This is a genomic window from Stenotrophomonas sp. YJH_SMC_105-26 (genome assembly GCF_059368915.1).
The window spans coordinates 1-57,346 of the sequence record NZ_JCAFSD010000006.1; the positions used below are offsets into that span (position 1 = coordinate 1).

A 57,346-nucleotide genomic window follows, 5' to 3' on the forward strand; every position below is an offset into this window, starting at 1 on the left:
CCCTGGTGAAATTAGCGCTGTGGAACCACCCGATCCCATCCCGAACTCGGAAGTGAAACGCAGCTGCGCCGATGGTAGTGTGGCTCAAGCCATGCGAGAGTAGGTCATCGCCAGGGTTTACACCCAAAACCCCGCTGCTCACGCAGCGGGGTTTTTCTTTGTGCGCAGAACATGCGGGTAGTGCCGGCCGCCGGCCGGCACCGCCATAGCTGCACACCGGCCGGTAGATGCACGCCATGCGTGGATATTCTCCGCGGGCAGCCCCAGCGCCAACCAAGGTTGGCGACTACCGAGGGCATGCGGGCGCACAGTAGATCCACGCCGTGTGTGGATGCGGCGCCAGCCAGGGTTGGTCGCTCCTCACGGCAGGTCCGGAAGCGGACTTTCCTGACCCATCACGCAAAAGCAGGCAAAAAAAACGGCGCCCTGCGGGCGCCGTCTTGACCGGGATGGAACTGCAGGCCCGGATCAGGCGGCCCGCGAGACCTCGTGCGGTTCCTGCTGGCGGAACACCGATACCGCCTCGGTGAGCGTACCCGCCTGCGATTGCAGCTCGCGTGCGGCCGCGGTGGCTTCCTCCACAAGCGCGGCATTCTGCTGCGTCGCCTGGTCCATCTGCACCACGGTCTGGTTGATCTGCTCGATGCCGACCGACTGCTCCTGCGAGGCCGCCGAGATCTCGTGCATCAGGTGGCTGACATTCTCAACGCCCCCGACAATGCCCTGCATCCGCTGGCCCGCATCGGCCACCAGCTGGGCGCCTTCGCCCACCTGGCGACCTGCCTCATCGATCAGCTTCTTGATTTCTTGAGCCGCAGCGGCGGAGCGCTGCGCCAGCACGCGCACCTCGCTGGCCACCACCGCGAAGCCACGGCCCTGCTCGCCGGCACGGGCGGCCTCCACTGCCGCGTTGAGCGCGAGGATATTGGTCTGGAAGGCGATGCCATCGATCACGCCAGTGATGTCGCCGATCCGCTTCGAGGCTCCCTCGATCGCCTGCATGGTGTCGACGACCCGCTGCATGGCGACGTTGCCATCGCTGGCGGCGCTCTGGGTGGTGATCGCCAGCTGGCTCGCCTCGCGCGCATGGGCAGCGTTCTGGCGCACGGTGGCGGTCAGCTCTTCCATCGAAGCGGCGGTTTCCTGCAGGTGCGCTGCCTGGCGCTCGCTGCGCTCGGACAGCGCGCCATTGCCCGCAGCGATTTCGCTGGCAGCGGTGCTGATCGAGGACGCGCACTGCTGGATACGGCCCACCATGCGCGCCAGCTGGCCGGCGGTGGCGTTGGCATCGCGCTGGATCGCGGCAAACGCGCCGTGATACTCGCCATGCATGCGTCGATCGAGATCGCCGCTGGCCAGCGCCGAGAGCATCTGCCGCACCTCGTCAACCGTACTGCCCAACGTATCCAGCAGCTGGTTGATGCCACCGGTGAGGCCATCGAGGAAGCTGGCACCTTCGGTTGCCTGCAGGCGCTGGTCGAGGTCGCCGGCGGCGGCGGCCGCGACGATGCCGGCGACGGCGTTCTCCAAGGCGAGCTCATGGGTACGGTCATGCCACTCCACGGCAAAGCCCAGGCGCACGCCCTGTGCGTCGAAGACCGGAGTAACCACCTGTGCGAAGTGCACCGGGCCGATCTGTACCTTGCCGTTGTGGCTGACCTGCAGGCCATTGAGGATGGCGCGGATCCGGTCCGGGTTGGCGTGGAAGCGATGGATGCTGCTACCGACCAGGCGCTCGGCATCGAAATCGGGGAAGGCCTGGCGCAACGTTGCCTGCTGGTTGCGCAGCAGGGCCACCACCGAGCGGTTCACGTAGCGGATCACGTGATCGTTGTCGGCAATCATCATCGCGGTGCGCGAGGCATCGAGGGCCTGGCGGATCTGCGCGTTCTCGGCGTGTGCCTCCGCTTCGCGTCCACGCTGGGCCTGCACATGGCGTGCGGTGTCGGCCAGCGCATGGGCCAGCGAACCCGGTGCGTAGGCGGTGGTGTCAGCATGTGCACCAAGATCGGCGCCGGTGGCGATGTCGCGCGCCAGCGCGGCCAGCCGGCGGGGACCGTGGCCAAGTGCTTCGGTCTGCTGGCGGAGCCGCAGTGCGACCTGGCCAAGGAACAGGGTCAGGCCGGCCAGCATCGCGGCCTGCAGCAGCGCCGGCCCCACCGCAGCACCGGCCGGCAGCGGGGCCAGCAGTGCAAGCGTGCCGATGCTACCGGCCAGCCACACCGGCAGACGATCGCGATGGCCCAGCAGCACGCCCAGCAGCAGGGCGGTCGGCAACGCCGGCGACAGGCCGGTGATCGCGGACAACAGGGCCAGCTGCAGCGCCACCAGGATTGCCAGGGCGTTGCGGGCGATGCCGCGGCCTGCCAGCGGACCGGCCAGCCACAAGGCGGGCAGCACAGCGCCCGCGGCCAACGCGGCGGCCACACCGTGCGGACCGCGCAGGGCCAGCACCAGCCCGGTCACGGCCAGTGCCGCGCTGCCGGTCAGCAGGCGGCGGTCAGCACCGCGGGCGAGCTGTTGCAGGTGCGACAGGCGGGCGGTATCGGGGGGACGGGCGGATGCAATGGACATCGGAGGCTCCTGGGTCAGCAGACGACAACGAGCACGCCGCAACGCACGCAGCAGGGCGTGACGAGGGCGGGTGCCGGGAATTCGAGGGATGCGGCGCGATCAGCGACGCGGAGACGGGACACCGCGGCCACATCCTGTGGGTGACGGTGCAGCAGAGCGGGCATGCGGACTTCCTTGCAGAACCAGACACATGCCGCAGGACCGACCGGGCCCGCGTGCAGCGGGCGCAGGGGCCCACAACTGATGTATCGGCCGCAAACGCGCGGAGTGAAGCGCGCGGACGCCTGCGCTCAGCCGGCGTTGTCGTTGCTGAAGAAGTGCAGGATCACGCCTGCGATCTGTTCCGGATCTTCCATGTGCAGGTGATGGTTGCCGGGAAACACTGCCAGCCGGCCATCCCGCAGGTGCTGCAGGCGATCGCTGCGCATCGGCTCGGGATAATACGACTGCGCCGGCGTGGCATAGATCACCTGTGTCGGGCAGGCGATGGCCTGCAGCAGGTTGTCGATCTGGCCCTCGCTGAGGCGGATCGCGGTGGGCAGCATCAGGCGCGGATCGCTGCACCAGCGATACCCGCCTTCGACCGGTTCCACGCCGCGCTCGACCAGCAGTCGTGCGCACGGTTCGCTGAGCTGGTTGGTCATCATCCGTGCGCGGATCGGCGCGGCCAGGTCGGGGAACACGCGCAGCTGCTTGCGCGCCAACGCACGGGTGGCGTTCACATGCTCGCGCAGGCGATGGGCGGTCTCTTCTTCGGGGCCGCGCAGGCCGCCGAGAGCTTCGATCGCCACCAGGCGCTCGACGCGGTCGCTGACCGAGGCGGTGAGGCTGGCGATGCCGGCGCCCATCGAATGGCCGAGCAGGCTGAAGCGGTCCCAGCCCAGGGCGTCGGCCACATCAAGCACGTGGCAGATCGCGGCCGCCGTGGTGTAGCTGGCACCGGCCGGCAGGTGCGCGCTGTGGCCATGGCCGGGCAGGTCGATCGCCACCAGCTGCAGCGACGCCAGGTGCGGCGCCAGCGGCACGAAGCTGGCGGCATTGTCGAGCCAGCCATGCAGGGCCAGCACGCGCGGGCCGTCGCCGCTGTTGCGCAGGCCGGCGACGCGGGTGCCGCCCACCTCGAGTTCAAAGGGTTGCAGACTCATGCCAGCGAGGCCACGGCCAGTCGCGCCAGGGCGCGCGCGTGTTCCGGTTCGGCATTGAGGCAGGGGATGTAGCGCATCGTCGCGCCACGTTCGGCCAGCGTTTCGGTGAAGCCCATCGCGACTTCTTCCAGCGTTTCCAGGCAATCGGTGGCGAAGCCGGGGCAGACCACGTCGATCTGCTTCACACCGGATTCGGCCAACGCCCACAGGCTCGGCTCAGCGTAAGGCTGCAGCCAGCGCTCGCGGCCGAAGCGCGACTGGTAACCCATCTGCCAGTCGTCCTTGCCCAGGCCCAGCGCGTTGGCGATGGCCTGCGCGCTGGCCTCGCAGCGCTGCGGATACGGATCACCCGCGTCGGCCAGGCGCTGCGGGATGCCGTGGAAGGAGAACATCAGTTTCTGACTGCGGCCGTGCTGTTCCCAGTAGCGGCGGATCGAGCCGGCAACGGCCTCGACCCAGCCCGGGTCGACCGAGTAGTCGCGTACCAGACTGACGGTCACGCCCGGGTTGCGCCGCTGCCAGGCGTCGACGCGGTCCTCGACCGAGGCGGTGGTGGTGGTGGAGTACTGCGGGTACAGCGGCAGCACCACGATGCGGCGTGCGCCTTCGGCGGCGAGGCGGTCGAGCTCGTGGGCCAGGGCCGGTTCGCCATAGCGCATTGCGTGGCGCACTTTCAGGGTTGGCAGCAGGGCCTGCATCGCCTGCGCCAGCTGCCGGGTATGGACCATCAGCGGTGAGCCATCCGGCAGCCAGACCTGGGCGTACTTGGCCGCCGAACGGCTGCTGCGCAGCGGCAGGATCAGTCCGCGCAGCAGCGGCTGCCACAGCAGTGGCGGGATCGCGACCACGCGGCGGTCGGACAGGAATTCGGCCAGGTAACGGCGTACGGCGGGGGCCGTCGGCGTATCGGGCGTGCCTAGGTTGACCGCCAGCACGGCGGTATCGGGTGCGTCGAGCATGGGGTGCATTGTCGCCGATCCGGTGCCGCGCCGGGATGCAGGGTTCGGATTGCTGGCATAGCGCGCATCTATGTGAGCAGAGAACGCTCATTGGGGATTCATGACAACACTACTAATTTCAGTCACTTGCTATATCTTCCTATGGACTGACTTCTGGAGCCTGCCATGCGTCGCCCGATCCAAGCCCTGCTGATCGCCGCCAGCCTGCTGTCCAGCCAGGCCATGGCCGGACCGCAGGAAGACCAGCGCGCCCGCAATGCCGTGCGCGTGCTGGCGGAGATCCAGGAAATCCCTGAACAGGGAATTCCGGACAAGTTGCTCGACGAAGGCCGCGCGGTCATCGTCATTCCCGACACGATCAAGGCCGGCCTGGTCATTGGCGGTCGTCGCGGCCACGGGCTGATGTCGGTGCGCATGCCCAATGGCGCCTGGTCCAGCCCGGTATTCGTCAAGCTGACCGGTGGCAGCATCGGCTTCCAGGCCGGCGTCCAGTCTTCGGACGTGGTGCTGGTGTTCCGCAACGACCGCAGCCTGGACAACCTGGTCAATGGCAAGTTCACGCTTGGCGCCGATGCCGGCGTTGCCGCCGGTCCGGTCGGCCGCAATGCCGCCGCCGCCACCGACGGCCAGCTGAAGGCCGAGATCTGGTCGTGGTCGCGCGCGCGCGGCCTGTTCGCCGGTGTTGCGCTGGATGGCGCGGTGCTGCAGATCGACGATGCCGCCAACCTTGACGCCTACGGCAGCAACACCACGCCGCGCATGATCTTCGAAGGTCGCGCCGTCGGTTCGCCGTCGATGGACGTGGTCGCCTTCCGCGATCGCCTGGAAGAGGCCACCTACGCCGCCCGCAACAACCGCAACGGCAACGGTGGCAATGCACCGCGTCCGGCGCCGGCGCCGGCTGCCGCCCCTGTGCCTGCGCCTGTTCAGGCAGCACCGGCGGCCCCGGCCGAAGCCACCACCGCGCCGCTGCAGAACGTTCCGCAGAACCCGCCGCCGCAGCAGCAGGGCTTCCAGCCGGTCAACGACGGCGAAATCCGCACGGAAACGCTGGGCGGAAACTGACTTTCGTCACGCGCGCCGGCTAACAGCCGGTGCGCTATGCTCGACAGCCTGATCACTAACGTAACGAGCGTCTTTATGGGCAGTTTCAGCATCTGGCATTGGTTGGTCGTGCTGGCCATCGTCCTGCTGGTGTTCGGCACCAAGCGCCTGACCAGTGGCGCCAAGGACCTCGGTTCGGCGGTCAAGGAATTCAAGAAGGGCATGCGCGACGACGACAAGCCGAACGCGCAGCTGGGCGACGAGTCGCGCAGCCAGGACGCCTCGCGCACCGCGCAGGACGAGCACGACCGCACCCCTCGCTGATCCGGAGCGGTCGCGGTGTTTGATATCGGCTTCAGCGAATTGCTGGTGATCGCCGTGGTCGCCCTGGTGGTGCTCGGTCCCGAGCGCCTGCCCAAGGCGGCCCGCTTTGCCGGCCTGTGGGTGCGTCGCGCCCGCAATCAATGGGATTCGGTGAAACAGGAACTGGAGCGCGAACTGCAGGCCGAGGAGATCAAGCGGCAGATGCAGGACGTTCGCCAGGGCATGCAGGACACCGAGAACCAGCTGCGTGCCAGCGGCGAAGCGATCCGTCGCGAAGCGCAGGAGGCGCAGCAGCAGGGCGATACGCTGGCGCAGGAGGTACGCGCACCGGCGCCTGCGGATCTGCCGCCGCATATGAGCGGCCTGACCCGTGCCGATGCACCGGTACAGGAGGGCGTCGCTCCCGAGCCGACGCCGGCGACACCCCCTGAAGCCGGTGCGCCGCCGCCGCCGCGCACGGAGCGCCAGCCATGAGTGAACAGGATTTCGGCGAGAGCTCGCTGGTCGAACATCTGGTGGAACTGCGCGGCCGCCTGGTGCGCGCATTGCTGGGCCTGGGCGTGGTGCTGCTGGCGCTGCTGCCGTTCACCCAGAAGCTGTACAACGCGTTGGCCGAGCCGCTGGTCTCGCAGCTGCCGAACGGGCAGACGATGATTGCCACCAATCCGGCCGGCGCCTTCTTCGCGCCGTTGAAGCTGACCTTCTTCGTTGCCCTGTTCGTGGCGGTGCCGTGGCTGCTGTACCAGCTGTGGGCCTTCGTCGCGCCCGGCCTGTATGCGCGCGAGAAGCGCCTGGCGGTGCCGCTGCTGGTGTCCTCGGTGCTGCTGTTCTACACCGGCTGTGCCTTTGCCTACTTCCTGGTGCTGCCGGCGGTGTTCCACTTCCTCACCACCTTCAGCCCGGACGTGATTGCGATCACCCCGGATGCGAATGCCTACCTGGATTTCGTGCTGGCGATCTTCTTCGCCTTCGGCGGCAGTTTCGAACTGCCGGTGGCGATGGTGATCCTGGTGCTGCTGGGCTGGGTGACGCCGCAGCAGTTCAAGGAAGGCCGCGGCTACGCGATCGTCGGCATCTTCGTGCTGGCGGCGGTGCTGACCCCGCCGGACGTGGTTTCACAGCTGATGCTGGCGATCCCGATGTGCCTGCTCTATGAGCTGGGCATCCACGCCGCACGCTGGCTGGTGCCGTCGTCGGCAGTCAAGAAGCCCGCCGCCTGAAAGAAAAAAAGGGGACGGAGGGGATTAAGTCGTTTATGCCCAGTGTGTGCAGCTAACGACTTAATCCCCTCCGTCCCCTTTTTTCATCAGGCGTGGAAGATGTCGCTCGAGGTCGGCGTGGTCGGGACCGGCGGTGCGGCGCGGCTGCCACGGTGCACGAACATCTGCTTCCACGCGGCGTAGACCGCGCCGACATACAGCGGCATCAGCACCGTGGTCAGCACCAGCTGGGCGATGAAGGCGGCGGCCAGCGGGCCGCCGATCAGCATCGCGATCTGGATCACGATCACGAACAGGATGTAGATGCAGAACGCGGCGATCAGGCCGAGCACGGCGAACACGATCATTGCGCCGATGTTCTCGATGCAGCCCTGCAGGCTCAGGCGCAGCGCGTGCATGCCGCTCTGCTTGTCGAACACCACCAGCGCCGGCTGGGTGAACATTGCCAGCGACAGTGCGACCGCGCTCAGGAACACCAGCAGCATCCACAGTGCGATGCGCTTGGCCGGCAGGTTGGCCACCAGCGCCGCGGCATCGTCCGGCTTGATCTGCTGGCCACTGCGGCTGATCTCTTCCATCTTGGTCATGACCTCGCTGAAGGCGGTGAAGCCTTCGCGGCCGATCATCAGGAACAGCAGCGCGCCCAGCAGCAGCACCGCCAGCACCTGGATCGCCAGCGGCACCAGCAGGTGGCTGACGCGGTGGTCGCGGATCGGCTGCAGCAGGTGCGAGGCCAGGCCCGGGCGACCTTCGTCGATCTCACCCACGGCGTACAGCATGCCGCCGAACATGATCGGCGAGATGGCCAGGGTCATCAGCTGCACGGCCATGCCGGCAGCGCCGGGAATCAGCGTCGACAACAGGGTGACCACCCAGCTCACCAGCAGCCAGGTCAGACCGATCCGGGCCAGCTGCAGCGGCGCACGCCGATACAGCGAGAACGTATCCAGCAACCACTGGGCGCCCGCCGAGGCCGGCAGCTTGCGAATCTCTTTCATGGACATCCGGGAAGGACAGGAGGGGGCCGGGCGCTTGCCCGTGCCGCCGATTATCCCTGTTTTGCCGCCGGCTGGGCTGAAGACAGCCGCGCCTGGCGAACGAAGCGGCGCAGCAGCTGGCGCGCCAGCGGTGCGGCGCTGACCGCGCGCTCGATGCTGCGGGCACAGCCGCCATGGCGGCCGATGCAGTCGGCGCGGGCACGCACGTAGCCGCGCATGTGGTGGGTGGCGAACTCGGGGTGGAACTGCACGCCCCAGGCCTGGCGCCCCCAGCGGAAGGCATGGCAGCCATCCAGCGGCGAGCGTGCCAGTACTTCGGCACCGTCAGGCGCGCGCAACACGGTCTGCAGGTGGGTGGCGTGGGCGGCGAAGTGCTGCGGCAGGCCCTGGAACAGCGGGTCCTGCGCGGCCTGCGGCTGCAGCTCCAGTTCGATCGTGCCCGACTCGCGCCCGGCCGGGTTGTAGGCCACCTCGCCACCCAGCGCGTGCGCCAGCAGCTGGTGCCCGTAGCAGATACCGAACACGGGCAAGTCGTCGTGGGCGGCCTGGCGCAGCCATGCGGCACTGCGCTCACTCCACTCGGCGTGGTCGGTGACGAAGGCGGCCGAGCCGGTCACCAGCACGCCGGCGAAGGCATGCGGGTCGGGCAGGGCATCCCCGTGCTCGACATCGACCACCACCGTCTCGTGCTCTTCCAGCCCGGCGGCCACCCGGATCCAGTGCGGGAAGCGCCCGTAGCGGCGCAGCGACGGCACCGGGCGGCCGGTTTCAAGGATCAGGAACGGGGCTGGGTTCATCCGGGGGCGGCAGGACTGACAGGACTTCCTCGATTGTAGTCAGCCCCTGCGCCACCTTTTCAAGCCCGGCCTGGCGCAGGGTTCGCAGCCCTTCAGCCCGCGCGGCACGGGTGAAACCGGCCAGATCCATGTCGGCGCGGATCTGCCCACGCAGCCGCGAGCCCAATGGCAGCAACTCATACAGGCCGATGCGGCCGAGGAATCCGGTGCGCCGGCACTCCAGGCAACCAACCGGCCGACAGGGCGTGGCGGCATCTGGATATGCAGCTTGGCTATCAGCCAGCACCGCCCAGTCGGCAGCACCAAGGGTGTGCGGCTGCTTGCAGTGCGGGCACAGGGTGCGCACCAGGCGCTGGGCGAGGATGCCGTTGAGGGTGCTGGCCAGCAGGTAGTGCGGCACGCCCAGGTCGAGCAGGCGGGTGACCGCCGACGGCGCGTCGTTGGTATGCAGCGTGGACAGCACCAGATGGCCGGTCAGCGAGGCCTGCACCGCCATCTGCGCGGTTTCCAGATCGCGGATCTCGCCGATCATGATGATGTCCGGGTCCTGCCGCAGCAGGGTGCGCACGCCGCTGGCGAAGTCCAGGTCGATGTTGGCCTGCACCTGCATCTGGTTGAACTCGGGCGCGATCATCTCGATCGGGTCCTCCACGGTGCACACGTTCACGTCCGGCGTGGCCAGCCGCTTCAGCGTGGAATACAGGGTGGTGGTCTTGCCTGAGCCGGTCGGGCCGGTGACCAGCACGATGCCGTGCGGGCGTTCGACCAGTGCATTCCAGCCGGCGGCCTCCTGCGGGCTGAAACCCAGCTGGTCGATGCTCTTGAAGGCGGCATCCGGGTCGAAGATGCGCATCACGCACTTCTCGCCGAAGGCGGTGGGCATGGTCGACAGGCGCATCTCGACCTCGCGGCCGCCCGGCGAGCGGGTCTTGATGCGGCCGTCCTGCGGGCGCCGGCGTTCGGCCAGGTCCATGCGGCCGAGCACCTTGATGCGGCTGACCACGGCGGTCATCACCGCCGGTGGCACCTCGAAGACCTTGTGCAGCACGCCATCGATGCGGAAGCGCATGCGCCCCATCTCGCGGCGCGGTTCCAGGTGGATGTCCGAGGCGCGCTGTTCGTAGGCATATTGCAGCAGCCAGTCGACGATGTGCACGATGTGCTGGTCGTCGGCATTGACGTCGCCGGTACGGCCCAGCTCGACCAGCTGCTCGAAGCTGGGCAGGGTGGTGCTGGCTTCGCCGCGGACATCGCCGCGCGCGCCACGCACCGAGCGGGTCACCCCGTAGAACTCCATGGTGTAGCGGTGCAGGTCGAGCGGATTGACCACCGCCAGCTCGATGCTGCGGCGGGTCAGGTGCTGCAGGTCGCGGCGCCACTCCTGCACCAGCGGCTCGCTGGTGGCCACCAGCACCCGTTCGGCATCCACCGCCAGCGGCAGGAAGCGGTGGCGGCGGGCGTAGGCATGGGAGACCAGCGCGGTGACCGCAGCGACGTCGACCCGGGTCGGATCGATGCGCAGGTAGCGGCTGCCGGTGCGCCGGGCCAGCCATTCGGTCAGGCGTTCCAGGGTCAGTTCGCCACCGTCGCGGGCGGCCAGCTTGAGGTTGGACAGCAACACCAGCGGGTGCACTTCACTGGCGTTGCGCGCGCCCTGTGCGGAAAACCGCATGCGCTCGACGTCGTGCTCGGCCACCAGGCCATCGGCCAGCAGCGCTGCGCAGACCTGTTCGAAATGCAGGCGGCCCCACGGCAGCGGGATGTCGCCTGGCTCGCCGGGCGTGCCCACCGGCAGCCGATGTTCCATCTGCCTGCTCCTCCCGGGTACGGAATGCCCCGCAGGTCGGCCGTTATACTAACGCACCCCCTTGCCGGCCAAGACTCGTACGCATGTCCGCGACCCCGACCGTTCCGATCACCTTCCAGGGCCTGATCCAGACCCTGAACCAGTTCTGGGCCCAGCAGGGCTGCGTGCTCATCCAGCCGCTCGACCTGGAGGTGGGCGCCGGTACCTTCCACCCGGCCACCTTCCTGCGTGCGATCGGTCCGGAACGCTGGAACGCGGCCTACGTGCAGCCCTCGCGCCGCCCGACCGACGGCCGCTATGGCGAGAACCCGAACCGCCTGCAGCGCTACTACCAGTACCAGGTGGCGATGAAGCCGGCGCCGGACAACATCCAGCAGCTGTACCTGGATTCGCTGAAGGCGCTGGGCATCGACCCGCTGGTGCACGACCTGCGTTTCGTCGAGGACAACTGGGAATCGCCGACGCTGGGCGCCTGGGGCCTGGGCTGGGAAGTCTGGCTCAACGGCATGGAAGTGACCCAGTTCACCTACTTCCAGCAGGCCGGTGGCCTGGAGTGCCGCCCGGTGCTGGGCGAGATCACCTACGGTCTCGAACGCCTGTGCATGTACCTGCAGAACTGCGACAACGTCTACGACCTGGTCTGGACCTACGGCCCGGACGGGCAACCGGTGACCTATGGCGACGTCTACCACCAGAACGAAGTCGAGCAGAGCACCTACAACTTCGAATACGCCGACGTGGACGAAATGTTCCACCGCTTCGATGCCTGCGAGCGTGAAGCGCAGAAGCTGGTCGAGGTGGGCCTGCCGCTGCCGGCCTACGAGCAGGTGATGAAAGCCAGCCACACCTTCAACCTGCTCGATGCACGCCGCGCGATCAGCGTGACCGAGCGCCAGCGCTACATCCTGCGCGTGCGCGCGCTGGCCCAGGCGGTGGCCAAGGCGTACTACGAGCAGCGCGAGAAGCTGGGCTTCCCGGGCGCGAAGAAGGCCTGACGGGCCGTCGGCACCCACCCGCTTTTCATCAACTACCCGGGGCGCCGGACGCGTCGCGCGCTGCGCCCCCACCACAGGATCGAACCGATGAGCCAACTGTCCCCCCTGCTGATCGAACTGGGCACCGAGGAGCTGCCGGTCAAGGCGCTGCCGGGCCTGGCCCAGGCGTTCTTCGACGGTGTTGTCGAAGGCCTGCGCACGCGCGGCGTCGCGCTGGAACTGGGTGATGCACGCCCGCTGTCGACCCCCCGCCGCCTGGCCGTGCTGCTGCCGGGCGTGGGCCTGGAACAGCCGGAACAGCACAGCGAAGTGCTGGGCCCGTACCTGAACATCGCACTGGACGCCGAAGGCCAGCCGACCAAGGCGTTGCAGGGCTTCGCCGCCAAGGCCGGGATCGACTGGACCGCGCTGGAGAAGACCACCGACAACAAGGGTGAGCGCTTCGTGCACCGCGCGGTGACCCCGGGCGCACGCACCGCCAGCCTGCTGCCGGAGATCCTGCGCGAGGCGATTGCAGCGATGCCGATTCCCAAGCCGATGCGCTGGGGCGACCACACCTGGGGCTTTGCCCGCCCGGCGCACTGGCTGGTGCTGCTGCACGGTACCGAGGTGGTGGAGGCCGAACTGTTCGGCCTGCAGGCCGGCCGTGTCAGCCGTGGCCATCGCTTCCACCACGACCAGCCCGTGTCGCTGGCCCAGCCGCAGGACTATGTTGAAGCCCTGCGCGCCGCCTTCGTGCTGGTCGACCCGCGCGAGCGCCGTGCGCGCATCGTCGCCGAGGTCGAGGCCGCCGCGGCCAGGGCCGGTGGCAGCGCCCGCATCACCGACGACAACCTGGAGCAGGTGGTGAACCTGGTCGAGTGGCCGTCGGCGGTGCTGTGCAGCTTCGAACGCGCGTTCCTGGCAGTGCCGCAGGAAGCGCTGATCGAAACGATGGAGATCAACCAGAAGTTCTTCCCGGTGCTGGATGCCGCAGGCACGCTGACCGAGAAGTTCATCGGCATCGCCAACATCGAATCGAAGGACGTGGCCGAAGTGGCCAAGGGCTACGAGCGGGTGATCCGCCCGCGCTTTGCCGACGCCAAGTTCTTCTTCGACGAGGACCTGAAGCAGGGCCTGGCGTCGATGGGCGACGGCCTGAAGACGGTGACCTACCAGGCCAAGCTGGGCAGCGTGGCCGACAAGGTGGCGCGCGTGGCCGCCCTGGCCGAAGTGATCGCACCCCAGGTGGGTGCCGATGCCGTGCAGGCCAGGCGGGCTGCCGAATTGGCCAAGAACGACCTGCAGTCGCGCATGGTCAACGAGTTCCCGGAGCTGCAGGGCATCGCCGGCCGCCACTACGCCGCGGCCGGTGGCGAATCGACCGAGGTGGCGCTGGCCATCGACGAGGCCTACCAGCCGCGCTTCGGCGGTGATGACATCGCGCTGTCGCCGCTGGGCAAGGTGCTGGCCATCGCCGAACGCGTCGACACGCTGGCCGGTGGTTTCGCCGCGGGCCTGAAGCCGACCGGCAACAAGGACCCGTTCGCGCTGCGCCGCAATGCGCTGGGCCTGGCCCGCACGATCATCGAAAGCGGCGTCGAGCTGGACCTGCGCGCGCTGCTGGCCAGCGCCAACGCCGGCCTGGCCGCGCGCAACGTGCAGGCCGATGTCGGCGAGCTGTACGACTTCATTCTCGACCGCCTGAAGGGCTATTACGGCGACAAGGGCGTGCCGGCCACGCACTTCAACGCGGTGGCCGAACTGAAGCCGGCCTCGCTGTACGACTTCGACCGCCGCCTGGATGCGATCGGCACCTTCGCCGCACTGCCGGAAGCCGAAGCACTGGCTGCGGCCAACAAGCGCATCCGCAACATCCTGCGCAAGGCCGAGGGCGACATTCCGGCGCAGATCGACCCGGCGCTGCTGCAGGAAGACGCCGAGCGCGCGCTGGCCGAAGCGGTCACCGCCGCCATCGACGACACCGGCGCCAGCCTGCACCAGAAGGACTACGTGGCCGTGCTGGCACGCCTGGCGCGCCTGCGCCCGCAGGTCGACGCGTTCTTCGACGGGGTGATGGTCAATGCGGACGATCTGGCGCTGCGTGGCAACCGCCTGGCGCTGCTGACGATGCTGGGCGAGCGCCTGGGCAAGGTCGCGGCGATCGAGCATCTGTCGAGCTGATGCCCGTATCGGTAGTGCCGGCCGCTGGCCGGCATTACCCCGCGCACCGCATCGCCGGTGGATGTCCATCGGGGTCATTGCCGGCATCGCGCACGATGCCGGCATCCTCGCCTGCATTCACGATGATCGCCACAAAGGTGCGTATTTTGACCGCCACTTAACAACCGATCCCGAATGACGTGATGCATTTCGCATCGTCACCTTCGGTCGGTATGCTGTCCCGCATGCAGCCAAAGAAATACGCCCTGCCGCTGATGGTCCTGTCGCTGGCCGCCACTTCCGTGGTCCACGCGCGCGGCACCATCGACAAGGTGGACATCAAGGGATTGGACAAGGGCGACGACGCCGCAATCATCGAGAACATCCAGGAATCGCTGTCGCTGTACGACACGATCGGCAAGGAACAGGGCGAATCGCGCCTGGAATACCTGCTGTCACAGGCCGAGCGGCAGACCCGCCAGGCACTGGAACCGTTCGGGTACTACAACCCGGTGATCAAGGTCGAGGCACCGCGCGAGGACGAACACGTGCGCGTGCTGATCCATGTCGACAAGGGCACCCCGGTGACCGTGCGCCGCGAGCACATCGACATCACCGGCCCGGCGATGTACGACCAGTACCTGCAGGATGACCTGGCCGCGTTCAAGCCGCGCAAGGGCCAGCGCTTCGAGCACACCCAGTACGAAGCCAGCAAGATCACCATCACCCGGCGCCTGGCCGAGCGCGGCTACTTCGACGCCGACTACACCCAGCGCCAGGTGCAGATCACCCGCGCCGACAACGCCGCCGACATCGACCTGACCTGGGACAGCGGCCGCCGCTACAACATGGGCCCGGTGCGCTTCCAGCAGGACTACTTCGTCGACAAGCTGTTCGATCCACTGGTCTACTGGGACCAGGGCAGCTACTACCACGAGGGCAAGCTGGACCGGCTGCGCGAGTCGCTGACCAAGCTGGACTACTTCAGCGTGATCGACATCCAGCCGCGCCCGGACCAGGCCGACGAGAACGGCGAAGTGCCGGTGGACGTGAAGCTGACGCGCGCCAAGCGCACCATCTATACCGCCGGCCTGAGCTACGGCAGCGAGAGCGGTCCGGGTGTGCGCGGTGGCATCGAGCGGCGCTTCCTGAACAACCGCGGCCACAAGATGAACACGCAGCTGGACTATGCGCAGAAGCGCAAGAGCCTGGTCACCAGTTACCGCATTCCGGCCTTCAACTGGCTCGACGGCTGGTACACCTTCGCCGCCAGCGCGTACGACGAGCAGACCGACTACATCGATCTGCGCAACTTCAAGCTGATCGCCAGCCGCAGCGGCGAGATCAACGAGCACTGGACCGCGATCGCCTCGATCAACGCACTGCGCGAGCGTTGGCGCTATGCCTCCGGCACTGAATTCACCGATGCCGTCTACAACACCTCGACGCTGGTGTACCCGCAGATGGTTGCCGACTACGTCAACGTCGACGACGAGATGTTCCCGCGCAAGGGCATCAGCGGTACTGCGACAATGCGCGCCGGCGTTGAAGGTGCCGGCTCGGACACCAGCTTCGTGCAGGCCAACGCCGTGCTGCGCTGGTACATCCCGGTGGGTGAAAGCAACCGCCTGATCCTGCGCGGTGAGGGGGGTACCACCTGGACCAGCGATCTGGTGGCGATGCCGCCGAGCCTGCGCTACTTCGCCGGCGGTGACCGCAGCATCCGCGGTTACGCCTACCGCGAAGTCGGCCCGCGCACACCCAAACCCGACAAATACGCGCTGGGCGCCAAGAACCTGGTGATCGGCTCGGCCGAGTACGAGCACTACTTCAATGGCGGCCCGTGGGGCGCGGCGGTGTTCGTCGATACCGGCAGCGCCTTCGACAACACCATTGACCTGCACACCGGCGTCGGCTTCGGCGTGCGCTGGAAATCGCCGGTGGGCCCGGTGCGCGTGGATATCGCGCATGGCCTGAACAACCCGGATTCGCAGTTCCAGCTGTACCTCAACATCGGAGCGGACCTGTGAGCACGCCCGCACCCACCCCGAACAAGCCGCCGCCGCGCGTGCGTTTCTACCGCCGCCGCCGCTTCTGGGCGTGGTCCGGCGTGGGCGTGATCGGCCTGGTGCTGCTGGCGTTGCTGGCGGTGTACTGGCTGCTGCAGACCGTGGCCGGCCGCGATGTGCTGCTGGCCCAGGTGGTGGCGCGACTGCCGGCGGGCGCCAGCTTCACCTGGGACAAGGTGGACGGCCCGGTGGCCGGTCCGCTGACCCTGTACAACGTCGACTTCCGCTACGACGACATCCATTTCCACGCCGAGCGCGCGCACCTGGAGCCGGACCTGCGCCCGCTGCTGGGCCGCAAGCTGCTGCTGGACAAGCTGGAGCTGACCAACGCCACGCTGAACCTGGCCAAGAGTGACGAGCCGTTCAAGCTGCCGTCGTGGCCCGATTCGCTGCCGCAGATCGAAATGCCGCTGGCGATCCAGGCCGATGCCATTGCCATCGACGGCTTCCGCATCAGCCAGGCGAACGAGCCGGTGATCGACATCAGCCGTGTGCGTGGTGGCATCGAGATCGCCAATGGCGAGTTCCAGGCGCACAAGCTGGTGGTGGACAGCGACATGGGCAACTTCACCGCCCAGGGCCGTTACATTCCGGCCAAGGACTACGACACCGATGTGACGGTGACGGCGGTGCTGCCAGCACCGCGTGGGCGCACCGCCGCTACGGTGGGCCTGGTCGCACGCGGCGACCTGTCGCACATGGAAGTGGCCGTAGCCGGGCGCGCGCCGAAGCCGCTGCACGCGATGCTGGTGTTCGATGGCCGCACCGACCCGAGCTGGAGCGCCAGCATCCGCAGCGACGAGCTGGATCTGGCGCTGTTGTCGCCAGCATTGGCGAGCTCGGCGATTGCGCCGTTGTCGCTGGACTTCACCGCCGCCGGCAAGGGCGGCAATGCCAACCTGAGCGGCAGGGTGAAGCAGGGCGACCAGGAGCTGGAACTGGCACCGTCGGTGGTGTCGCTGCAGGACCAGGTGCTGAAGGTCTCACCGCTGCTGGTGAAGGGCCTCGGTGGCGAAGCGCGGCTGGAAGGCACCGCCGACTTCAGCCAGGACGATCAGCAGAAACTCAATTTCTCGGTGGTCGCACGCGATCTGACCTACGTGCCGGCACCCGACCCGAACACGGCTGGCAGCGCACCGGTGCCGGTCACCCTGAAGGAAGCACGCTTCGGCCTGGCCGGTACCCTGAAGGCCTGGGCCGCGATCGGCCGTGCCGAGATCGAACGCGAGGCGCAGAAGGCGCAGCTGCAGTTCGACGTACGCGGCAATGACCAGGCCGCGTCGATCCACCAGCTGCAGGCGCAGACGCCGGGTGGGCAGCTGCAGGTGGAAGGCCAGGTGGCCTGGGCGCCGCAGCTGGACTGGGACGCCAAGGCCACGCTGAAGGACTTCGACCCCGGCTATTTCGTGCCGGGCTGGAACGGCCGCCTGTCCGGCAACCTGGCCTCCAAGGGCCGTCAGCTGCCGCCGCCGGCCAATGCCGCACCGGGCACGGCCGGCACGCTGGAAGCCACCGTCGACCTGCCGTCGCTGAAGGGCATCCTGCGCCAGCGCAACCTTGATGCACAGGGCAAGTTCGCGCTGCAGGGCGCGCAGGGCCAGGGTGACCTGAAGCTGTCGCTGGGCAGCAGCCGGGTGACCGCGTCGGGCAAGGTCGGCGACCGCCTCGACATCGATGCACGTTTCGAACCGCTGCAGCTGAGTGACCTGCTGCCGGGCGCCGACGGCGGCCTGCGCGGCCAGGTGCAGGTGAAGGGGCCGCGCGATGCGCCGGACATCACCGCCGACCTGGTCGGCAACAATCTCAACTGGGAGGGCTACGGCGCCGAGAGCGTGAGCATCAAGGGCCACCTGCCTTGGCGCGGCGACAGCGGCACGCTGGCGGTGCAGGGCCAGCAGGTCAACGCCGGCATGCTGCTGGAGCGCTTGAACGTGGATGCGCAGGGCAGTGTGTCCAACCTGCGCCTGGCTGCGCAGACCCGCAATGAGATGGGCGCGATCGAGCTGCAGGGCAGCGTGCGCCAGCAGGGGGCGCAGTGGCGTGGCGAGCTGGCCTCGCTGCGCATCGCACCGGTGAAGGGTGATGCGTGGTCGCTGCGTGCACCGGCGGCGTTCGCGATCAACGGCAGCACCTACACCCTGTCCGAAGCCTGCCTGGCCGCCGCCAGCAGCGGCGCGCTGTGCGCACAGGCCAACTGGCCGCGAGAAGGCCTGGTGCTGCGCAGTGACGCGCTGCCGCTGGCGCTGGTGCAGCCGTGGCTGCCGCCGCAGTCCGGCCGCCGCATCTACCTGCGCGGCGACGTCAGCCTGGACGCGCAGATCCGCCCGCGTGGCGCGGCCTGGGAAGGCCATGTGGAAGTGCGCTCGAAGGAAGGCGGCGTGCGCCTGGGCGAGAACCGCAACACCGTGGGCGATACCACCCGCGGCGAGCTGGTGCGCTATGACCAGTTCTCGCTGAAGCTCGACATGACCCCGGCCAGCATCAAGGGCTACCTGGGCATGGGCTTCCAGGGCAATGGCTTCGTCGACGCGAAGATGCAGACCGGCTGGGAAGCCAGCGCACCGCTGAACGGTGAGCTCTACCTCAACATGTCGCGGCTGTACTGGCTGGAGCTGTTCTCGCCGGACATCGTGCGCCCGACCGGCCTGATCGAAGGCCACGTCAGCCTGCGCGGTACGCGCGGGCAGCCGTCGCTGGGCGGCGACGCGCAGCTGAGCAACTTCAAGGGCGAATTCCCCGCGCTTGGCCTGACCTTCGACCAGGGCAAGGGCAGCTTCGTGGCCCAGCCCGACGGCTCGGCCAAGATCACCGCGCAGGCCAACTCGGGCCAGGGCACGCTGTATGTCGACGGCGGCCTGTCGTGGTTCGGTGATGCACAGCCGCTGCAGCTGAAGATCCACGGCGAGAACGTGCTGCTGTCCAACACCAGCGAGCTGCGCATCGTCGCCAACCCCAACCTCGACTTCACGTTGGCCAAGGCGGCGATGGAGCTGCGTGGCACCGTGCACGTGCCCGAGGCCGACATCGACCTGGAGCGCCTGGACCGTGGCACCTCGGTGTCCGAAGACGTGGTGGTGCTGGACCCGGCCGATCCGGAAGAGTCGCGCACCTCGCCGCTGGACATGGACCTGACGGTCAGCCTCGGCGACAAGGTGAAGATGACCGGCTTCGGCCTGAAGGGCGCGCTGACCGGCAAGATGCAGGTCTGGGCCAAGCCCGGCCGTGAAATGACCGCCAATGGCGGCCTGGAAGTGAGCGGCCGCTACAAGGCGTATGGGCAGGACCTGACCATCACCCGCGGCAACCTCACCTGGAACTACAACGCGGTGTCCGACCCGCGCATCAACATCCGCGCCGAGCGCCGGATCGGTGATGTCACCGCCGGCATCGACGTGACCGGGCGTGCGCAGCAGCCGCGCGCGGACGTGTGGTCCGATCCGGCAATGTCGCAGTCCGAGGCACTGGCCTATCTGGTGCTGGGACGCAGCCTGACCGGTGCCAGCAGCGACCAGGCGCAGCAGGTCAACGCGGCCTCGGCGGCGCTCTCGGCGGGCAGCGGCCTGCTGGCTTCGCAGCTGGGCGCCAAGCTGGGCCTGGACGACGCCGGCGTGAGCCAGTCGCGCGCGCTGGGCGGCTCGGTGATCGGTGTCGGCAAGTACATCTCGCCCAAGCTGTACGTCGGCTACGGCGTGTCGCTGGTCGGTGCCGGTTCGGTGATCACGCTGAAGTACCTGCTGCGCCGCGGGTTCGACGTGGAAGTGGAGTCGAGCACCGTGGAAAACCGCGGGTCGATCAACTGGCGGCGGGAGAAATAACCCGCTGCCCCTCAACCACCCTCTGTGTCGGGATCGGTCTGGCTGACAACGGCGAAGGAGGGGGCTGGCCTGCGCGGACGAGGCCCGTGCGTGAGCATGCCGTGCCCATCAAGCGCCGACGGTGGCTCGACGGGCGCTGGCGCGGACGCCGTCCGCGATGGGGTGCCTCCAACGAAAGGCGTCAGCATGAGGACGCCAGACACGATGACCACCGAGACATGGATTGCCACGTGTTTCATGCTGGACGTGCTGATCGCGATAGGGCGAGCGGCATCACCGAGCAATGCCAGCGCCGCCAGAACGGCCAGCACGACGAGAGCGCCCAGCAGGCAGCGGACAATGGCCACCTGCATCTTCATGAGATTGAAGTGCCCGGGTTGGGATACCGCCATCCAGAAGGCGACCTGATCCGTGTCCAGTGGCGCCAGCGTGTCACGGACACCATGCACTCCCAGACGCTGCATCGTTTGCCGCATGATGCCAGCACGCCCGGGCACGCTGGCCGACAGCAGCGATTGCAACCAGTGCCACGGTCGGGTCAAGCGTTCCATGCGGGCATGGGCCTCGGTAGCGGACACCCGGTCATGCGGTCGGTCCAGGGCTGCGGTGAGGGCCGTGTGGTTGCGCGGCTGCAGCTGCCAGCGGCGATGCAGCAGGTTGCGCCGTGCGCGGACCCGGTAGGGATCGATATCAGCCCGGATCTCATCCCAGCAGAAGTATCGACCGAGCAGATCGAAGTTGGACTCGCACAGCGGCTGGCCCTGGTGCAGCAGCTGCTGCAGTACCACGTCACCGATACGCGGCCTGTCGGCCAATGACCACAGCTCCGGGCGATGGGCCAGCCAGTGCTCGAAGCTGGCCGGGTCGGCGTCGCCGGCGGTGTTGATCAGCAGGCGCGCAAACCGGGGCAGGTTCAATGATGGCTCCACCACATCGTCCGGCATGTCGATGTCGGGCGTGCATGGATGATGCAGCACCGGCATGTGGTCCATCGGCGAATGGCTGTCGTACGGCGCCGGTGGGCCGGGTGGGCTGTTGTCTGCAGGTGGCGTCGACAGCGTTTCTGCACTGCTCTCCTCCTGCCATTGCGTGCGGTTGCGTGCCCACAGCAGGGCCTGCTGGTAAGCCTCGTGCAGCGCCTGGAATGCCACCGGGTCTTCGTCCGGGCGTGCCGCGCGCAGTCTCTGCGCGTAGGCGCGCTTGATCGCCTTTTCGTCGGCGCTGGCGTCGAGCCCGAGAGCGTCCAGTGCCCGGTTCACACGGTGTTTCCAGAAGCAGGTGGAGGCAGGTCGATCGACAGGCGACGGCACCTGTCACGCAGGAACCAGGTGGTCCATAGCAGCAGGACCAGGGCGCAGCCCACTTCGGGGACGAACATGCCGATGCCCGGTCCAATCAGGTTGCGCGGCCGGAATCCCCGGCCATCCTCGCGCCGGATCCAGCGTGCCGTCGCCAGAGCAAGGCCAGGGAACAGCAGCAGCGTACCTTCCAGCCGCAGATCCAGGCCATGGACCAGGATCAGGCTGGCGAGGGCGATCAGCGGCGCTGGCAACGCCAGTAGCCATCCCCAGCGCGAAGGGGACAGATCCAGCGTCAGCTGGCGCAGCGCCCAACGGACATGGACCCACAGAGCGCCGGCCAGGGCGAGCAGGACCCCGAGCAGCACGCCGCCTATGCCGAGCGCGGCGGCGGTGCGCAGGTCACGCTGGGCAAGACTCATGAGAGTCGAGCCACCGGCAATCGCGAGCGTCAGGGCAGCCAACAGGCCGCCCCGCAGCGCATTGACCTGGCAACGCCAGCGGTTGGGACGGGAAACGTCGGCAAGGCTGCGCCAGAACTGCACCTGCTGCCGATCCCAGGCGGCGGGCAATGGCTCCTGGCCGCCGCGTTCCAGCGCATCCAGCAGCGCGTTGACCTCAATGATGTGCTCGGGCAGCTGCGCCTGCCAGAGGGATCGTCGCGCGTGCCATGGCTGCGACAGGTAGCGCAGGCAACGCGCAAGGGTGACCCTCCCCAGCCGCAGGCTGCCCTCCTCCTCCAGCAGCGCCGACAGCTCCGCCGCATTGCCGGATTCGGCAGCCCAGCGCCGATGACCGCGCGACTGGATCGATGCCAGCCTGTCCGGATCCACGCCATCGTGTACATCATCCCAGCCAAAGCAGCGTGCCAGCAGACCCATGTTGGCTGCGCTGACGCTGTTGTGACTGCGTGCCAGTTCATCCAGCAGCGCGTCGCCCACCAATGGCTTGTAGCGCAGCGACCACAGCACCGGCGTGGCCTCCAGCCAGGGGCCGAAGTCTTCAGGGGAAGACAGATGGGCCATGCGCAGGATCGTGTGCGCATGGCCCGATACGTGGACCGCTCCCTCCAGTTCCGCCACTGGTGCCGTGCGCAGCAGCACAGGCGTGCCGCGAGGTGGCCATGGAGGCGAGTACGAACGCGTTTCGGGCGGCGCCCATGCCACGTCTGCGTCGGGCGGCCAGGGTGCGATGTCGGTTGCATGCTCCGCCGGTTCGTCTTCGTCCGCGATATCGGCCAGCGCTTCCTGGCGGACCCAGTCCAATGCCGCCTGATAGGCCTCATGCAGGTGCTGGAAGGCGACCGGATCCTCGTCGGGTCGAGTCACCCGCAGGCGCTTTGCATAGGCGCGCTTGACCGCGCGCTCGTCAGCCGTTTGGTCCAGCTCCAGGACGTGCAGTGCCCAGCTCATGCATCGCGCTCGAGGGCGTCGAGTGCCTCGTCCAGCTGACGGCGATGACGCTCGACGGCAACGGCATCCTGGCTCTCCAGCACATGGCGGAAGCTGCTCAGCCACGACTGCAACTGTTCACGGTGATGGATGCGTTCCTCGTACAGGCGCTCGGTGCGGGCGATCACCGCGAGGTTGGGCTGGGCGTCACGCGGGTGGATCTTCAGCGCTTCCAGCGCGCGCAGGCGCTGCTGGATCTCTTCGGGTGACAGCAGCCCGGGATTCTGTTCCAGGATGAGCTCGTGGCGCCTGCCGGTGGCATCCTCGGTGACTTCGACCTGCAGCAGCCCGTTCACGTCGTAGGTGAAGCGGGCGGTGACGCTGCGTTCCTGCATCGGGACAGAATGGGTCAGCGGCACGGTCAGCTCACCGAGCTTGATGTTGCGATCCACCGTCGGGCTCTCGCCCTGGAACACGTCGATGCGGATGGCACTTTGCCGCTCGTGCAGCGGGTAGAAGCGATCCTCGCGGCTGACCGGCACCACGCTGTTGCGCTGGATGATCGGGTGGAAATAGCCGCTGCGCTCGCCACCGGCAGCATCCTGGCGGGACACCTGCGTGCCAAGCGTGTAGGGGCAGACATCGGTCAGCACGACTTCGCGCAGCGATTCGTCGCGCGCCTTCAATCCCGCTGCAACGGCGGCACCCAAGGCAATCGCCTGGTCCGGATGGACATGGCGCAGCGGCAGCCGGCCGAACATGCGGGTCGCAAGCCTGCTGACCATCGGCATGCGTACCGCACCGCCGACCAGGATGATGTCGTCCAGGGCCTCGGGCTTGAGCCGGGCGTCGCGGATCGCGCGCTCGATGGGCGCGCGCATGCGCAGCAGCAGTGGCTCGCAGAGCTGGGCGTAGCGAGCTTCATCCAGCTGCCACTGGCGTTCGCTGCCGGCCAGGGGCAACTGCAGGCTGGCAGTGCCGCTCTGGCTGAGTTCGCGCTTGAACAGTTCCAGCCGACGCAGCAGCTGCGCCTGCTCGGCAGCGGACAGGTCGCTGGCGGACGTGCCCTGGTCGGCGTGGAAGGCCTGCACGAGTACCTGCAGGAAATCCTCGCCGCCCAGGAAATTGTCGCCGGCGCTGGCATGCACTTCGACCACGCCATCGAACAGTTCCAGGATGGAGACGTCGAAGGTGCCGCCGCCCAGGTCCAGCACCAGCACGCGGCCTTCGCCGTCACGCTCCTGCAGACCATAGGCCAGCGCAGCGGCCGTGGGTTCATTGATCAGGCGCTCGACGCGGATGCCGGCCAGTTCGCCGGCGGCCCGGGTGGCCTTGCGCTGGGCGTCGGAGAAGTAGGCCGGCACGCTGATCACCGCTTCCTCCACCTTGTGGCCCAGGGCGGCTTCGGCGTCGGCCAGCAGCGAGCGCAGCACCATGGCCGAGAGCTCCTCGGGACGGAAACTGCGCTCACCCAGCCGGGTCTCACGGTCGCTGCCCATCCAGCGCTTGAAATGGGCCACGGTCTGCTGCGGATGGCTGACCAGGCGGTCACGGGCCGGCTGGCCGACCAGTACGGCACCATCGACGAGGCTGACCACCGAAGGGGTCAACAGCTCGCCATGGGCATTGGGGAACAGCTGCGGCCCTGCTGCCGTGTGCCTGCCGATGAGGGAATGGGTGGTGCCAAGATCGATGCCGACGATCATCTGCGAACGTCCGATGTGCAGAAAACGGCAATTCTAGGAGCGCGGCGCAGGCCTGACTATCGGGCGTTGCCCGACAGCGCCCCACGGGCTATGGTCCCGGGCTGTTCTGTCGTACCGGATTGCCTCATGTCACCACGCAAAGCCCTCCCCACCGCCCTGGCCCTGGGCCTGACCCTCGCCACCGGCGCCCACGCCGATGAAGGCATGTGGATGCCGACGCAGCTGCCGGACCTGGCCCAACCGCTGCAGGCCGCTGGCTTCAAGGGCAATCCGGCCGACCTGGCCAACGTCACCGCGCCGCCGCTGAGCGCCGTGGTGCGCGCCGGTGGTGGCACCGGTTCGTTTGTGTCCGCCGACGGCCTGCTGCTGACCAACCACCACGTGGCGATGGGCGTGATCCAGTACAACAGCTCGCCCGAGCACGACCTGATCGCTGGTGGCTTCATCGCCAGGGACCGTGCCGACGAGCGCCCGGCCAACCCGGACTTCCGCGTGCTGGTCACCGTCGGCTTCGACAAGGTGACCGACCAGGTGCTGGCGCAGGCCCGTGGCAAGACCGGCCGTGCCTACTTCGATGCCGTGGATGCAGCCAGCAAGCAGATCGTGGCCGAGTGCGAGAAGGACGGCAGCGTGCGCTGCTCGGTGGCCAACATGTACTACGGCACCGATTTCTACCGCATTGCCCAGCTGGAACTGAGCGACGTGCGCCTGGTGTATGCGCCGCCGCGCGCGATCGGCAACTACGGCGATGAGATCGACAACTTCATGTGGCCCCGCCACACCGGCGACTTCACCCTGCTGCGCGCCTACGTGGGCAAGGACGGCAAGCCGGCCGCCTACAGCAAGGACAACGTACCCTACCAGGCGCCGGCACACCTGCAGATGTCGGTGGAAGGCCCGAAGGAAGGCGATTACGCGATGCTGGCCGGTTACCCGGGCATCACCTACCGCCACCGCACCGCGGCCGAATTCGCCGGCCAGATCGATACCGTGCTGCCGCGCCGCGTATCGGTGTTCCAGCAGATGATCGACACCATCGAGGCCGCCAGCGCCAAGGACGCGCAGGCGCGTACCCGCTACGCCTCGCAGCTGCAGTCGCTGAAGAACAACCGCAAGCGTGCCGCCGGCGAACTGGAAGGCCTGCTGCGCAGCGATGCGAAGGCCCAGCGTGCCACCGACGAGACGGCCATGCTGGCTGCCACCGACCGCAGGTACCAGGGTGACATCAAGGCGCTGCTGGCCAACCTGTCGCAGGGTGCGGCGGTGGGCGAGCGTGACCTGCTGCTGGAGCAGATGGCCGCGCAGAGCCAGCTGCTGCGCTCGGCGCTGCTGCTGGAACGCCTGCGCATCGAATCGGCCAAGCCGGACGCGCAGCGCGAGAGCGGCTACCAGCAGCGCGACCAGGCGATGATCGAAGGGGTGCTCAAGCAGGTCCAGCGCCGTTACGCGCCGGAGGTCGAGAAGGCCCTGCTGACCACCCTGCTGACCCGCTACCAGCAGCTGCCGGACGCGCAGCGCGTGGCCGAGTTCGACGCGGCCTTTGGTCGTACCCCACAGCAGCTGGCCAAGGCGCTGGACACCCTGTATGCCGGTACCCAGCTGGGTGAGGAAGCGCAGCGCCTGTCGCGCTTTGCCGCCGCACGCGAAGGCAAGGCACTGGCCGCCGATCCGCTGATCAGCGTGGCCGGTCCGCTGGTGGCCGCGCAGCTGCGCATCGAGAACGAGAGCAAGACCCGCGAAGGCGAGCAGCTGCGCCTGCGCCCGGCGTACATGCAGGCGCTGTTCGCCTGGCGTGCCAGGCAGGGCCGCGCGGTGTATCCGGATGCCAACCGCACCCTGCGCATCAGCTACGGCAAGGTCGAGGCGCTGCACCCGCGCGATGGCGTGACCTACTCGCCGGTGACCACCGTGGCCGGCATCGTCGAGAAGAACACCAACGCCTACCCGTTCGATGCACCCAAGCCGCTGCTGGCCGCCATCGCCAAGGGTGACTTCGGCAGCACCGCCGATCCGGCACTGAAGACCCAGACGGTCAACTTCCTGACCAACCTGGACACCACGGGCGGCAACTCCGGCTCGCCGGTGCTCAACGCCAGGGGCGAACTGATCGGCCTGAACTTCGACAGCAACTGGGAGTCGGTCAGCGCCAGCTGGTGGTTCGACCCGCGCTACAAGCGCGCCGTGCACGTGGACATGCGCTACCTGCGCTGGCTGCTGGCCAAGGTCTACCCGGCGCCCGAGCTGCTGAAGGAAATGGGCGTGCCGGCCCAATAACGCCGGTACCTGGCAGGCGCCCACCGCTTCCTGGTGGGTGCCCATTGATTCCCGGTAGGTGCCCACTGTTAGTGGGCACGGATGTCCCCGTCACGACCAACGGTCGTGACCCACCAGACGGATCAACGATCGTGACCCACTGCCATGCCCCACCCTTGCGGTCCTTCCTCGTGACCTACCCGCACGACCAGCGGTCGTGATCTACTGACCCCTGTCCTGACGGAAACGCACGCGTGGTCTCCAGCTGGATCCTGCTGCTGGTCTCGGTTGCCTATGCCGCGCTGCTGTTCGGCGTGGCGTGGTGGGGCGACCGTCGGCCGATGTACCCCGACCGGCCGTGGCTGCGGCCGGTGGTCTACAGCCTGGCACTGGCCGTGTACTGCTCGTCGTGGACCTTCTACGGCGCGGTCGGCACCGCCGTGCGCAACGGCGTGGGCTACCTGCCCATCTACATCGGCCCACTGCTGCTGCTGCTGTTCGGCTGGCGCATCATCGAGCGCCTGGCGCTGATCGCGCGCAGCCAGAACGTGGTCTCCATCGCCGATTTCATCTCCTCGCGCTTCGGCCGTTCCCGGCGGCTGGCGGCGCTGGTGGCGATCATCGCGCTGATCGGTATCATTCCCTACCTGGCGCTGCAGTACAAAGCAGTGGCGATGAGCCTGCAGGTGCTGACCGGCAACACCGGCCCGACCGGCTTCTTCACCGATCCCGCGCTGTACGTGGCGCTGCTGATGGCGCTGTTCGCCACCCTGTTCGGTACCCGCCAGGTCGATGCCACCGAACACCACCACGGCATGATGCTGGCCATCGCCTTCGAATCGGTGATCAAGCTGCTGGCGATGCTGGCCGTGGGCGTGTTCGCCTACCTGTGGCTGAGCAACCGCACCGACGCGGTGGTCGAGTCGGTGCATACGCTGTTCACCGGCCTGCCGCCGGTGGGCTTCATCTCGCAGACGCTGCTCAGTTTCCTGGCCATCATCTGCCTGCCGCGCCAGTTCCACGTGGCCGTGGTCGAGTGCGGCGATGTGCGCGACGTGCGCCGCGCGCGCTGGATGTTCGGCGGCTACCTGGTGCTGATCTCGGGCATGGTGCTGCCGATCGCCACCGCCGGCGTGACCCTGTTCGGCACCGGCGGCAGCGTCGCCGACGACTCGATGGTGCTGGCCCTGCCGCTGGCCGAAGGCCGCAATGCGCTGGCGCTGATCGCCTACGTGGGCGGCTTTTCGGCGGCCACCGGCATGGTCATCGTGTCGTCCATCGCGCTGGCTACCATGGTCAGCAACGACCTGGTGATGCCGGTGCTGCTGCGTCGGAGCGGTGACCACCAGGAGGCCGCCGACGTCGCCTCGCGCGTGCTGTGGATCCGCCGCCTGGCGATCCTGCTGCTGGCGTTGATGGCCTACAGCTACTACCGCACCAGCAGCAACGACAGCACCCTGGCCTCGTACGGCCTGATGGCGTTCGCAGCGGTGGCGCAGTTCGCGCCCGGCCTGATCGGCGGCCTGTACTGGCGCGGTGCCAGCCGGCGTGGCGTCGAGGTGGGCATGCTGCTCGGCTTCGCCACCTGGCTGTACACCCTGCTGTTGCCGGCGATGACCATGGCCGGCTGGGTCGATGCCGCCTGGGTGCAGCACGGCCCGTTCGGCATTGAGTGGCTGCGCCCGCAGCAGCTGTTCGGCATGACCGGCTGGGATCCGCTGACCCATGGCACGTTCTGGTCGCTGCTGGTCAATGCGGCGACGATGATGCTGGTGTCCGCACGCTGGCGACCCGGCGTCGACGAGCGCCTGCGCGCTGCCCCCTTCCTCGACCCGTATGCCGAACGCCCGTCGGTGGCCGGCGGCTGGCCCGGCCACGTGCACGTGGGCGACCTGCTGGCACTGGCCTCGCGCGTGGTCGGCGAGCGCCACGCGCGGCGTTCGTTCTTCGAGCAGGCGCAGTCGCTGGGCCGCGAGCTGCAATCCTCGGCGCCTGCGGACCGGCCGTGGGTACAGTTCACCGAGCGTCTGTTGGCGGCCTCGATCGGCGCGGCATCGGCGCGCCTGCTGCTGACCAGCCTGTTGCGTGGCTCGGGCATGGACCTGGGCGAAGTGGTGGCGGTGCTGGACGAAGCGGGGCAGGAGCTGCGCTTCAACCGCGAGATCCTGTCGACCACGCTGGAGAACATCAGCGCCGGGGTCAGCGTGGTTGATCCGGACATGCGCCTGACCGCATGGAACCGCCGCTACCAGGACATGTTCGGCTACCCCGACGGCATGCTCTACGTGGGCCGCCCGGTGGCCGACCTGATCCGCTACAACGCCGAGCGCGGCGAGCTGGGCGAGGGCGATATCGAAGTGCAAATCAACCGCCGCATCGGCTACATGCGCGCCGGCTCACCGCACGTGTTCGAGCGCACCCGCAGCGACGGCAAGGTGATCGAGATGCGCGGCCAGGCGCTGCCCGGCGGCGGTTACGTGACCAGCTACAACGACATCACCGACTACAAGCACGCGGAAAAAGCACTGCTGGAGGCCAACGAGACGCTGGAACAGCGCGTGGCCGAGCGCTCGCACGAGGCCGAGGTCGCGCAGCAGTCGAAGACCCGCTTCCTGGCGGCGATCAGCCATGACGTGCTGCAGCCGTTGAACGCCGCACGGCTGTTTGCTTCGGCGCTGCGCGACAGCGACCATGTGAGCGACGAGCAGAAGCACCTGGCCGAGCGCGTGGATGCGTCGCTGCGTGCTGCCGAAGAACTGCTTGATGGCCTGCTGGACGTGTCGCGGCTGGATGCCGGTGGCCTGCACCCGGTGATCGGCGAGTTCGACGTGAGCGCGCTGATGCGCGAACTGGCCGCGCAGTACACGCCGGTCGCCGCCGGCCGTGGCCTGCGCCTGGACCTGTTCACGCGTCCGGCCTGGGTGCGCAGTGATCGCCGCCTGCTGCGCCGCGTGCTGCAGAACTTCCTGGCCAATGCGCTGCGCTACACCCGCCAGGGCCGCATCGTGCTGGCGGTGCGCCAGCGTGGCAACGAAGTGGAGCTGCAGGTATGGGATACCGGCCCGGGCATTCCCGAGCACCACATGCGGCAGATCTTCGACGAGTTCCACCGCTACCAGCAGCCGTTCGATTGGGGCGAACAGGGGTTGGGCCTGGGCCTGTCGATCTGCCAGCGCATCTCGCGCCTGCTTGACCATCGCCTCAATGCGCGCAGCCGGGTTGGCAAGGGCTCGATGTTCTCGATCATCCTGCCGCGGGTGGCGCCGCTGCCGGGCTATACCGAACTGGCCGCGCCGGTACAGGCCGCAGCCGCGCCGCTGCGCAGCGATTCGCTGGCCGGCCTGCGCGTGCTGTGCGTAGACAACGACGAAGAGATTCTCGACGGCATGCGCGCGCTGCTCGGTCGCTGGCAGGTGCAGGTGATTACGGCATCGACGGTGGATCAGGCGCTGGAGAAAGTGGCCGAGCGGCCGCAGGTGATGCTGGTGGACTACCACCTGCACGACCGCATGGACGGCCTGGATGCGCTGGTGGCGCTGCGTGAAGCCGCCGGTTACCCGCTGCCGGGTGCGTTGTTGACCGCCGATGGCCGCGACGAACTGAAGCGGATGGCACGCGAACGCGGCTACCGCGTGCTGACCAAGCCGATCAAGCCGGCCTCGCTGCGCGCCTTCCTGGGCGCGCTGCGCGATGCCGGCAATAGCGATGCCTGATCGGCAATTGTAGAGCCGAGCCCATGCTCGGCTCCCGAACGCATGGCGGCGCCGATATAGCCATCGCTATACAAACCAGCCCTGCCTGCGCGTTTCGCTGGAAATGCGCCACGTGCGGATCGCGATGCTAAGCTTCGCGTCCCCTTGGGGAGTAGCCGGATTCCTTCGCAGGAATCGTCCACGTCAACATACTCGGCCAGTGCGCCGTGGCGTGGACAACCATGATGGTTGGCGAGACCAGCGGCCCGCGCGCGCAACGTCAGGTTGGGCGCGAGCGCAGGCCGTGCGTCCGTCCTAGCCCGACCTCAGCCACCGCCCATGTCCCCCATTTCGATCCTCCTGATCGGCTTTGCCATGTCCACCGATGCCTTCGCCGCTGCAATCGGCAAGGGTGCGGCCATGCGCAAGCCGGTGTTCCGCGATGCATTGCGTGCCGGCATCATCTTCGGCGTCATCGAGGCGATCACGCCCATCATCGGCTGGCTGCTCGGTCGGGCTGCCCTGCAATACGTCGAAGCCTTCGACCACTGGATCGCCTTCGGCCTGCTCGGCGCACTGGGCATCCACATGATCTACAACGGCCTGCGCCCCGACAGTGCTGAGGACGACGAAGATCCGTCGCAACACCACGGCTTCTGGAAGCTGGCGCTGACCGGTTTCGCCACCAGCATCGACGCGATGGCGGTGGGCATCGGCCTGGCCTTCATGGATGTACATATCGGCGTGATGGCTGCGGTGATCGGCCTGTGCACGCTGACCATGGTCACCGTCGGCATCATGCTCGGCCGCGTACTGGGCAGCATGGTAGGCAAGCGTGCGGAGATCATCGGTGGCGTGATCCTGGTGATCATCGGCGCAACGATCCTGTACGAACACCTGCACGGCGTGGGGTAACGCCCGCCCCTGTAGAGCCGAGCCCATGCTCGGCTGCTTCACATGGCAGCCGAGCGTGGGCTCGGCTCTACATTGGAGCATTCGCCGACATGCAGCACGGCATTTCGCTGATGGAGAGGCTGTCATGCGTGCCATAGCCTCTTCGCATGGCCAGTCCCGCACTCCGCTTTGGTCGCTGGTCGCAGACCGGCAATGTCTACGCGATCACGGCTGTGACACGCGCACGCCGTCCCTGGTTCGACGACAAGGCCAATGTCGATCTGCTGATCGAAGCGCTGCGCACCGTAGAGCGGACGGGGCGGACCTCCTCCCTTGCCTGGGTGGTCATGCCGGACCACCTGCATTGGTTGGTCGAGTTGCGTACCGGAACGCTGGCCGGCTGCATGCAGATCCTGAAGTCCCGGAGTGGAAGATCCATCGCCAGGCGCGTTGATGCGAACGCACCGATCTGGCAGGCGGGGTTCTACGATCATGCGCTGCGCAGTGACGAGTGCCTGCGCACGCAGGCGATGTACATTGCAGCCAATCCAGTGCGTGCTGGGCTGGCCACGCGCATCGGGGAATACCCCTATGTATGGAGTCGATGGCGGCTTTGGGGGTGATCGGTATTGAGGCCAAGAGCAGCCGAGCATGGGCTCGGCTCTACAGGGGCATCATGAAGGCTGCGGAGCCGAGCACATGCTCGGCTCCGCAGTCCGTTACGATCAATCTTCTTCCGGCGGCAGCACGATGGCGTCGTCGTCGATCGCCAGCTTGCCGGCCATCAGCACGGCCTGGGTGCGGTTGGTCACGCCCAGCTTGCGCAGGATGGCGGTGACGTGGGCCTTGATCGTCGCTTCGGAGACGTTGAGGTCGTAGGCGATCTGCTTGTTCAAGCGGCCCGCGCCCAGCATCTGCAGCACGCGGAACTGCTGTGGGGTCAGTTCGCGCAGGCGCTGGCCGACTTCGCGTTCTTCGCTGCCGGTGGGCGGCACGTTGTGCGCTTCCGGCGGTGCCCAGGTCTCGCCATCGAGGATGGTGCCCAGTGCGTGGCCGATGGTGTCCGAGTCCGCAGACTTCGGAATGAAGCCCAGCGCGCCGTGGTCGAGCGCGCGGCGCATCACCGTGGCTTCTTCGCGTGCGGACACCACCACCACCGGCAGGTGCGGGTGCAGCGAGCGCATGTGCACCAGCGCGTTGAAACCCTGCGCACCGGGCATGTTGAGGTCCATCAGGACCAGGTCGGCGTCATTGTGCTGGTCGGCCAGTGCATACAGCGCTTCCACGCTGTCGGCCTCGAACAACTGCACGCCGGGGATGACCCGCTGCACGGCCCCGCGCAGGGCTTCGCGGAACAGCGGGTGGTCATCGGCAATCAGGAGGGTGGTCATGGTCGAGGGGAACCGTGGGGGGGGGGAAACTGCATGGGGCCAGATCCTCCGGGGGGCTGAGCCCGTTCCTGGCGGAACGGGATCCAACCCCGGGATCCGGCCCCGGGCCGTACGTCAGCGCACCTTGCGCTCGTCCACCAGCGAGGCCACCACCGACGGGTCGGCCAGGGTCGAGGTATCGCCGAGCTGGTCCGGCGCGTTCTCGGCGATCTTGCGCAGGATGCGGCGCATGATCTTGCCCGAGCGGGTCTTCGGCAGGCCCGGCGCCCACTGCAGGTGGTCCGGCGTGGCGATCGGGCCGATCTCCTTGCGCACCCAGGCGACCAGTTCCTTCTGCAGCTCGTCGCTCGGCGCCTCTTCGGCCACCAGCGTCACGTAGGCGTAGATGCCCTGGCCCTTCACGTCGTGCGGGAAGCCGACCACGGCCGCTTCGGCCACCTTGGGGTGCGAGACCAGCGCGCTTTCCACTTCAGCGGTGCCGATGCGGTGGCCGGACACGTTGATCACGTCGTCGACGCGACCAGTGATCCAGTAGTAGCCGTCTTCGTCGCGGCGGCAACCGTCGCCGGTGAAGTAGCTGCCCGGGTAGGTGCGGAAATAGGTATCGATGAAACGCTGGTGGTCGCCGTACACCGTGCGCATCTGGCCCGGCCAGGAATCACGGATGATCAGGTTGCCCTCGGTCGGGCCGTCCTGGATCTCGCCATCGGCATTGACCAGCGCCGGCTGCACGCCGAAGAAGGGCAGGGTGGCCGACCCCGGCTTGAGGTCCATCGCGCCGGCCAGCGGCGAGATCAGGATGCCGCCGGTCTCGGTCTGCCACCAGGTATCGACGATCGGGCAGCGGCTGTCGCCGACCACTTCGTAGTACCAGCGCCAGGCTTCCGGATTGATCGGCTCGCCGACGCTGCCGAGCAGGCGCAGCGACGTGCGCGACGTCTTCTTCACCGGCTCCTCGCCTTCGCGCATCAGCGCACGGATGGCGGTCGGGGCGGTGTAGAAGATGGTCACCTTGTGCTTGTCGATGACGTTCCAGAAACGTGAGGTGTCCGGGTAGTTCGGCACGCCTTCGAACATCAGCGAGGTCGCGCCGTTGGCCAGCGGCCCGTACACGATGTAGCTGTGGCCGGTGACCCAGCCGACATCGGCGGTGCACCAGTAGACGTCGTCTTCGCGCAGGTCGAACACCGCTTCATGGGTGTAGGCCGCGTACAGCAGGTAACCGCCGGTGGTGTGCAGCACGCCCTTGGGCTTGCCGGTGGAACCGGAGGTGTAGAGGATGAACAGCGGGTCTTCCGCGTTCATGCGTTCCGGTTCGCAGGTGGACGGCTGGCTGTCCACCACATCGTGGAACCAGCGGTCGCGCGGGGCCTGCATGTCCACCGCGCCGCCGGTGTGGCGCACCACCAGCACGGTTTCAACCGTATTCGTGCCCGGCAGCTTCAGCGCGGCATCAACGTTGGCCTTCAGCGGAATCCTGCGGCCACCGCGCAGGCCCTCGTCGGCGGTGATGATCAGCTTGCTCTGGCAGTCGCTGACGCGGTCGGCGATCGAATTCGGCGCGAAGCCACCGAACACCACCGAGTGGATCGCACCGATGCGCGCACAGGCCAGCATGGCCACCGCGGCGTCGACGATCATCGGCAGGTAGATGGTGACGCGGTCGCCCTTCTTGACGCCGAGGTTGCGCAGCGCGTTGCCGAGGCGGCAGGTGCGCTCGTACAGCTCGCGATAGGTCACGTGCTGGGCCGGTGCATCCGGGCCGTCCGGCTCGAACAGCAGGGCGGTCTTGTCGCCGCGCGTTTCCAGCTGGCGATCCAGGCAGTTCACGCTGGCATTGAGCTCGCCATCTTCGAACCACTTGATGTGGAAGTCGGACAGGTCATAGCTGACGTTCTTGATCTTCGTCGGCTTGCGCATCCATTGCAGGCGCTCGGCGGCCTTGCCCCAGAAACCATCCGGGTCGGTCACCGACGCCTGGTACTGCTGTTCGTACGACGTCTTGTCGATGCGTGCCTTGGCGGCGAACTGCGGATCGACGGGGTAGATATCAGCCATGGCACCCTCACTTGCACGTTGACTTTGTATGTGCGGTCGCAGCATCGCAACGACCGATCCCCCTCAGTTTGCCCCATCCACCCCCGGCCGCGTCACCACCCTGGTTAGACCATGGTCGAAAGTGAGCGCCCAGCAGGGCCGGGTTCGACCAATGGCCAATAGCCGCTGTGCGCGAACGCCCCGCAGTCTCGGCTCGACCGTGCCCCACGCGCGGCATCACCTTGCCACTTGGGAGAGAGGGCAACATGAGCCACCGTACGTTGAAAGCCGTGCGCACACCTTTGGCGGCCTGCCTGTTGGTCGCCCTGGTCGCACCGGGCATGGCGTTCGCAGAGACCGCCAAAGAGAAGGCACTGGAAGCACGCGTTGCCGAACTGGAGCGCCAGGTCCAGCTGCTGCTGTCTTCGCAGCAACAACAACAGACCCAGATCAGCCAGACCCAGCAGGCGGTGACCGAAGTGCGCACGGTGCAGGCCGGGCAGAAGCCGGTCGCCTCGGTGCCGGCGGGCAAGCAGCCGATCCAGGTCACCACCATCACCCCGGGCGCCGCGCCGGGCACCACGGTCAAGATCGGTGGCTTCATCAAGGCCGACTTCCTGGCCACCCAGACCAGCGATGGCCAGCTGGCCGACGACGCCACCGGCCGTTCGCTGTACCTGCCGGGCCAGACCCCGGTGGAAGGCGCCGGCGGCAGCGGCAAGCGTTCGGGCACCGACTTCAACGCCCACGCCAAGTTCTCGCGCTTCAACCTGGGCATCGACAACGTGAGCGAATCGGGCAACAAGGCCGGTGCGTTCTTCGAGATGGACTTCTTCGGCAACTCGCTGGGCAACCAGACCGCCACCAATACCTATGGCGTGACCCTGCGCCACGCCTACATGTACTGGAACAACTGGATGGCCGGCCAGACCTGGTCCAACTTCATGGACGCGGCCGCGCTGCCGGAGGCGGTCGACTTCGTCGGCCCCACCGACGGCGTGATCTTCGTGCGCCAGGCCCAGGTGCGCTACACCCAGGGCGGCTTCAGCGTCGCACTGGAAAACCCGGAAACCACCACCCTCACCGGTACCCGCAACCCGGTCACCGGGGCCTGGACCAACGCCAGCGCCAACTCCGACCGTGGCAGCCTGCCCGACCTGACCATGCGTTATGGCTGGAAGGGCGACTGGGGCACCTTTGGTGTCGGTGGCATCGTCCGCCAGTTGAAGGTGGACAACCAGGCCACCGGCGCGAAGGCCGACAAGGTGGCTGGCGGCCTGACCCTGGGCGGCAAGTGGGTGATGGGTGGCAGCGATTCGCTGCACTACCAGCTGACCGGCGGCGAAGGCATCGCCCGCTACATCGGCCTGGGCATCACCGCCGACAGCGCCTACGACGTGGCCCGCGACGAGCTCAACCCGACCGGCGTGCTGGCCGGCTACGTGGGCTGGCGGCATGCGTTCTCGCCGAAGCTGCGCACCAACCTGATCTACGCGCGCAGCGACTACGACAACGACAGCATCCTCGGCCCGCTGGTGACCAAGAGCGTGCAGAGCATCCGCGGCAACATCTTCTATTCGCCGCTGCCCAAGGTCGATATCGGCGCCGAGCTGATGTACGGCCGCCGCGAAGTGGAGAACGGCAACAAGGGTGACATCACCCGGTTGCAGTTCACCACGAAGTACAGCTTCTAAGAGCGTGCCGGCCAGCGGCCGGCACCTACCGAGATGGGGTGCCGGCCAAGGTCGGCACCTACCGAGATGGGGCGCCGGCCAAGGTCGGCACCTACCGAGATGGGGCGCCGACCAAGGTTGGCACCTACCGAATTGAGTGCCGGCCAACGGTCGGCACCCACCCACAACGATTGCTTCGGAGGGGAAGCGTCTTATGTCCAGCACTGCACCAGGCCCGCACCATGCGGCGGGCACCCTGACCAAGGGCCACAAGAAAGTCATCTTCGCCTCGAGCCTCGGCACGGTCTTCGAGTGGTATGACTTCTTCCTGTACGGCTCGCTCGCGGCCATCATCGCCAAGCAGTTCTTCAGTGGCGTCAATGAAACCACGGGCATGATCTTCGCCCTGCTGGCGTTCGCTGCCGGCTTCTTCGTGCGTCCGTTCGGCGCGGCCTTCTTCGGCAGCCTCGGCGACCGCATCGGCCGCAAGTACACCTTCCTGGTCACCATCCTGATCATGGGCATCTCGACCTTCCTGGTCGGCGTGCTGCCCAACTACGCCTCGATCGGTTTCGCCGCACCGGTGATCCTGATCATCCTGCGCCTGGCCCAGGGCCTGGCGATGGGCGGCGAGTACGGCGGTGCCGCCACCTACGTGGCCGAGCACGCGCCGGACGACAAGCGCGGCCTGTACACCAGCTTCATCCAGTGCACCGCCACGCTCGGCCTGTTCCTGTCGCTACTGATCATCCTGGCCTGCCGCATGACGCTGGGCAACGAGGCCTTCGAAGCCTGGGGCTGGCGCATCCCGTTCCTGGTCTCGATCCTGCTGCTGGGCATTTCGGTATGGATCCGCCTGCAGCTGAGCGAATCGCCGCTGTTCCAGCAGATGAAGGCTGAAGGCAAGGGCTCCAAGACCCCGTTCCGCGACAGCCTGAAGGGTGGCAACCTGAAGCTGATGCTGCTGGTCCTGCTCGGTGCGGCGGCTGGCCAGGCGGTGGTCTGGTACGGCGGCCAGTTCTACGCGCTGTTCTTCCTCAGCAGCATGCTGAAGGTCGATGCCACCACCTCCTACCTGCTGATCGCCGCTGCGCTGGCACTGGGCACGCCGTTCTTCATCTTCTTCGGCTGGCTGTCCGACCGCATCGGTCGCAAGAAGATCATCCTGGCCGGCTGCCTGCTGGCGGCCATCACCTACATCCCGATCTTCAAGGGCCTGACCCACTTCGCCAACCCGGCCATCGAAGAAGCCCGCAGCAGCTCGCCGGCCCTGGTCGTGGCCGATCCGGCTACCTGCTCGTTCCAGTTCGATCCGGTCGGCCTGCGCAAGTTCACCAGCTCCTGCGACGTGGCCACCGCCGCGCTGACCAAGGCCGGTGTGCCGTACGACGTGCAGCCCGCCGCCGCCGGTTCGCTGGCGATGGTGAACGTGGGCAGCGCCAGCGTCACCTCGTATGAGGCCGCCGGCCTGACCAAGGAAGAAGGCAAGGCCAAGGCCGATGCGTTCGGTGCGGAACTGAAGACCGCCCTGACCACCGCCGGCTACCCGGCCAAGGCCGATGGCGCCCGCATCAACATCGCCGGCACCATCTTCATGCTGTGGCTGCTGGTGCTGTACGTGACCATGGTCTACGGCCCGATCGCCGCCTACCTGGTCGAACTGTTCCCGACCCGCATCCGCTACACCTCGATGTCGCTGCCGTACCACATCGGCAACGGCTGGTTCGGTGGCTTCCTGCCGGCGATCTCGTTCGCGCTGGTGGCCGGTACCGGCAACCTGTACTACGGCCTGTGGTACCCGATCGCGATCGCACTGATGTCGGTGGTGATCGGCGGCCTGTTCCTGCGCGAAACCAAGAACGTGGATATCACCAAGTAACCGGTGGGTTCCATGCAGTGAAGGAAAGGCCGCGGTGCAGACCGCGGCCTTTCTGCTTGTGGGCCGTGCCCACTCGGCCCGCATCCGGTAGTGCCGGCCGCTGGCCGGCAACCTCCTGAATCGCCGCGGACATGAAGCCCTTGCCGGCCAGCGGCCGGCACTACCATTGCGTTGCGCAGCACCCCGTATAGTCGGCCCATGACCACCACCACGCCGGCAGACCTTCCCGCCCTCCTGCACACCCTGCGCAGCGCCTGGCAGGCCCAGCGCCCCACGCTCGACCAGCGCGAAGCCGACCTGCGCCGTCTGCGCGAGGCATTGAAGCCGCGCCTGGACGAAATGGCCCAGGCCATCGCCGAGGACTTCGGGCATCGCGCCCACGTTGAATCGAAACTGGCCGATGGCATGAGTGTGCTGTCGGCCATCGACCACCTGCGGCGCCACCTGCGGCGCTGGTCGAAGCCGCAGCGCGTATCGGCCGGCTGGAAGCTGTGGCCGGCGCGCGCGCAGCTGCGGCCGACGCCGCTCGGCGTGGTGGGGGTGATCTCACCGTGGAACTACCCGGTCACGCTGGCATTGGTGCCTTTGGCCACCGCCATCGCTGCGGGCAACCACGTGCTGCTGAAGCCGTCTGAGCACACGCCGCGCACCAGCGCGTTCCTGGCCGATCTGCTGGCCAGCGTGTTACCGCCCGATCGGGTGGCGGTGGTGCAGGGCGGGGCGGATGTGGCCGTAGCGGTGTCGTCGCTGCCGCTGGACCATCTGCTGTTCACCGGCTCGACGGCGGTTGGCCGCAAGGTGATGGCCGCCGCCGCTGAGCATCTGGTACCGGTCACACTGGAGCTGGGCGGCAAGTCGCCGGCGATTGTCTGTCGCGATTTCCCGCTGGACAAAGCCGCTGCGCGGCTGGCCACCGGCAAGTGGTTCAACGCGGGCCAGACCTGCATCGCGCCGGATTACGTGCTGATCGATACCGTTCGCCAGCGCGAATTCGTACAGGCGCTGCAGCAGCAGGTGCGCGAGCGCTATGGCGACTTCAGCGATGCCGACGACTACACCCGCATCATCAATGAAGGTCAGTACCGGCGCCTGCAGGGCTATCTGGCACAGGCGCGGCAACGCGGGGTGCCGGTGATTCCGTTGGCGCAGGTGGATGACGCGCGCGCCGACCGCGAGCGCCTGCTGGTGCCGACCGTGGTGCTGGACCCGCCGGACGACCTGGACCTGATGCGCGAGGAGATCTTCGGCCCGATCCTTCCGGTGCGGGCCTACCCGGACCTGGAGGCGGCGCTGGCGGACGTGCTGTCCCGCGACCGGCCGCTGGCGCTGTATCCCTTCAGCCACGACCGCGCGGCGGTGGAGCGCATTCTCGGCCAGGTGGTGGCCGGCGGGGTTACGGTGAATGACACGCTGCTGCACTTCGCCGCCGATGGCCTGCCGTTTGGCGGGGTAGGGGCCAGCGGCATGGGCGCGTACCACGGCCGCGCCGGGTTCGATGCGATGAGCAAGCGGCTGCCGGTGCTGTGGCAGTCGCGCTGGGCGGCCAGCGACCGGCTGCGGCCGCCGTATTCGAGGATTGCGGGGTTGTTGAAGCTGCTGCTTCGGTAGTGCCGGCCGCTGGCTGGCAACTGCAGGGTCTTGCCGACGGTTCATGGGGTTGCCGGCCAGCGGCCGGCACTACCGGTGGGTGCAAGCCTTGGTTGGCACATGGGGGCCTCGGCGCCAACCAAGGTTGGCGACTACCGGGCATGGGTGGCCCACCCGGGTAGAATGCCCCCATGAAGATCGCCTCGTGGAACGTCAATTCGCTCAATGTCCGCCTGCCGCACCTGGAGCAATGGCTCAGGGAGTTCGGCCCGGACATCGTCGGTATCCAGGAAACCAAGCTGGAGGACCACAAGTTCCCCGATTCGGCGCTGATCGCCGCAGGCTATCGCAGCGTGTTCGCCGGCCAGAAGACCTACAACGGCGTGGCGCTGCTGTCGCGTGAGCCGGCGCAGGACGTGCAGATCGGCATTCCCGGTTTCGAGGACGAGCAGAAGCGCGTCATCGCCGGCACGTTCGGCGACCTGCGGGTGATCAACCTGTACGTGGTCAATGGCCAGGACATCGGCACCGACAAGTACGACTACAAGCTGCGCTGGCTGGAAGCGGTGCATGCCTGGATCGCCGGAGAACTGCAGCGCCACCCGAAGCTGATCGTGATGGGCGACTTCAACATCGCCCCGGACGCGCGCGACGTGCACGACCCGGCGGTGTGGAACGACAACCACATCCTGACCTCCACCGCCGAGCGCGGCGCATTGAACAAGCTGCTGCAGCTGGGCCTGCACGATGGCTTCCGCCTGCACAACGACGAGGCGGGTACCTTCAGCTGGTGGGACTACCGTGCCGCCGGCTTCCGCCGCAACCTGGGCCTGCGCATCGACCTGACCCTGGTCTCCGATGCGCTGAAGGGCAGTGCGGTGGCCTCGGGCATCGACCGCGAGCCGCGCACCTGGGAACGCCCGAGTGACCATGCGCCGGCCTGGGTGCAGATCGGTTGAACGAACAGGGCCCGACGATTGCCGGGCCCGTTCTGGAACATCTGCCGGCCAGTGGCCGGCACTACCCTCAGATCACCGTATGCTCTTGCGGGTGAACAGGTTGACGATCGCCAGCAGGATCACCGCGCCGATCAGCGAGAACAGGAAGGTGCGGAGGGTGATCGCTTCGTTGATGCCGCCGCCGAACAGCCAGCCGGAAATCAGCGCGCCGACGATGCCGACCACGATGTTGAGGATGATGCCCTGCTGGGCATCGCGCTTCATGATGATGCTGGCCAGCCAGCCTACGATGCCGCCGACGATCAGCCAGATGATGATGCCCATGATCGAACCTCCGGTGGGGAACTGTGACCAGTTGACGCGCAGGGCTGTGAACCCGTCGTGGAATTGCGTGATGGGCGTGTGCGGATGAGCCTGCCAGCCACCCTCGATGGCCCGTGGCGCTTCGGTCCGGTGACGGTCTGGCGGCGCCCGCATGTGCCGGGCCAGCGTGGTGAACCGCAGGCGCGGCAGGTGCTGGCGCAGGCATTGGGCGCCGACCCGCAGACGCTGCCGCTGGTCCGTGATGACAAGGGCCGGCCGGAACTGAGCGGCCCGTTGGCCCACTACGGCACCGGCTGGAGCCACAGCGGCGAGGTGCTGCTGGTGGCGCTGGGCGAAGGCGTGCGGCTGGGCGTGGACCTGGAGCTGCTGCGGCCGCGACCGCGCCTGCTGGAAATCGTGCGGCGCTTCTTCCACCCGCAGGAGGTGGCTTGGCTGGAACGCCTGGATGAGGCCGGGCGCGAGCACTGGTTCTTCCGCGTGTGGTGCGTCAAGGAGGCTATCCTCAAGGCGCATGGGCAGGGCATCTCGTTCGGCCTGCACCGCCTGCAGCTGGCGCCCGGGCCCGATGGCGCCCTGCACCTGCGCTGGTGCGACCCGGAACTGGGCGAGGCCGCACGCTGGCACCTGCACGAGTGGCAGGCCAGCGGCCAGTTCCGCGCCGCATTGGCCTGGTATCCACACTGAAGCGGGGAATCGGCGCGCAAAACCGGCGATAATGCCGGCATGAGCGAACACCCACTTCCCGCCAGCGTGTCTGCCACGCTGGAACAGGGCCTGGCCAGCATGGGCCTGGACGCCGCGCTGGCGCCGCCGTTGCTGCGCTACCTGGCCCTGCTGCACCGCTGGAACGGCACCTACAACCTCACCGCCATCCGCGACCCGCAGGAGATGGTCACCCGCCACCTGCTCGACTCGCTGGCGATGCAGCCGTTCGTGGCCGACGGCAGCCTGGCCGACCTTGGCACCGGCCCCGGGCTGCCCGGCATCCCGCTGGCGATCGCCTGCCCGGGCCTGCAGGTCACCCTGGTCGAGAGCAACGGCAAGAAGGCGCGCTTCATGCGCGAAGCCGTGCGCCAGCTCGGCCTGGGCAACGCCCGCGTGGCCGAGTCGCGCGCCGAGGCGCTGGACGAGGCCGGCCGCTACGACCAGCTGACCGCGCGCGCGATGGACACCCTGGCCGGCATCGTCCGCGTCGGTGGCCACCTGCTGCGCCCCGGCGGCGTACTGCTGGCCATGAAGGGCGTCTACCCGCATGAGGAGATCGCGGACCTGCCGGCGGGCTGGCAGGTGCGTGAGGTGACCCCGTTGAGCGTGCCCGGCCTGGCCGGCGAACGCCACCTGGTCACTGTTACAGGCCCCTGATTCCCGCCGCCAGCCCCTTGTGGAACAACGGGTTGGCGATCCACGATTTCCGCAAGGGGCCGGTTGTACGCATAATGACCGGTCCCAGCACACGTCGACGAGGCACACCCGCATGGCCCGCATCATCGCCATCGCCAACCAGAAGGGTGGCGTCGGCAAGACCACGACCGCCGTCAACCTGGCCGCTTCCCTGGCCAACGCACCCAAGCGCGTGCTGTTGGTCGACCTGGATTCGCAGGGCAACGCGACCATGGGCAGTGGCGTGGACAAACGCGAGCTGGCCGCCTCCACCTGTGACCTGCTGCTCGGCGAGAACAGCGCTGCCGATGTACGCGTGCAGACTGCCGAGGGTTACGACCTGCTGCCCGGCAATATCGACCTGACCGCCGCCGAGATCCAGCTGATGGGCCAGAGCGAGCGCGAGCAGCGCCTGAAGCGCGCGCTGGCGCCGATCCGCGACGAGTACGACTACATCCTGATCGACTGCCCGCCGGCGCTGTCGCTGCTGACGCTCAACGCGCTGGCCGCCGCCGACTCGGTGATCGTGCCGATGCAGTGCGAGTACTACGCGCTGGAAGGCCTGAGCGCGCTGGTGGAAACCATCGAAGCGCTGCGCACCAGCCTGAACCCGGCGCTGGAGATCGAAGGTGTGCTGCGCACCATGTTCGACGTGCGCAACAACCTGGCCAACGCAGTGTCGGCCGAGCTCACCGAGCACTTCGGCGACCGCGTGTTCCGCACCATCGTGCCGCGCAACGTGCGCCTGGCCGAGGCACCCAGCCATGGCCAGAGCATCGTCGGCTACGACCGCGCCTCGCGCGGTGGCGTGGCCTACCTGGGCCTGGCCGGCGAGATCATCCGCCGCAACAACGAACGCAACAAGGCCGGCAAGGCCGTGGAGATCGTCTGATGACCAGCAGCAAGCCGGCAGCCAAGAAGCGAGGCCTCGGCCGTGGCCTGGATGCGCTGTTGGGCCCGAAAGGCGCGGTCAGCCAGGTGCAGGCCACCACCGCGGTGATCGAGCCGCTGCCGGGTGAAGTGCTGCGCAAGTTGCCGGTCGGCCAGCTGCAGCCGGGCAAGTACCAGCCGCGCCGCGAGATGGACGAGGGCAAGCTGTCCGAGTTGGCCGACTCGATCAAGTCGCAGGGCGTGATCCAGCCGATCCTGGTGCGCCAGCTGCCGGCAGGCAACTACGAAATCGTCGCCGGTGAACGCCGTTGGCGCGCATCGCAGCTGGCCGGCCTGGACGAAGTGCCGGTGGTGGTGCGCGAGCTGGAAGACCGCACCGTCATCGCGATGGCGCTGATCGAGAACATCCAGCGCGAAGACCTCAACCCGCTGGAAGAAGCCGAGGCGCTGCAGCGCCTGATCAGCGAGTTCACCCTGACCCATGCCGAGGCCGCCGAGGCCGTCGGCCGCTCGCGCGCGGCGGTGTCCAACCTGCTGCGCCTGCTGGAGCTGCCGGTGGCGATCCGCCTGCTGCTGGAAACCCGCCGCCTGGAAATGGGCCACGCCCGCGCGCTGCTGACCCTGGCTCCCGAGCTGGCCGGCAAGCTGGCCCAGGAAGCAGCCGATGAAGGCTGGTCGGTGCGCGAGGTCGAGCGCCGTGCGCAGGCCTTCGCCGCCGGCAAGGTGCCGAGCAACCGCCCGGCGGCCACGCCGAAGGTGCAGCAGGCTGATATCGCCTCGCTGGAGACCGAACTGTCCGAAGCATTGGGCGCCAAGGTGGCGATCAATCATGGCCGCGGTGGCAAGGGCAAGCTGATCATCCACTACACCGACCTGGATACCCTGGACGGCGTGCTGGAAAAGCTGCGCACGCGCCAGGGCTGAGCCCGGCGCAGTGACAGGGGCGCGGCCCGTTCCTGCCGTGTCCCGCCAATGACAGGGAACGTACCGCCGCGCGCGCCGAGGGAATGCACTCCCTTCCGGTCCGTGGCCTCATCCAGGGAGCAGGACATGAGCAACGAATACGAGGACGTCAGCCCGGACGGCACCCAGATACTGGTACATCGCCGCGAAAAGGACTTCGTGCTCGCCACCGGCGAAGAACGCCACATCGAGGCGATCAGCGCCCACCTCGAACGCCATCTGGGCCCGGTGTCCGGTGTCTTCCACGAGATCATCTCCGACCTGGTGCACATCGACGTGCACGTGGTGCCGGCCAATGACCACTGCCCTTACCTGCGCCTGGTCACCTCCGGCATGAGCGACCTGCCGATGACCGTGCCCGCCGAGGTGGACGCGGACGTGCCGCGCTACATGGAACTGATGGTGACCCTGCCGGCGGACTGGCCCATCTCCCAGGACGCCTTCGAGGACGAGCGCAATTACTGGCCGGTGCGCCTGCTGAAGGGCATGGCGCGGTTGCCGCACGAGTACGACACCTGGCTGGGCTTCGGCCACACCATTCCCAACGGCCATCCCAGCGAGCCCTATGCGCCGGGCGTGGGCTTCGACGGCGCCATCGTGCTGCCGCCGGTAACCACCCCGGAGGACTTTGCCACGCTGGAACTGGACGACGGCAAGACCATCAGCTTCATGAGCCTGGTCCCGCTGTACCCCGAAGAGATGGACCTGAAGCTGAGGAAGGGCGCCGAGGCGCTGCTCGACCGCTTCGACGCGAAGAAGATCCAGGATGTAATCGAACCCGGCCGCACCAACGTGGCGAAGAAGCGTTTCGGTTTGTTCTGAGACCGGTAACATCAGGGGCCTGAACTTCGTTTCCAGGCCCCTGCCATGACCATCCTGCTCACCGGCGCTGCCGGCTTCATCGGTGCCTACACCGCCCGCGCACTGCTGGAGGCCGGCCAGGCCGTGGTCGGCCTGGACAACTTCAACGATTACTACGACCCGCAGATCAAGCGCGACCGCGTGGCCGCGCTGTGCCCGTCGCTGGACCTGCGCGCGCTGGACCTGACCGACCGCGAGGGCCTGGCTGCGCTGTTCGATGAAGTGCAGCCGACGGCGGTGATCCATCTGGCCGCCCAGGCCGGCGTGCGCTATTCGCTGGAAAACCCGCACGCCTACGTCGACAGCAACCTGGTCGGCTTCGTCAACATGCTCGAACTGTGCCGCCACCGCGGCGTGCAGCACCTGGTGTATGCCTCCAGCAGCTCGGTCTACGGCGATTCGGCCACGCCGCCGTTCTCCGAGGACCAGCGCGTAGACCAGCCGCGTTCGCTGTACGCGGCGACCAAGGCGGCCAATGAGCTGATGGCCTACACCTACGCGCAGCTGTACGGCCTGCATGCCACCGGCCTGCGCTTCTTCACCGTGTATGGCCCGTGGGGCCGGCCGGACATGGCACCGCTGCTGTTCTCCCGCGCGGTGCTGGCCGGGCGGCCGATCGACGTGTTCAACGAAGGCCGCATGCAGCGCGATTTCACACATGTCTCCGACATTGTGTCCGGTATCCTCGGCGCCCTCGCGCACCCGGCCGACGGCCCGGTGCCGCACCGGGTGTTCAACCTCGGCAACCATACGCCGGTCGAGCTGGAGCGCTTCATCAGCGTGATCGAGCAGGCCGCCGGCCGCCCCGCGCAGAAGGTGTACAAGCCCATGCAGCCCGGCGACATGGTGCGCACGATGGCCGATACCCGGCGCGCACATGACGCTTTCGGCTTCGATGCGGTGACCCCGATCGAAGAAGGCCTGCCGCCTGTGGTGCAGTGGTGCCGCGAGTATTTTGGCGATCGCGCCTGAGGATGGATCCTCACGCCGCGGGGTTCATCTTCGGATAACCTCGGCAGCGGAGAATGCGCGGTCTTTGTCCCCCCTTTGGCCGAGTGCCTTATGAGCCAACCCGAGCTTTCCGTTGTCGTCCCGGTATTCAACGAGCGCGACAATGTCGCCCCGCTGGTCGCCGAAATCACCGCCGCGCTGCGTGGCCGGCTGCCGTTCGAAATCGTCTACATCGACGATCACTCGCGCGATGACACCCTGGCGGTGCTGCAGGGACTGAAGGCGACCACCCCGGAACTGCGCGTGCTGCACCATGTGAACCAGAGCGGGCAGAGCACCGCGGTGCGCACCGGCGTCAAGCACGCCCGCGCGCCGTGGATCGCGACCCTGGATGGCGATGGCCAGAACGATCCGGCCGATATCCCCAAGCTGCTCGCCGCACGCGACGCCGCCGAGGCGCAGGTGAAGCTGTTCGCCGGCTGGCGCGTCAACCGCCAGGACAGCGGCAGCAAGCGCTGGGCCAGCAAATGGGCCAACGCCATCCGTGCACGCATGCTGCGCGACGATACGCCCGATACCGGCTGCGGCATCAAGCTGTTCGAACGCAGCGCGTTCCTCGACCTGCCGTACTTCGACCACATGCACCGCTACCTGCCGGCGCTGATGCAGCGCGCCGGCTGGAAGACCACCAGCGTGCCGGTCAACCACCGCCACCGTACCGCTGGCGTGTCCAAGTACAACAACCTCGGCCGCGCGCTGGTCGGCATCCGCGACCTGCGTGGCGTGGCCTGGCTGATCACCCGCAGCAAGCGCACCGCGGTGGAGGAGCGCTGATGGATCTGGAGCTGCATTGGCTCGACCAGCCGCTGACCTGGCTGTACTGGACCGGCCTGCACGTGACCGGCTGGAAGCTGATCGGCTATACCGGCGCGCTGATGTTCGGCGGCCGCTGGCTGGTCCAGTTCGTCGCGTCCAAGCGCGCCGGCAAGCCGGTGATCCCGCGCCTGTTCTGGTACATGAGCGTGCTCGGCAGCCTGATGACGCTGAGCTACTTCCTGTTCTCGGCCAAGCAGGACTCGGTGGGCGTGCTGCAGAACCTGTTCCCGGCGTTCACCGCGCTGTACAGCCTGCACCTGGACATCAAGCACCGCGGCTGGAAGCGCGACAAGGCCAGCCACTGAGGCCCCGGGGGTCGGATCCCTTTTCATGGGAAAGGGCTCTGACCCCGTCCGGATCACCCCGTCCGGATCCGCGGCGCATCCACGCATGACGTGGGTCTACTGCGTACCTGGCTACCGGGGCCCCGGTCTGCTGCGCAGGCAGGACCTTCGTCCCATGCCACGGGCGATGGGGGGTGCCATGATCGGGGTCTGCCTTCCCGGGAACCTGTGCTCGTGAAAACCCGTCTTGCCGTTGCCCTGCTGATCGCCCTGTCCGCCCCTGCCGTGGCCCTGGCCGCGCCGCCCGCCACCGCCGCACCGTCCGGCGTGGCCACTGAATCGCCCGCCGACGCCGCCTTCCGCGCGCTGTACGAGAAGGAATGGAAGTGGCGCCAGCAGGGCGGTGGCGAGGCCAGCGAGGACGAGGACGCCCCGGCCAACGCCACCCGCATGCCCGACGTCGGCCCGGCCGCGCAGCAGGCGCGCCTGAAGGTGTGGGATGAGACCCTGGCCGCGCTGAAGAAGATCGACCCGAAGACCCTGTCGGCCGACAACCAGGTCAACTACGCGATCTACCACGACCAGGTGTTCAACCTGGCCGAAGAGACGCGCCTGCGCGGCTACGAGATGCCGTTCAACGCCGATTCCTCGTTCTGGTCCAACCTGTCCTTCATGGCCCGGCGCGAGATGAAGACCGTGCAGGACTACCAGAACTACATCGCACGCCTGAATGATGTACCGCGCTACTTCGGCCAGCAGACCGAGAACATGCGCGCCGGCTTGAAGCGTGGTTTCAGCGTGCCGCGCGCGGTGCTCGATGGCCGCGAAGTGTCCATCGCCACCGTCGCCGAGCTGAAGGACCCGACCGAGTCGCCGCTGTACGCGCCGTTCAAGAAGCTGCCCACCACCATCCCGGCCGCCGAGCAGGCCAGGCTGCAGGCGCAGGCGCGCGAAGCAATCAGCGGCAAGGTGGTGCCGGCGTTCCAGCAGCTGCGCACCTTCTTCGTCAACGAGTACGTGCCGCAGGCGCGTACCACCCTGGCCGCCGAAGCGATGCCCGATGGCAAGGCGTACTACCGGCAGCAGATCCACGAGTACACCACGCTGGACCTGTCGCCGGACGAGATCCACCGCATCGGCCTGGATGAGGTCGCGCGCATCCAGAAGGAAATGAACGACATCATCAAGCAGGTGAAGTTCAAGGGCAGCTTTGCCGAGTTCCTGACCTTCCTGCGTACCGATCCGCAGTTCTATGCAAAGACACCGGAAGAGCTGCTGTCGCGTGCCGCGTGGATCTCCAAGCGGGCGGATGGCCAGCTGGGCAAGTACATGACGTTGCCGCGCGCGCGCTTCACCATCGTGCCGGTGCCGCCGGACATCGCACCGTTCTGGACGGCCGGCCGCGGTGGCATGGGCACCTACTGGCTCAACACCTACAACCTGCCGTCGCGCCCGCTGTACAACCTGCCGGCGCTGACCCTGCATGAATCCGATCCGGGCCACTCGCTGCAGGGCGCGATCGCCGCCGAGCAGAAGAACCTGCCGGAGTTCCGCCGCAACGCCTACATCTCCGCCTATGGCGAAGGCTGGGCGCTGTACTGCGAGAAACTGGGCGTGGAGATGGGCATCTACGAAACCCCGTACGAGGACTTCGGCCGCCTGACCTACGAGATGTGGCGTGCCGCGCGCCTGGTGATCGACACCGGCGTGCACAGCAAGGGCTGGACCCGCGAGCAGGCGTTGGCCTACCTGCGTGACCACACCGCGCTGAGCGAGCATGAAGTGACCACCGAGGTGGACCGCTACATCTCCTGGCCTGGCCAGGCGCTGAGCTACAAGCTGGGCGAGATCGCCATCGTGCGCCTGCGTGCGCAGGCCGAGAAGGAGCTGGGCGACAAGTTCGACATCAAGGGCTTCCACGACACCCTGCTCAAGCAGGGCTCGGTGCCGCTGCCGGTGCTGGAACAGCAGATCCAGGCCTACATCGCCGAGCGCAAGAAGGCCTGACCGTGCAAGGGTAGTGCCGGCCGCTGGCCGGCAACCCGACCCGGTCACGGGGTCGGATCCCTTTCCTGTGGAAAGGGCTCCGACCCCCTCTCGCCTCACCCCACCGGCCGCGGCTTGGCCACCCGTGCTGCGAAGGTCGGCAGCACCAGCAGGGTCAGCACGGTGGCGGTGATCAGGCCACCGATCACCACCGTGGCCAGCGGCTTCTGCACCTCCGCACCGGAACCGCTGGCAATCGCCATCGGGATGAAGCCGACGATCGCCACCAGCGCCGTGGTCAGCACCGCGCGGATGCGGCTCGAGGCACCGTTGATCGCCGCCTGCAGCGGCAGGTCGCCGGCATCCAGGCGTTCGCGGATCGCCTGCATCAGCACCAGGCCGTTCAACGTGGCCACGCCGGAGACGGCGATGAAGCCAACTGCCGCCGATACCGAGAATGGCATGCCTCGCAGCAGCAGCGCGAGGATGCCACCGACCAGCGCCAACGGCACGCAGCTGAACACCAGAATGGCTTCCTTGCCGCTGCGCAGGGCCATGAACAGCAGGCTGCCGATCAGCAGGAACACCACCGGCACCACGGTTGCCAACCGCTTCTCCGCGCGCTGCAGGTTCTCGAACTGACCGCCCCAGGTCAGGTAGGCGCCCGGCGGCAGCGCCACGTCGGCCACCGCGGCCTGCGCCTCGCCGACGAAGCCGCCCAGATCGCGACCGCGCACGTTGGCCTGCACCACCACGCGGCGGCTGCCGTTGTTGCGGCTGATCTGGTTCGGCCCTTCGCTCACGGTAATGCGCGCCACCGACGACAACGGAATCACGAGCCCCGATGGCGTGGCGATCGGCAGCGAGGCCAGCTGGTCCGGATCGTTGCGCGAGGCATCGTCCAGGCGCACCACCACGTTGAAGCGGCGGTCGCCTTCGAAGATCTTGCCGGCCGTGGTACCGCCGATGCCGGTGGACAGCGCATCACTCACATCTGCAGCGCTCAACCCGTACTGTGCCGCCGCCACGTGGTCGATCGCCACGTTGAGCGTGGGCAGGCCGGAGATCTGTTCTACCCGCACGTCGGCCGCGCCATCCACCGCACGCAGCTTCAACGCCACCTGGTCGGCCACCTTCTGCAGCTGGCTGAAGTCATCACCGAAGATCATTACGGCCAGGTCGGTACGCACGCCGGAAATCAGTTCGTTGAAGCGCAGCTCGATCGGCTGGCTGAACTCGAAGCTGTTGCCCAGCTGCTGCCCGGCCAGTTTCTCGAAGCGCGCCACCAGTGCGTCCTTGGCCAGCGTCGGATCGGGCCAGTCCTTGCGTGGCTTCAACACGATCACGCTGTCGGAAATGTTGGTCGGCATCGGGTCGATCGCCGCCTCGGCGGTACCGGTGCGCGAGAACACGGTTTCCACTTCCGGCTGCTTGGCAATCGCCTTTTCCAGCGCCAGCTGCATTGCCAGTGACTGCTCCAGCGAGGTCGATGGCACGCGCAGGGCCTGCATCGCCACGTTGCCTTCATCCAGGGTCGGCATGAACTCGCGGCCCAGCAGCGAGAACGCGCCGATGCCCACCACCACCATCATCACCGCACCGGCCAGCACCGTGCGCGGGTGCGCCACGGCCTTGCGCACCACCGGTTCGATGCGCGCACGCAGCACGCGGATCAGCCTGGTTTCGTGCTCGCCGTCGTCCGCGTGCGCATCGCCGTCCTTCACCTTGGGCTCGCGCACCAGCAGCGCGGCCATCGCCGGCACGAAGGTGAAGGAAAACAGGAAGGCACCGACCAGGGCCAGCATGAACGTGGCCGCCATCGGGTGGAACGTCTTGCCCTCCACGCCCTCCAGCGTGAGGATCGGCGCGAACACCAGCAGGATGATCAGCTGGCCGAAGGCCGCAGGGCGCGCCATCTTAATGGCCGAATCGGCGGCTACGCGCAGGCGTTCCATCGCGGTCAGCGCGCGGCCCAGTTCGGCGCGGCGCTGGCCCAGCATCAGCAGTGTCGACTCGACCACGATCACCGCACCGTCCACCAGGATGCCGAAGTCCAGCGCACCCAGGCTCATCAGGTTGCCACTGATGCCGAAGCGGTTCATGCCGATCACTGCGAACAGGAACGACAGCGGAATCACCAGCGCGGTGATCGTTGCCGCACGCAGGTTGCCCAGCAGCAGGAACAGCACCACCACCACCAGCAGCGCGCCCTCGGTGAGGTTCCTGGCGACGGTCTTGATGGTGGAATTGACCAGCACGCTGCGGTCCAGCACCGGTGCCGCCACGATGTCGGCCGGCAGTGACTTGTTTACCTGTTCCAGGCGCGCGGCCGCTGCCTGGGCCACGGTGCGGCTGTTGCCACCGGCAATCATCAGCGCGGTGCCCAGCACGGCTTCATGGCCGTTGCGGCTGGCCGCACCCAGCCGCGGCGCGCGGCTCAGTTCCACCGTGGCCACATCGGCTACGCGTACCACCACGCCATTGCGGGTCGCCACCGGGGCCTGTGCCAGGTCGTCGGTGGTCAGCGCCAGGCCGTCGGCACGTACCACCAGGCCCTCGCCGGCACGCTGTACGAAGCCGGCACCGGCCTGCACGTTGGAACGCTGCAGGGCAGTGACCAGGTCGGCCAGGCCGAGGCCATGCGCGGCCAGTCTGGCGCTGTCCGGATGCACGCCGTATTCCTTGACGTAGCCGCCAACCGTATCGACGCCGGCCAGCCCCGGGCTGGAACGCATCTGCGGCGCGATGATCCAGTCCTGCACGGTGCGCAGGTAGGTCGCACGTTCTTCGGGCGTACGCAGCAGGTTGCCTTCCGGTGTGCGGTAGACCTCGCCGGCCTGCCAGCCCGCTTCATCGGGTTTGGCCAGTTTGGCCGGATCGAACGCGGTGAAGTCCACCGTCCACATCAGCACCTCGCCAAGGCCGGTGGTGACCGGCGACAGCATCGGTGATGCACCATCGGGCAGGTCTTCCGATGCCTCGCGCATGCGTTCGGCCACCTGCTGGCGGGCGAAGTAGATGTCGGTGGCATCGGTGAAGATCGCGGTGACCTGCGAGAAACCATTGCGCGACAGCGAACGCGTGGTGGTCAGGCCGGGGATGCCGGCCAGCGCGGTTTCCAGCGGATAGGTCACCTGCCGCTCGATCTGCTCCGGTGTCAGCGCCGGTGCCACCGTGTTGATCTGTACCTGACGGTTGGTGATGTCCGGCACCGCGTCGATCGGCAGCTTGCCCAGCTGGAACAGGCCCACCGCGGCGATCAGCGCGGCCATGAACACCACCAGCCAGCGGTGGCGCACCGCTGTTTCAATGATCAGCTTGAACATGGTCGCCTCCTCAGTGGCCGTGCTCGGCTTCGCCCTTGGCCAGCTCGGCCTTGAGCAGGAAGGCATTGGCACCGACGATGCGCTCGCTGCCGGTCAGCCCAGCGAGGATCTCGATGCGGTCACCGGCACGGCGCCCGGCCAGGACCGGCTGCGCCTTGAAGCCACCTTCGACGGCGACAAACACCGCGCTGCTGCCATCAACGTTCTGCACTGCATCGGCCGGGACGCTGAGCGAACCGTCCTGGCCTTCGGTGACCACCACGGCCGAGACCGGCGAACCGGCCGGCGGCAGCGACGCATCCACCGGGGTGGCGCGGATCACCGCGACGCCGCCCTGCTGGCGCACATCGGCGGCCGAACCGGTGACGGTGGCGGTGAAGCTGCCACCCGGCACGCTCACTTCCAGCGTCATGCCGGGCGTGACCTGTGCGGCCAGCGCCGGCGGTGCGGTGAACACCAGCTCGTTCATTGTCGGGTCGGCGACATCGGCGACTGCACTGCCGGCGGCGACTACACCGCCCGGAGTGACCTGCACGTTGCCGACGATGCCGGCCACCGGGCTGGTGATGCGCACGCGGCCACTGGCATCGGGCGCACCGTTGGCAGCGGCCTGGGCCTGCGCGGCAGCGGCCTGGGCCTGTGCCGCCAGCGACCGTGCGCGCGAGGCTTCCATCTCCTGGCGGGCAACCACGCCCTGGTCGACCAGCGCCTTGTCGCGACCATAGGCCAGGCGCGCGGCCTCGGCTTCGGCCGAGGCGGCCAGCGCATTGGCGCGGAACACCGCCGCTTCGCCGCTGACCACGATCGCCAGTGCCTGGTTCTGCTTCACCGCGGTGCCCGGTGCGACCAGCACGCGTTCGACGCGGCCGGTCACGGTCGACGCCACCGAGGCGCGTGCACCGACCGACGGTTCGACCCGGCCGGACAGGCGCGTGGAGCTACCGCCACCACGACCGACCGCGACCACTTCGATACCGGACGCCTTGATCTGCTCAGGAGTCAGCTGCACGACACCCTCATCGCCATCGGCGGGCGCCTTTGCGGATTCGGCCTTGGCCTCCTTGCTGTCGGCGGCATGGCCGTGGCCATCGTCGGTGCCGGCCTTGGCCGCAGCCGGGTCTTCATTGGCAGGTGTCTGCGCGTTGCCAGCGCAGCCGGCCAGCAGCGCGGCCAGCAGCACGCCGCCGATCAGCGGGAAAGTACGGGAGAGCGTCATGGGACCTCCACAAAAGGTGCGCGCCCTTCAAGGCGGGCAAGATCGATTTCCGCGGCGACGCGCGACAGGCGCGCATCCACGGCGGTGCCGCGGGCGGCGATGAGGGCGCTGCGCGTGCTGCGCAGTTCCAGCTGCGAGATGCGCCCGGCGTCGAAGCCGATGCGGGCCAGGCGATACGCCTCTTCGGCGGCGACCACGCTTTCATCGGCGGCGCGGGTACGGCTGCCGGCGGCCTTCAAACCGGCCACCGCGGAGAGGCGTGCCGCCTCGCTGTCGCGGCGCTGCTGGTCCAGGCGTGCCTCGGCCGCGCGCTGGTCGGCATTGGCGGCGCGTATGCCCCCGCGGTTGCGGTCGAACAGCGGGATGCTGAGGCTGACCCCGAGGTTGTAGGCGCGCTCGCCCCCCTCGCGGAAGCGGGTCTGCGCGGCAGTGACGCTCAGGTCGGGCAGGGCGCGCTTGCGCTCCACCTCGACCAGCTTGCCCGCCGCATCGGCTTCGGCTTCAGCGATGCGCACCGCCAGTGCGGTATCGGTGGCACCGCGTGGCAACGGCGGCGCGCGGTCGAGCAGGCTGTCGCCGATCGACTGCACCGGCGCATCCAGCAGCGCGGCACCGGCCAGGCGGGCCAGCGCGGCATCGCGGAAGGCCTGCGCCTCATCCAGCGCGGCGCTGGCGTTGGCGACTTCGCTCTGCGCCTGCACGGCGCGCAGCTGCGGCTCGCGGCCCTGCTTGACCATCGCGTTGACCGCGTTGGCGTCAGCGCGGGTGAGGCTCAGTGCTTCTTCGGCCAGGGTGTAGCGGCGCAGTGCACTTTCCGCCTGTGCATAGACCACCGCCAGCTGGCTGGCCACGTCGCTGCGGCTTTGGGCACCACGCAGGTTGGCGGCCTGTGCCTCGGCACGGGCGGCACGGACACGCGCGCCACGCTGGCCCCAGACCTCCAGCGGCTGGGACAGGGTGAGCACGGTATCGGCCTTGCCCATGCCGCCATAGGAGCCGGTGCCCCAGGCGTTTTCGGCGGAGTAAGAGAGGGAAGGGTTGGGCAACGCACGGGCCTGGTCGGCGCGCGCGTCGGCGGCCTCGGCCAGCGCCGCACCGACGCGGGTGCCGGGCAGCTGGTCCAGGCGTTCAAGCAGGGTGTCGTAGGAAGGGGCGGCTTGCGCCATCACCGATGCCGCCGGGGCCAGGCCCAGCAACACGGCGACGACCCGCCCGGCCGCACGCAGCGGCCGACGTGTCAGGGTCGACATGAAGAATTTCCGGAGGTGAGGGGAACCGAAGCCCGCGAATGCGGGACGCGCTCAACTCACGCCCGGGGAGGACGCGTCAGTTCATCCTGGGCGACCGCATAGGTCGCCGCGTCGCCGGCATTCATCCAGCGCGCCGGAAGCGGCGCACCGAAGGCGGCGAAGGTACTGGCCGGCAGGCTCAGATTGGAGTGGTGGCAGTGGTTGTGGCCACAGGCACCGACGTGCTTGCCGTCGGCATCGCCATCGGCATCCGGTGCGGACTCCACATGCACCGTGCTGGCATGCGGTTCCACCGTGCAGGCCAGCGCGTCGGCCACCGGCACGACCACGAATGCCGCCATCAGCAGCATCAGCAGGGTCGAACGGAGGTGGTGGGTGATCCAGCGCATGGACGGCAGGCTAGCAAGCGGTTTTCGCCGGATACAATATCAATGGACGCTTCGGGAATTCGTCGGAATCTCCCGTTCAGCTGGGCCGGGCGCGGGGTCGGATCCCTTTCCTCCGGAAAGGGCTCTGACCCCACCACACCGTTCGGGTGCGCCGCGCACATGTGCTCTGGTAGGTGTCGACCTTGGTCGACACGCTTTTCGACCCCACCGCGTTGCCGGCCAGCGGCCGGCACTACCCGTATCACGGCAGCTTCGCGATCACCTTGATCTCGAACTGGAACCCATACAGCCAGGTCACGCCGATACCGGTCAGGGTCGGGTGCGGCGCCTCGCCCCAATACTCCGGCACGATTGCCCAGGCCTTCTCAAAGTTCTTCTCTGGATCGACCAGGAACACGGTCACGTCGATCACGTCATCGAACGTGCAGCCGGCAGCAGCCAACACCGCATTGAGATTCTCGAAGGCGCGGCGCACCTGCGTTTCGAAGTCTGGCTCGGGCGAGCCGTCCTCACGGCTGCCGACCTGGCCGGATACGAACAGGAAGCCGTTGGAACGGATCGCAGGCGAGTAGCGGTTGCGCTCGTACAGGGCCTGGCGGCCGGCGGGGAAAACGACATCACGCTGTGACATGGGGAAGATCCCGTGGGAGAGAACGCCATCCTCCCCGTCAGCGCTGTCTGGATAAACCGCGATGATCGGCCTAGATTGATTGTCAATTCCAAACAATCATGGCCCGCCATGGACCGTTTCGAGGCGATGCGGGCCTTTGCCCGGGTGGTGGAAACCGGCAGCTTCACCCGCGCCGCGCAGACCCTGCAGATCAGCCGCACCACGGCCACCCAGCTGGTGCAGCAGCTGGAGGCACACCTGCGGCTGCGCCTGCTCAACCGCACCACGCGCCGGGTCAGCGTCACCGCCGACGGCGCGGCCTACTACCCGCGCATCGCCCGCCTGCTGGCCGAGCTGGAAGAAGTGGAGGGCGGGCTGGGCGACGCGGCCAGCCAGCCGCGCGGGCGGCTGCGCGTGGATGTGCCCGGGCCCTACGCGCGGCTGCGGCTGGTGCCGGCGTTGCCGGATTTCCAGGCGCGCTACCCGGAGATCCAGCTGGACATCGGCGTGAGTGACCGCGAGGTCGATGTCATCGCCGACAACGTCGACTGCGTGATCCGGGGTGGCACCCCGGCCGACCCGGCACTGGTGGCGCGGCCGCTGGCGGCGCTGCCGATCGGCTTCCACGCCAGCCCCGGCTATGTGCAGCGTTTCGGGTTGCCGACCGATCCGCGCGCGCTGGAAGGACCCGACCACCACATGGTCGGCTTCCTCAGCCCGCGCAGTGGCCGCGCACGCGTGTTCGTTGCACAGCGCGGCGATGAACGCGTTGAGGTGCAGGGCCGCTATACGGTCGGCTTCGATGATGGAAACGCCTATCTGGCCGCCGCGTTGGCGGGGTTGGGCGTGGTGGCGCTGCCCAGCTACATGGCCGAGCCGCACGTGGCGCGCGGCGAGCTGTTGCCGGTGTTGCCGGACTGGCAGCTGCCGCCGATGCCGATGCATGTGATGTTCCCGCCGAACCGGCACATGAGCCAGCGGCTGCGGGTGTTCATCGATTGGGTGGTGGAGGCGTTGGGTTGATCGCGCGCGCGCATCTGTAGAGCCGAGCCCACGCTCGGCTGCTTCTGGCATCACCAAGCCCGAGCTACGCGCGCCAGCCGAGCGTGGGCCCGGCTCTACCGGCATGCGAAAATCACCACAGCACGTAACAGGAAACATCGCCACGCATGAGTCGCATCGTCGCACTGGATACCGAAACCACCGGCATCTCCCACCGCCTGGGGCACCGGGTGATCGAAATCGGTGCCGTCGAACTGATCGATGGCCAGCTCACCGGCCGCCAGTTCCACACCTACCTGCAGCCGCAGCGCAGGGTCGACTGGGGTGCACAGCGCGTGCACGGCATCAGTGATGCGATGCTGGTGGGCAAGCCACTGTTTTCCAGCAA

General features: G+C 67.8%; 44 protein-coding genes, 1 rRNA gene and 1 riboswitch (1 of these 46 cut by a window edge). Of the genes, 28 read left to right on the forward strand and 17 right to left on the reverse strand.

Translation table 11 applies throughout. The annotated features are described in order from the left end of the window. Position 1 precedes the first annotated feature (1 nt). Positions 2–116: ribosomal RNA gene (rrf, locus tag AC5P7F_RS14370) — 5S ribosomal RNA — on the forward strand. A gap of 352 nt (positions 117–468) precedes the next feature. Here the strand turns inward: rrf and AC5P7F_RS14375 are convergent. From AC5P7F_RS14375 to hemH, 3 genes are all read right to left on the reverse strand, one after another. After that, complete coding sequence (locus tag AC5P7F_RS14375) at positions 469–2,574, reverse strand: methyl-accepting chemotaxis protein (RefSeq protein WP_164076974.1); 2,106 nt, start codon at positions 2,572–2,574, stop codon at positions 469–471. A gap of 290 nt (positions 2,575–2,864) precedes the next feature. After that, complete coding sequence (locus AC5P7F_RS14380) at positions 2,865–3,719, reverse strand: alpha/beta fold hydrolase (protein WP_032957858.1); 855 nt, start codon at positions 3,717–3,719, stop codon at positions 2,865–2,867. Continuing rightward, on the reverse strand, positions 3,716–4,678 hold the full coding sequence (gene hemH / locus AC5P7F_RS14385; protein WP_046433311.1) for a ferrochelatase: 963 nt from the start codon (positions 4,676–4,678) through the stop codon (positions 3,716–3,718). Before hemH ends, AC5P7F_RS14380 begins: the two co-directional genes overlap by 4 nt. A gap of 165 nt (positions 4,679–4,843) precedes the next feature. Here hemH and AC5P7F_RS14390 point away from each other — a divergent pair, with 165 nt between their 5' ends. The 4 genes from AC5P7F_RS14390 (at position 4,844) to tatC (ending at position 7,266) form a co-directional block, all read left to right on the forward strand. Then, positions 4,844–5,743, forward strand: coding sequence for a lipid-binding SYLF domain-containing protein (locus AC5P7F_RS14390; protein WP_046433307.1), 900 nt, complete (start codon positions 4,844–4,846; stop codon positions 5,741–5,743). Positions 5,744–5,818: 75 nt separating this feature from the next. Continuing rightward, on the forward strand, positions 5,819–6,046 hold the full coding sequence (gene tatA / locus AC5P7F_RS14395; RefSeq protein WP_014648907.1) for a Sec-independent protein translocase subunit TatA: 228 nt from the start codon (positions 5,819–5,821) through the stop codon (positions 6,044–6,046). Between the two features lie 15 nt (positions 6,047–6,061). After that, on the forward strand, positions 6,062–6,520 hold the full coding sequence (gene tatB / locus AC5P7F_RS14400; protein WP_032957854.1) for a Sec-independent protein translocase protein TatB: 459 nt from the start codon (positions 6,062–6,064) through the stop codon (positions 6,518–6,520). Next, positions 6,517–7,266, forward strand: a complete 750-nt coding sequence (gene tatC, locus AC5P7F_RS14405) for a twin-arginine translocase subunit TatC (protein ID WP_005420449.1) — start codon at positions 6,517–6,519, stop codon at positions 7,264–7,266. The genes tatB and tatC overlap by 4 nt, the downstream gene beginning before the upstream one ends. 86 nt (positions 7,267–7,352) lie before the next feature. On the opposite strand, the gene AC5P7F_RS14410 is transcribed toward tatC, so the two are convergent. Genes AC5P7F_RS14410 through AC5P7F_RS14420 form a run of 3 tightly spaced genes read right to left on the reverse strand, consistent with a single transcriptional unit; the run spans position 7,353 to position 10,868 of the window. Further along, the gene (locus AC5P7F_RS14410; RefSeq protein ID WP_069117621.1) at positions 7,353–8,264 is read right to left on the reverse strand and encodes a BPSS1780 family membrane protein; all 912 of its coding nucleotides are present in this window, start codon (positions 8,262–8,264) and stop codon (positions 7,353–7,355) included. A gap of 50 nt (positions 8,265–8,314) precedes the next feature. Beyond that, complete coding sequence (locus AC5P7F_RS14415) at positions 8,315–9,061, reverse strand: glutamine amidotransferase (protein ID WP_014648904.1); 747 nt, start codon at positions 9,059–9,061, stop codon at positions 8,315–8,317. Beyond that, positions 9,033–10,868, reverse strand: a complete 1,836-nt coding sequence (locus AC5P7F_RS14420; protein WP_014648903.1) for a GspE/PulE family protein — start codon at positions 10,866–10,868, stop codon at positions 9,033–9,035. Before AC5P7F_RS14420 ends, AC5P7F_RS14415 begins: the two co-directional genes overlap by 29 nt. Before the next feature lie 83 nt (positions 10,869–10,951). On the opposite strand from AC5P7F_RS14420, the gene glyQ reads away from it, so the two are divergent. From glyQ to AC5P7F_RS14440, 4 genes are all read left to right on the forward strand, one after another. Then, positions 10,952–11,863 carry a glycine--tRNA ligase subunit alpha gene (gene glyQ / locus AC5P7F_RS14425; protein WP_014648902.1) on the forward strand — a complete coding sequence of 304 codons (912 nt, stop codon included), beginning with the start codon at positions 10,952–10,954 and terminating at the stop codon, positions 11,861–11,863. A gap of 87 nt (positions 11,864–11,950) precedes the next feature. Next, on the forward strand, positions 11,951–14,026 hold the full coding sequence (gene glyS, locus AC5P7F_RS14430; RefSeq protein ID WP_164076976.1) for a glycine--tRNA ligase subunit beta: 2,076 nt from the start codon (positions 11,951–11,953) through the stop codon (positions 14,024–14,026). Between the two features lie 212 nt (positions 14,027–14,238). Next, positions 14,239–16,035 (forward strand): autotransporter assembly complex protein TamA, encoded by a 1,797-nt coding sequence (locus AC5P7F_RS14435; protein WP_041863976.1) that lies wholly within the window; start codon positions 14,239–14,241, stop codon positions 16,033–16,035. Further along, positions 16,032–19,889, forward strand: coding sequence for a translocation/assembly module TamB domain-containing protein (locus AC5P7F_RS14440; protein ID WP_197637307.1), 3,858 nt, complete (start codon positions 16,032–16,034; stop codon positions 19,887–19,889). The genes AC5P7F_RS14435 and AC5P7F_RS14440 overlap by 4 nt, the downstream gene beginning before the upstream one ends. Before the next feature lie 11 nt (positions 19,890–19,900). On the opposite strand, the gene AC5P7F_RS14445 is transcribed toward AC5P7F_RS14440, so the two are convergent. The 3 genes from AC5P7F_RS14445 to AC5P7F_RS14455 are packed head-to-tail and all read right to left on the reverse strand — an operon-like array spanning position 19,901 to position 24,284. Continuing rightward, positions 19,901–21,148, reverse strand: a complete 1,248-nt coding sequence (locus tag AC5P7F_RS14445) for a J domain-containing protein (RefSeq protein ID WP_046433296.1) — start codon at positions 21,146–21,148, stop codon at positions 19,901–19,903. Then, positions 21,145–22,599: a J domain-containing protein gene (locus AC5P7F_RS14450; RefSeq protein WP_230548429.1), complete on the reverse strand. Its 1,455-nt coding sequence runs from the start codon at positions 22,597–22,599 to the stop codon at positions 21,145–21,147. The genes AC5P7F_RS14445 and AC5P7F_RS14450 overlap by 4 nt, the downstream gene beginning before the upstream one ends. After that, positions 22,596–24,284 carry a molecular chaperone HscC gene (locus AC5P7F_RS14455; RefSeq protein ID WP_046433293.1) on the reverse strand — a complete coding sequence of 563 codons (1,689 nt, stop codon included), beginning with the start codon at positions 24,282–24,284 and terminating at the stop codon, positions 22,596–22,598. Before AC5P7F_RS14455 ends, AC5P7F_RS14450 begins: the two co-directional genes overlap by 4 nt. A 126-nt stretch (positions 24,285–24,410) precedes the next feature. On the opposite strand from AC5P7F_RS14455, the gene AC5P7F_RS14460 reads away from it, so the two are divergent. The 4 genes from AC5P7F_RS14460 to AC5P7F_RS14475 all read left to right on the forward strand — a co-directional run bounded on the left by AC5P7F_RS14460 (position 24,411) and on the right by AC5P7F_RS14475 (position 31,746). After that, positions 24,411–26,558, forward strand: a complete 2,148-nt coding sequence (locus AC5P7F_RS14460; RefSeq protein WP_164076978.1) for a S46 family peptidase — start codon at positions 24,411–24,413, stop codon at positions 26,556–26,558. 233 nt (positions 26,559–26,791) lie between these two features. Next, positions 26,792–30,250, forward strand: coding sequence for a hybrid sensor histidine kinase/response regulator (locus tag AC5P7F_RS14465; protein ID WP_014648893.1), 3,459 nt, complete (start codon positions 26,792–26,794; stop codon positions 30,248–30,250). Between the two features lie 140 nt (positions 30,251–30,390). Beyond that, positions 30,391–30,480, forward strand: a riboswitch (yybP-ykoY riboswitch). An 88-nt stretch (positions 30,481–30,568) separates the two neighbouring features. After that, complete coding sequence (locus tag AC5P7F_RS14470; protein WP_032957840.1) at positions 30,569–31,144, forward strand: manganese efflux pump MntP; 576 nt, start codon at positions 30,569–30,571, stop codon at positions 31,142–31,144. Positions 31,145–31,290: 146 nt separating this feature from the next. Next, positions 31,291–31,746 carry an REP-associated tyrosine transposase gene (locus AC5P7F_RS14475; RefSeq protein WP_164076979.1) on the forward strand — a complete coding sequence of 152 codons (456 nt, stop codon included), beginning with the start codon at positions 31,291–31,293 and terminating at the stop codon, positions 31,744–31,746. Between the two features lie 102 nt (positions 31,747–31,848). On the opposite strand, the gene AC5P7F_RS14480 is transcribed toward AC5P7F_RS14475, so the two are convergent. Continuing rightward, positions 31,849–32,514, reverse strand: a complete 666-nt coding sequence (locus tag AC5P7F_RS14480) for a response regulator transcription factor (RefSeq protein ID WP_006477308.1) — start codon at positions 32,512–32,514, stop codon at positions 31,849–31,851. Positions 32,515–32,628: 114 nt separating this feature from the next. Then, entirely contained in the window at positions 32,629–34,572 is a 1,944-nt protein-coding gene (gene acs, locus AC5P7F_RS14485; RefSeq protein ID WP_164076980.1) for an acetate--CoA ligase, read from the reverse strand. A gap of 245 nt (positions 34,573–34,817) precedes the next feature. On the opposite strand from acs, the gene AC5P7F_RS14490 reads away from it, so the two are divergent. The 4 genes from AC5P7F_RS14490 to xth all read left to right on the forward strand — a co-directional run bounded on the left by AC5P7F_RS14490 (position 34,818) and on the right by xth (position 40,649). Then, positions 34,818–36,245 (forward strand): DcaP family trimeric outer membrane transporter, encoded by a 1,428-nt coding sequence (locus AC5P7F_RS14490; protein WP_164076981.1) that lies wholly within the window; start codon positions 34,818–34,820, stop codon positions 36,243–36,245. A 193-nt stretch (positions 36,246–36,438) separates the two neighbouring features. Next, positions 36,439–38,103, forward strand: coding sequence for an MFS transporter (locus AC5P7F_RS14495; protein ID WP_014648890.1), 1,665 nt, complete (start codon positions 36,439–36,441; stop codon positions 38,101–38,103). A gap of 198 nt (positions 38,104–38,301) precedes the next feature. Then, a complete protein-coding gene (locus tag AC5P7F_RS14500; protein WP_164076982.1) occupies positions 38,302–39,711 on the forward strand; it encodes an aldehyde dehydrogenase family protein in 1,410 nt (469 codons plus the stop codon). A 170-nt stretch (positions 39,712–39,881) separates the two neighbouring features. After that, positions 39,882–40,649: an exodeoxyribonuclease III gene (xth, locus tag AC5P7F_RS14505; protein ID WP_049407663.1), complete on the forward strand. Its 768-nt coding sequence runs from the start codon at positions 39,882–39,884 to the stop codon at positions 40,647–40,649. A gap of 72 nt (positions 40,650–40,721) precedes the next feature. Here xth and AC5P7F_RS14510 read toward each other — a convergent pair whose 3' ends face one another. Continuing rightward, positions 40,722–40,973, reverse strand: coding sequence for a GlsB/YeaQ/YmgE family stress response membrane protein (locus AC5P7F_RS14510; protein WP_014648887.1), 252 nt, complete (start codon positions 40,971–40,973; stop codon positions 40,722–40,724). Positions 40,974–41,057: 84 nt separating this feature from the next. On the opposite strand from AC5P7F_RS14510, the gene AC5P7F_RS14515 reads away from it, so the two are divergent. From AC5P7F_RS14515 to AC5P7F_RS14555, 9 genes are all read left to right on the forward strand, one after another. Further along, positions 41,058–41,657: a 4'-phosphopantetheinyl transferase family protein gene (locus AC5P7F_RS14515; RefSeq protein WP_046433275.1), complete on the forward strand. Its 600-nt coding sequence runs from the start codon at positions 41,058–41,060 to the stop codon at positions 41,655–41,657. A 39-nt stretch (positions 41,658–41,696) separates the two neighbouring features. Then, positions 41,697–42,335, forward strand: coding sequence for a 16S rRNA (guanine(527)-N(7))-methyltransferase RsmG (rsmG, locus tag AC5P7F_RS14520; protein WP_014648885.1), 639 nt, complete (start codon positions 41,697–41,699; stop codon positions 42,333–42,335). Between the two features lie 112 nt (positions 42,336–42,447). Then, positions 42,448–43,245 carry a ParA family protein gene (locus tag AC5P7F_RS14525; protein ID WP_014648884.1) on the forward strand — a complete coding sequence of 266 codons (798 nt, stop codon included), beginning with the start codon at positions 42,448–42,450 and terminating at the stop codon, positions 43,243–43,245. Then, on the forward strand, positions 43,245–44,168 hold the full coding sequence (locus AC5P7F_RS14530; RefSeq protein ID WP_014648883.1) for a ParB/RepB/Spo0J family partition protein: 924 nt from the start codon (positions 43,245–43,247) through the stop codon (positions 44,166–44,168). The genes AC5P7F_RS14525 and AC5P7F_RS14530 overlap by 1 nt, the downstream gene beginning before the upstream one ends. Before the next feature lie 126 nt (positions 44,169–44,294). After that, complete coding sequence (locus AC5P7F_RS14535) at positions 44,295–45,029, forward strand: suppressor of fused domain protein (protein WP_049407664.1); 735 nt, start codon at positions 44,295–44,297, stop codon at positions 45,027–45,029. Positions 45,030–45,074: 45 nt separating this feature from the next. Next, complete coding sequence (locus AC5P7F_RS14540) at positions 45,075–46,040, forward strand: NAD-dependent epimerase/dehydratase family protein (RefSeq protein WP_014648881.1); 966 nt, start codon at positions 45,075–45,077, stop codon at positions 46,038–46,040. Positions 46,041–46,130: 90 nt separating this feature from the next. Continuing rightward, entirely contained in the window at positions 46,131–46,853 is a 723-nt protein-coding gene (locus AC5P7F_RS14545; RefSeq protein ID WP_005420380.1) for a glycosyltransferase family 2 protein, read from the forward strand. Beyond that, the gene (locus tag AC5P7F_RS14550) at positions 46,853–47,200 is read left to right on the forward strand and encodes a lipid-A-disaccharide synthase N-terminal domain-containing protein (protein WP_014648879.1); all 348 of its coding nucleotides are present in this window, start codon (positions 46,853–46,855) and stop codon (positions 47,198–47,200) included. The genes AC5P7F_RS14545 and AC5P7F_RS14550 overlap by 1 nt, the downstream gene beginning before the upstream one ends. 213 nt (positions 47,201–47,413) lie before the next feature. Next, complete coding sequence (locus tag AC5P7F_RS14555) at positions 47,414–49,186, forward strand: DUF885 domain-containing protein (RefSeq protein WP_049442093.1); 1,773 nt, start codon at positions 47,414–47,416, stop codon at positions 49,184–49,186. Between the two features lie 95 nt (positions 49,187–49,281). Here AC5P7F_RS14555 and AC5P7F_RS14560 read toward each other — a convergent pair whose 3' ends face one another. The 5 genes from AC5P7F_RS14560 to AC5P7F_RS14580 all read right to left on the reverse strand — a co-directional run bounded on the left by AC5P7F_RS14560 (position 49,282) and on the right by AC5P7F_RS14580 (position 55,977). Beyond that, a complete protein-coding gene (locus AC5P7F_RS14560; protein ID WP_049442091.1) occupies positions 49,282–52,491 on the reverse strand; it encodes an efflux RND transporter permease subunit in 3,210 nt (1,069 codons plus the stop codon). 10 nt (positions 52,492–52,501) lie between these two features. Then, a complete protein-coding gene (locus tag AC5P7F_RS14565; protein WP_032960667.1) occupies positions 52,502–53,707 on the reverse strand; it encodes an efflux RND transporter periplasmic adaptor subunit in 1,206 nt (401 codons plus the stop codon). Then, positions 53,704–54,957 (reverse strand): TolC family protein, encoded by a 1,254-nt coding sequence (locus AC5P7F_RS14570; RefSeq protein ID WP_049442090.1) that lies wholly within the window; start codon positions 54,955–54,957, stop codon positions 53,704–53,706. Before AC5P7F_RS14570 ends, AC5P7F_RS14565 begins: the two co-directional genes overlap by 4 nt. A gap of 56 nt (positions 54,958–55,013) precedes the next feature. Further along, positions 55,014–55,346: a hypothetical protein gene (locus AC5P7F_RS14575; protein WP_164076983.1), complete on the reverse strand. Its 333-nt coding sequence runs from the start codon at positions 55,344–55,346 to the stop codon at positions 55,014–55,016. A gap of 241 nt (positions 55,347–55,587) precedes the next feature. Further along, a complete protein-coding gene (locus tag AC5P7F_RS14580) occupies positions 55,588–55,977 on the reverse strand; it encodes a RidA family protein (RefSeq protein ID WP_014648873.1) in 390 nt (129 codons plus the stop codon). Positions 55,978–56,085: 108 nt separating this feature from the next. On the opposite strand from AC5P7F_RS14580, the gene AC5P7F_RS14585 reads away from it, so the two are divergent. Both AC5P7F_RS14585 and dnaQ read left to right on the forward strand, forming a co-directional pair. Continuing rightward, positions 56,086–56,979: a LysR family transcriptional regulator gene (locus AC5P7F_RS14585; protein WP_100450805.1), complete on the forward strand. Its 894-nt coding sequence runs from the start codon at positions 56,086–56,088 to the stop codon at positions 56,977–56,979. A gap of 146 nt (positions 56,980–57,125) precedes the next feature. Beyond that, positions 57,126–57,346, forward strand: partial view of a DNA polymerase III subunit epsilon gene (gene dnaQ / locus AC5P7F_RS14590; protein WP_014648871.1) — the 5' end (the start) only. Its footprint extends 289 nt past the window's final position; only the first 221 of its 510 coding nucleotides appear in the window; its start codon is at positions 57,126–57,128; its stop codon lies off the right edge, out of view.

What these genes read in the sequence shown, in the direction of transcription:
- AC5P7F_RS14560 (WP_049442091.1), bottom strand. Translation starts at nt 52,491, where the DNA reads ATGTTCAAGCTGATCATTGAAACAGCGGTGCGCCACCGCTGGCTGGTG.
- AC5P7F_RS14585 (WP_100450805.1), top strand. Translation starts at nt 56,086, where the DNA reads ATGGACCGTTTCGAGGCGATGCGGGCCTTTGCCCGGGTGGTGGAAACC.
- AC5P7F_RS14410 (WP_069117621.1), bottom strand. Translation starts at nt 8,264, where the DNA reads ATGAAAGAGATTCGCAAGCTGCCGGCCTCGGCGGGCGCCCAGTGGTTG.
- AC5P7F_RS14470 (WP_032957840.1), top strand. Translation starts at nt 30,569, where the DNA reads ATGTCCCCCATTTCGATCCTCCTGATCGGCTTTGCCATGTCCACCGAT.
- xth (WP_049407663.1), top strand. Translation starts at nt 39,882, where the DNA reads ATGAAGATCGCCTCGTGGAACGTCAATTCGCTCAATGTCCGCCTGCCG.
- AC5P7F_RS14475 (WP_164076979.1), top strand. Translation starts at nt 31,291, where the DNA reads ATGGCCAGTCCCGCACTCCGCTTTGGTCGCTGGTCGCAGACCGGCAAT.
- AC5P7F_RS14510 (WP_014648887.1), bottom strand. Translation starts at nt 40,973, where the DNA reads ATGGGCATCATCATCTGGCTGATCGTCGGCGGCATCGTAGGCTGGCTG.
- AC5P7F_RS14500 (WP_164076982.1), top strand. Translation starts at nt 38,302, where the DNA reads ATGACCACCACCACGCCGGCAGACCTTCCCGCCCTCCTGCACACCCTG.
- AC5P7F_RS14525 (WP_014648884.1), top strand. Translation starts at nt 42,448, where the DNA reads ATGGCCCGCATCATCGCCATCGCCAACCAGAAGGGTGGCGTCGGCAAG.
- rsmG (WP_014648885.1), top strand. Translation starts at nt 41,697, where the DNA reads ATGAGCGAACACCCACTTCCCGCCAGCGTGTCTGCCACGCTGGAACAG.
- AC5P7F_RS14415 (WP_014648904.1), bottom strand. Translation starts at nt 9,061, where the DNA reads ATGAACCCAGCCCCGTTCCTGATCCTTGAAACCGGCCGCCCGGTGCCG.
- AC5P7F_RS14530 (WP_014648883.1), top strand. Translation starts at nt 43,245, where the DNA reads ATGACCAGCAGCAAGCCGGCAGCCAAGAAGCGAGGCCTCGGCCGTGGC.
- AC5P7F_RS14515 (WP_046433275.1), top strand. Translation starts at nt 41,058, where the DNA reads ATGAGCCTGCCAGCCACCCTCGATGGCCCGTGGCGCTTCGGTCCGGTG.
- AC5P7F_RS14545 (WP_005420380.1), top strand. Translation starts at nt 46,131, where the DNA reads ATGAGCCAACCCGAGCTTTCCGTTGTCGTCCCGGTATTCAACGAGCGC.
- AC5P7F_RS14550 (WP_014648879.1), top strand. Translation starts at nt 46,853, where the DNA reads ATGGATCTGGAGCTGCATTGGCTCGACCAGCCGCTGACCTGGCTGTAC.
- glyQ (WP_014648902.1), top strand. Translation starts at nt 10,952, where the DNA reads ATGTCCGCGACCCCGACCGTTCCGATCACCTTCCAGGGCCTGATCCAG.
- AC5P7F_RS14435 (WP_041863976.1), top strand. Translation starts at nt 14,239, where the DNA reads ATGCTGTCCCGCATGCAGCCAAAGAAATACGCCCTGCCGCTGATGGTC.
- AC5P7F_RS14420 (WP_014648903.1), bottom strand. Translation starts at nt 10,868, where the DNA reads ATGGAACATCGGCTGCCGGTGGGCACGCCCGGCGAGCCAGGCGACATC.
- tatA (WP_014648907.1), top strand. Translation starts at nt 5,819, where the DNA reads ATGGGCAGTTTCAGCATCTGGCATTGGTTGGTCGTGCTGGCCATCGTC.
- AC5P7F_RS14390 (WP_046433307.1), top strand. Translation starts at nt 4,844, where the DNA reads ATGCGTCGCCCGATCCAAGCCCTGCTGATCGCCGCCAGCCTGCTGTCC.
- AC5P7F_RS14490 (WP_164076981.1), top strand. Translation starts at nt 34,818, where the DNA reads ATGAGCCACCGTACGTTGAAAGCCGTGCGCACACCTTTGGCGGCCTGC.
- acs (WP_164076980.1), bottom strand. Translation starts at nt 34,572, where the DNA reads ATGGCTGATATCTACCCCGTCGATCCGCAGTTCGCCGCCAAGGCACGC.
- AC5P7F_RS14565 (WP_032960667.1), bottom strand. Translation starts at nt 53,707, where the DNA reads ATGACGCTCTCCCGTACTTTCCCGCTGATCGGCGGCGTGCTGCTGGCC.
- AC5P7F_RS14580 (WP_014648873.1), bottom strand. Translation starts at nt 55,977, where the DNA reads ATGTCACAGCGTGATGTCGTTTTCCCCGCCGGCCGCCAGGCCCTGTAC.
- AC5P7F_RS14495 (WP_014648890.1), top strand. Translation starts at nt 36,439, where the DNA reads ATGTCCAGCACTGCACCAGGCCCGCACCATGCGGCGGGCACCCTGACC.
- AC5P7F_RS14540 (WP_014648881.1), top strand. Translation starts at nt 45,075, where the DNA reads ATGACCATCCTGCTCACCGGCGCTGCCGGCTTCATCGGTGCCTACACC.
- AC5P7F_RS14380 (WP_032957858.1), bottom strand. Translation starts at nt 3,719, where the DNA reads ATGAGTCTGCAACCCTTTGAACTCGAGGTGGGCGGCACCCGCGTCGCC.
- AC5P7F_RS14480 (WP_006477308.1), bottom strand. Translation starts at nt 32,514, where the DNA reads ATGACCACCCTCCTGATTGCCGATGACCACCCGCTGTTCCGCGAAGCC.
- AC5P7F_RS14455 (WP_046433293.1), bottom strand. Translation starts at nt 24,284, where the DNA reads ATGATCGTCGGCATCGATCTTGGCACCACCCATTCCCTCATCGGCAGG.
- AC5P7F_RS14460 (WP_164076978.1), top strand. Translation starts at nt 24,411, where the DNA reads ATGTCACCACGCAAAGCCCTCCCCACCGCCCTGGCCCTGGGCCTGACC.
- AC5P7F_RS14450 (WP_230548429.1), bottom strand. Translation starts at nt 22,599, where the DNA reads ATGAGCTGGGCACTGCACGTCCTGGAGCTGGACCAAACGGCTGACGAG.
- AC5P7F_RS14375 (WP_164076974.1), bottom strand. Translation starts at nt 2,574, where the DNA reads ATGTCCATTGCATCCGCCCGTCCCCCCGATACCGCCCGCCTGTCGCAC.
- glyS (WP_164076976.1), top strand. Translation starts at nt 11,951, where the DNA reads ATGAGCCAACTGTCCCCCCTGCTGATCGAACTGGGCACCGAGGAGCTG.
- tatC (WP_005420449.1), top strand. Translation starts at nt 6,517, where the DNA reads ATGAGTGAACAGGATTTCGGCGAGAGCTCGCTGGTCGAACATCTGGTG.
- hemH (WP_046433311.1), bottom strand. Translation starts at nt 4,678, where the DNA reads ATGCTCGACGCACCCGATACCGCCGTGCTGGCGGTCAACCTAGGCACG.
- AC5P7F_RS14535 (WP_049407664.1), top strand. Translation starts at nt 44,295, where the DNA reads ATGAGCAACGAATACGAGGACGTCAGCCCGGACGGCACCCAGATACTG.
- AC5P7F_RS14570 (WP_049442090.1), bottom strand. Translation starts at nt 54,957, where the DNA reads ATGTCGACCCTGACACGTCGGCCGCTGCGTGCGGCCGGGCGGGTCGTC.
- AC5P7F_RS14575 (WP_164076983.1), bottom strand. Translation starts at nt 55,346, where the DNA reads ATGCGCTGGATCACCCACCACCTCCGTTCGACCCTGCTGATGCTGCTG.